This is a genomic window from Streptomyces sp. NBC_00385, from assembly GCF_035917155.1.
Lineage (GTDB): Bacteria > Actinomycetota > Actinomycetes > Streptomycetales > Streptomycetaceae > Streptomyces > Streptomyces poriferorum.
The window spans coordinates 2836313-2892743 of record NZ_CP107951.1 but is presented as its reverse complement, the minus strand read 5'-3'; the positions used below and the strand labels follow the sequence as shown (position 1 = coordinate 2892743).

The 56431-nt window shown below is 71.3% G+C and carries 51 protein-coding genes (2 of these 51 cut by a window edge); 27 read left to right on the top strand and 24 right to left on the bottom strand.

Annotated features, from left to right (window positions below):
- Positions 1-119, top strand: the end of a protein-coding gene (locus tag OG959_RS12515; protein ID WP_442805564.1) for a hypothetical protein. 211 nt of this gene lie to the left of the window's left edge; 119 of the gene's 330 nt are visible here — the last part of the coding sequence; its start codon lies beyond the left edge, outside the window; the stop codon is at positions 117-119.
- Positions 120-507: 388 nt separating this feature from the next.
- On the opposite strand, the gene OG959_RS12510 is transcribed toward OG959_RS12515, so the two are convergent.
- The 7 genes from OG959_RS12510 to OG959_RS12480 all read right to left on the bottom strand — a co-directional run bounded on the left by OG959_RS12510 (position 508) and on the right by OG959_RS12480 (position 6626).
- Positions 508-900: a DNA-binding protein gene (locus OG959_RS12510; protein WP_326658233.1), complete on the bottom strand. Its 393-nt coding sequence runs from the start codon at positions 898-900 to the stop codon at positions 508-510.
- Positions 900-1151 carry a hypothetical protein gene (locus OG959_RS12505; protein WP_056793853.1) on the bottom strand — a complete coding sequence of 84 codons (252 nt, stop codon included), beginning with the start codon at positions 1149-1151 and terminating at the stop codon, positions 900-902. The genes OG959_RS12510 and OG959_RS12505 overlap by 1 nt, the downstream gene beginning before the upstream one ends.
- 398 nt (positions 1152-1549) lie before the next feature.
- Complete coding sequence (locus tag OG959_RS12500; protein WP_326658232.1) at positions 1550-2182, bottom strand: DUF6000 family protein; 633 nt, start codon at positions 2180-2182, stop codon at positions 1550-1552.
- Positions 2183-2668: 486 nt separating this feature from the next.
- Positions 2669-3391: a methyltransferase gene (locus OG959_RS12495; protein WP_326658231.1), complete on the bottom strand. Its 723-nt coding sequence runs from the start codon at positions 3389-3391 to the stop codon at positions 2669-2671.
- Between the two features lie 112 nt (positions 3392-3503).
- The gene (rfbB, locus tag OG959_RS12490; protein WP_326658230.1) at positions 3504-4487 is read right to left on the bottom strand and encodes a dTDP-glucose 4,6-dehydratase; all 984 of its coding nucleotides are present in this window, start codon (positions 4485-4487) and stop codon (positions 3504-3506) included.
- Positions 4484-5551, bottom strand: a complete 1068-nt coding sequence (locus OG959_RS12485) for a glucose-1-phosphate thymidylyltransferase (protein ID WP_326658229.1) — start codon at positions 5549-5551, stop codon at positions 4484-4486. The genes rfbB and OG959_RS12485 overlap by 4 nt, the downstream gene beginning before the upstream one ends.
- A 160-nt stretch (positions 5552-5711) precedes the next feature.
- On the bottom strand, positions 5712-6626 hold the full coding sequence (locus tag OG959_RS12480; RefSeq protein WP_326658228.1) for an MBL fold metallo-hydrolase: 915 nt from the start codon (positions 6624-6626) through the stop codon (positions 5712-5714).
- A 267-nt stretch (positions 6627-6893) separates the two neighbouring features.
- On the opposite strand from OG959_RS12480, the gene OG959_RS12475 reads away from it, so the two are divergent.
- The 5 genes from OG959_RS12475 (at position 6894) to aroF (ending at position 12054) form a co-directional block, all read left to right on the top strand.
- The gene (locus tag OG959_RS12475; RefSeq protein WP_326658227.1) at positions 6894-7514 is read left to right on the top strand and encodes an antibiotic biosynthesis monooxygenase; all 621 of its coding nucleotides are present in this window, start codon (positions 6894-6896) and stop codon (positions 7512-7514) included.
- Positions 7511-8263 (top strand): SDR family NAD(P)-dependent oxidoreductase, encoded by a 753-nt coding sequence (locus OG959_RS12470; protein WP_326658226.1) that lies wholly within the window; start codon positions 7511-7513, stop codon positions 8261-8263. Before OG959_RS12475 ends, OG959_RS12470 begins: the two co-directional genes overlap by 4 nt.
- A gap of 131 nt (positions 8264-8394) precedes the next feature.
- A complete protein-coding gene (locus OG959_RS12465; RefSeq protein ID WP_326658225.1) occupies positions 8395-9648 on the top strand; it encodes an FAD-dependent monooxygenase in 1254 nt (417 codons plus the stop codon).
- 35 nt (positions 9649-9683) lie between these two features.
- Complete coding sequence (locus tag OG959_RS12460) at positions 9684-11024, top strand: salicylate synthase (RefSeq protein WP_326658223.1); 1341 nt, start codon at positions 9684-9686, stop codon at positions 11022-11024.
- 7 nt (positions 11025-11031) lie between these two features.
- Entirely contained in the window at positions 11032-12054 is a 1023-nt protein-coding gene (gene aroF, locus OG959_RS12455; RefSeq protein WP_326658222.1) for a 3-deoxy-7-phosphoheptulonate synthase, read from the top strand.
- Between the two features lie 110 nt (positions 12055-12164).
- On the opposite strand, the gene OG959_RS12450 is transcribed toward aroF, so the two are convergent.
- Positions 12165-12818 (bottom strand): TetR/AcrR family transcriptional regulator C-terminal domain-containing protein, encoded by a 654-nt coding sequence (locus OG959_RS12450; RefSeq protein ID WP_326658221.1) that lies wholly within the window; start codon positions 12816-12818, stop codon positions 12165-12167.
- 180 nt (positions 12819-12998) lie between these two features.
- On the opposite strand from OG959_RS12450, the gene OG959_RS12445 reads away from it, so the two are divergent.
- A complete protein-coding gene (locus tag OG959_RS12445; protein ID WP_326658220.1) occupies positions 12999-14006 on the top strand; it encodes a ketoacyl-ACP synthase III family protein in 1008 nt (335 codons plus the stop codon).
- 68 nt (positions 14007-14074) lie between these two features.
- On the opposite strand, the gene OG959_RS12440 is transcribed toward OG959_RS12445, so the two are convergent.
- Positions 14075-15751: an MDR family MFS transporter gene (locus OG959_RS12440; protein ID WP_326658219.1), complete on the bottom strand. Its 1677-nt coding sequence runs from the start codon at positions 15749-15751 to the stop codon at positions 14075-14077.
- Between the two features lie 216 nt (positions 15752-15967).
- Here OG959_RS12440 and OG959_RS12435 point away from each other — a divergent pair, with 216 nt between their 5' ends.
- The 7 genes from OG959_RS12435 to OG959_RS12405 all read left to right on the top strand — a co-directional run bounded on the left by OG959_RS12435 (position 15968) and on the right by OG959_RS12405 (position 24103).
- Entirely contained in the window at positions 15968-17626 is a 1659-nt protein-coding gene (locus OG959_RS12435) for a (2,3-dihydroxybenzoyl)adenylate synthase (RefSeq protein WP_326658218.1), read from the top strand.
- A complete protein-coding gene (locus tag OG959_RS12430; protein ID WP_326658217.1) occupies positions 17623-18618 on the top strand; it encodes an NAD-dependent epimerase/dehydratase family protein in 996 nt (331 codons plus the stop codon). The genes OG959_RS12435 and OG959_RS12430 overlap by 4 nt, the downstream gene beginning before the upstream one ends.
- Positions 18615-19931 carry a lipopolysaccharide biosynthesis protein RfbH gene (gene rfbH, locus OG959_RS12425; protein WP_326658216.1) on the top strand — a complete coding sequence of 439 codons (1317 nt, stop codon included), beginning with the start codon at positions 18615-18617 and terminating at the stop codon, positions 19929-19931. The genes OG959_RS12430 and rfbH overlap by 4 nt, the downstream gene beginning before the upstream one ends.
- Entirely contained in the window at positions 19928-20689 is a 762-nt protein-coding gene (locus OG959_RS12420) for an SDR family NAD(P)-dependent oxidoreductase (RefSeq protein ID WP_326658215.1), read from the top strand. The genes rfbH and OG959_RS12420 overlap by 4 nt, the downstream gene beginning before the upstream one ends.
- A 142-nt stretch (positions 20690-20831) precedes the next feature.
- The gene (locus tag OG959_RS12415) at positions 20832-22223 is read left to right on the top strand and encodes an NDP-hexose 2,3-dehydratase family protein (RefSeq protein WP_326658214.1); all 1392 of its coding nucleotides are present in this window, start codon (positions 20832-20834) and stop codon (positions 22221-22223) included.
- Positions 22216-23316 carry a Gfo/Idh/MocA family protein gene (locus OG959_RS12410; protein WP_326658212.1) on the top strand — a complete coding sequence of 367 codons (1101 nt, stop codon included), beginning with the start codon at positions 22216-22218 and terminating at the stop codon, positions 23314-23316. Before OG959_RS12415 ends, OG959_RS12410 begins: the two co-directional genes overlap by 8 nt.
- A gap of 1 nt (position 23317) precedes the next feature.
- Positions 23318-24103 carry an SDR family NAD(P)-dependent oxidoreductase gene (locus OG959_RS12405; protein ID WP_326658211.1) on the top strand — a complete coding sequence of 262 codons (786 nt, stop codon included), beginning with the start codon at positions 23318-23320 and terminating at the stop codon, positions 24101-24103.
- Between the two features lie 101 nt (positions 24104-24204).
- Here the strand turns inward: OG959_RS12405 and OG959_RS12400 are convergent, their stop codons facing one another.
- A complete protein-coding gene (locus tag OG959_RS12400) occupies positions 24205-25830 on the bottom strand; it encodes an FAD-dependent monooxygenase (RefSeq protein ID WP_326658210.1) in 1626 nt (541 codons plus the stop codon).
- A complete protein-coding gene (locus OG959_RS12395) occupies positions 25827-26822 on the bottom strand; it encodes an aromatase/cyclase (RefSeq protein ID WP_326658209.1) in 996 nt (331 codons plus the stop codon). Before OG959_RS12395 ends, OG959_RS12400 begins: the two co-directional genes overlap by 4 nt.
- 211 nt (positions 26823-27033) lie before the next feature.
- Here OG959_RS12395 and OG959_RS12390 point away from each other — a divergent pair, with 211 nt between their 5' ends.
- The 3 genes from OG959_RS12390 (at position 27034) to OG959_RS12380 (ending at position 30227) form a co-directional block, all read left to right on the top strand.
- Positions 27034-27483: a nuclear transport factor 2 family protein gene (locus tag OG959_RS12390; RefSeq protein ID WP_326658208.1), complete on the top strand. Its 450-nt coding sequence runs from the start codon at positions 27034-27036 to the stop codon at positions 27481-27483.
- Positions 27484-27503: 20 nt separating this feature from the next.
- Positions 27504-29129, top strand: a complete 1626-nt coding sequence (locus OG959_RS12385; protein WP_326658207.1) for a class I adenylate-forming enzyme family protein — start codon at positions 27504-27506, stop codon at positions 29127-29129.
- A gap of 102 nt (positions 29130-29231) precedes the next feature.
- Positions 29232-30227 carry an acyltransferase domain-containing protein gene (locus OG959_RS12380; RefSeq protein ID WP_326658206.1) on the top strand — a complete coding sequence of 332 codons (996 nt, stop codon included), beginning with the start codon at positions 29232-29234 and terminating at the stop codon, positions 30225-30227.
- Positions 30228-30309: 82 nt separating this feature from the next.
- Here the strand turns inward: OG959_RS12380 and asnB are convergent, their stop codons facing one another.
- The 5 genes from asnB to OG959_RS12355 all read right to left on the bottom strand — a co-directional run bounded on the left by asnB (position 30310) and on the right by OG959_RS12355 (position 37528).
- Positions 30310-32157, bottom strand: coding sequence for an asparagine synthase (glutamine-hydrolyzing) (gene asnB, locus OG959_RS12375; RefSeq protein ID WP_326658204.1), 1848 nt, complete (start codon positions 32155-32157; stop codon positions 30310-30312).
- 46 nt (positions 32158-32203) lie between these two features.
- A complete protein-coding gene (locus tag OG959_RS12370) occupies positions 32204-32461 on the bottom strand; it encodes an acyl carrier protein (RefSeq protein ID WP_326658203.1) in 258 nt (85 codons plus the stop codon).
- 95 nt (positions 32462-32556) lie between these two features.
- A complete protein-coding gene (locus OG959_RS12365) occupies positions 32557-33840 on the bottom strand; it encodes a ketosynthase chain-length factor (protein WP_326658202.1) in 1284 nt (427 codons plus the stop codon).
- Positions 33840-35120, bottom strand: coding sequence for a beta-ketoacyl-[acyl-carrier-protein] synthase family protein (locus tag OG959_RS12360; protein WP_326658201.1), 1281 nt, complete (start codon positions 35118-35120; stop codon positions 33840-33842). Before OG959_RS12360 ends, OG959_RS12365 begins: the two co-directional genes overlap by 1 nt.
- A gap of 179 nt (positions 35121-35299) precedes the next feature.
- Positions 35300-37528 carry an MMPL family transporter gene (locus OG959_RS12355; protein ID WP_326658200.1) on the bottom strand — a complete coding sequence of 743 codons (2229 nt, stop codon included), beginning with the start codon at positions 37526-37528 and terminating at the stop codon, positions 35300-35302.
- A gap of 251 nt (positions 37529-37779) precedes the next feature.
- Here OG959_RS12355 and OG959_RS12350 point away from each other — a divergent pair, with 251 nt between their 5' ends.
- Both OG959_RS12350 and OG959_RS12345 read left to right on the top strand, forming a co-directional pair.
- Entirely contained in the window at positions 37780-38511 is a 732-nt protein-coding gene (locus OG959_RS12350) for a response regulator transcription factor (RefSeq protein ID WP_326658199.1), read from the top strand.
- Positions 38508-40055, top strand: coding sequence for a sensor histidine kinase (locus OG959_RS12345; RefSeq protein WP_326658198.1), 1548 nt, complete (start codon positions 38508-38510; stop codon positions 40053-40055). The genes OG959_RS12350 and OG959_RS12345 overlap by 4 nt, the downstream gene beginning before the upstream one ends.
- A gap of 125 nt (positions 40056-40180) precedes the next feature.
- Here OG959_RS12345 and OG959_RS12340 read toward each other — a convergent pair whose 3' ends face one another.
- Positions 40181-40996, bottom strand: coding sequence for an AfsR/SARP family transcriptional regulator (locus OG959_RS12340; RefSeq protein WP_326658197.1), 816 nt, complete (start codon positions 40994-40996; stop codon positions 40181-40183).
- A gap of 432 nt (positions 40997-41428) precedes the next feature.
- Between OG959_RS12340 and OG959_RS12335 the strand changes: the two genes are divergently transcribed.
- The 5 genes from OG959_RS12335 to OG959_RS12315 all read left to right on the top strand — a co-directional run bounded on the left by OG959_RS12335 (position 41429) and on the right by OG959_RS12315 (position 48128).
- On the top strand, positions 41429-43027 hold the full coding sequence (locus tag OG959_RS12335) for an MDR family MFS transporter (protein WP_326658196.1): 1599 nt from the start codon (positions 41429-41431) through the stop codon (positions 43025-43027).
- 138 nt (positions 43028-43165) lie between these two features.
- The gene (locus OG959_RS12330) at positions 43166-44386 is read left to right on the top strand and encodes a nucleotide disphospho-sugar-binding domain-containing protein (RefSeq protein ID WP_326658194.1); all 1221 of its coding nucleotides are present in this window, start codon (positions 43166-43168) and stop codon (positions 44384-44386) included.
- Between the two features lie 59 nt (positions 44387-44445).
- Entirely contained in the window at positions 44446-45465 is a 1020-nt protein-coding gene (locus tag OG959_RS12325; RefSeq protein ID WP_326658193.1) for a ketoacyl-ACP synthase III family protein, read from the top strand.
- A gap of 7 nt (positions 45466-45472) precedes the next feature.
- Positions 45473-46984, top strand: coding sequence for an SDR family NAD(P)-dependent oxidoreductase (locus OG959_RS12320; protein ID WP_326658192.1), 1512 nt, complete (start codon positions 45473-45475; stop codon positions 46982-46984).
- 538 nt (positions 46985-47522) lie between these two features.
- Complete coding sequence (locus OG959_RS12315) at positions 47523-48128, top strand: response regulator transcription factor (RefSeq protein ID WP_326658191.1); 606 nt, start codon at positions 47523-47525, stop codon at positions 48126-48128.
- Between the two features lie 9 nt (positions 48129-48137).
- Here OG959_RS12315 and OG959_RS12310 read toward each other — a convergent pair whose 3' ends face one another.
- Together OG959_RS12310 and OG959_RS12305 are read right to left on the bottom strand one after the other, a co-directional pair.
- Positions 48138-48788 (bottom strand): sensor histidine kinase, encoded by a 651-nt coding sequence (locus tag OG959_RS12310; protein ID WP_326658190.1) that lies wholly within the window; start codon positions 48786-48788, stop codon positions 48138-48140.
- A gap of 492 nt (positions 48789-49280) precedes the next feature.
- On the bottom strand, positions 49281-50552 hold the full coding sequence (locus OG959_RS12305) for an MFS transporter (protein WP_326658189.1): 1272 nt from the start codon (positions 50550-50552) through the stop codon (positions 49281-49283).
- Positions 50553-50634: 82 nt separating this feature from the next.
- Between OG959_RS12305 and OG959_RS12300 the strand changes: the two genes are divergently transcribed.
- Positions 50635-51324 (top strand): 4'-phosphopantetheinyl transferase family protein, encoded by a 690-nt coding sequence (locus tag OG959_RS12300; protein ID WP_326658188.1) that lies wholly within the window; start codon positions 50635-50637, stop codon positions 51322-51324.
- Here the strand turns inward: OG959_RS12300 and OG959_RS12295 are convergent.
- The 3 genes from OG959_RS12295 to OG959_RS12285 form a co-directional block, all read right to left on the bottom strand.
- A complete protein-coding gene (locus OG959_RS12295) occupies positions 51314-52132 on the bottom strand; it encodes an SAM-dependent methyltransferase (RefSeq protein ID WP_326658187.1) in 819 nt (272 codons plus the stop codon). The two genes, OG959_RS12300 and OG959_RS12295, sit on opposite strands and share 11 nt — an antisense overlap.
- 83 nt (positions 52133-52215) lie before the next feature.
- Positions 52216-52467, bottom strand: a complete 252-nt coding sequence (locus OG959_RS12290) for a DUF397 domain-containing protein (RefSeq protein WP_148020507.1) — start codon at positions 52465-52467, stop codon at positions 52216-52218.
- Positions 52464-53330: a helix-turn-helix domain-containing protein gene (locus tag OG959_RS12285; protein ID WP_326658186.1), complete on the bottom strand. Its 867-nt coding sequence runs from the start codon at positions 53328-53330 to the stop codon at positions 52464-52466. Before OG959_RS12285 ends, OG959_RS12290 begins: the two co-directional genes overlap by 4 nt.
- A gap of 305 nt (positions 53331-53635) precedes the next feature.
- Here OG959_RS12285 and OG959_RS12280 point away from each other — a divergent pair, with 305 nt between their 5' ends.
- Positions 53636-54004 carry a hypothetical protein gene (locus OG959_RS12280; RefSeq protein WP_326658185.1) on the top strand — a complete coding sequence of 123 codons (369 nt, stop codon included), beginning with the start codon at positions 53636-53638 and terminating at the stop codon, positions 54002-54004.
- Between the two features lie 105 nt (positions 54005-54109).
- Here OG959_RS12280 and OG959_RS12275 read toward each other — a convergent pair whose 3' ends face one another.
- Complete coding sequence (locus tag OG959_RS12275) at positions 54110-54646, bottom strand: MarR family winged helix-turn-helix transcriptional regulator (protein ID WP_326658184.1); 537 nt, start codon at positions 54644-54646, stop codon at positions 54110-54112.
- Between the two features lie 40 nt (positions 54647-54686).
- Between OG959_RS12275 and OG959_RS12270 the strand changes: the two genes are divergently transcribed.
- Entirely contained in the window at positions 54687-55577 is an 891-nt protein-coding gene (locus tag OG959_RS12270; RefSeq protein WP_326658183.1) for a DMT family transporter, read from the top strand.
- Here OG959_RS12270 and OG959_RS12265 read toward each other — a convergent pair.
- On the bottom strand, positions 55564-56431 hold the final stretch of the coding sequence (locus OG959_RS12265) for a discoidin domain-containing protein (protein WP_326658182.1). It continues 1727 nt past the right edge of the window; only the last 868 of its 2595 coding nucleotides appear in the window; its start codon lies beyond the right edge, outside the window; its stop codon occupies positions 55564-55566. The genes OG959_RS12270 and OG959_RS12265 overlap by 14 nt on opposite strands.

Below are 56431 nucleotides of genomic sequence, written 5' to 3'. Positions count from 1 at the left end.
CCTTCGAACACCAGGCGGTGGCGCTGACCCATCGCATGGGGCAGGTGCGTTCGGTCCGGGCCCGCCATCCGCTCGTCCACCCATGGGTGGACGAGCGGATGGCGGGGACTGAAGAATAAGACCCGCCTGTTCGACGCGTACGCACGTCGCCGGGTCGATGCCCGACGCGGTCGGCGTTTCGGGCACGGCGATGCCCGCCAGATCGTCGAGGAGGAGCAGGCGCGGCTGGGAGTGGTCCGCAAGGAGTCCACAGGACACCCGTAAGCGACCGTCGGGAACCAACGCACCCCAACGGAGAAATACCTGGTCAGGGCGTTAAGGGCGCTTCCGTCGCAGGTCAGGATCGAGCCGCAGGCAATCCGCTTCAACGTCTGACGGGCAGTCAAGAAAAGTGCCCGGCCCACTTGTTGGTGGGTCGGGCGCAGGTGTACGTCCGCGTGCAGTCCTTGTGCCGCGGAGCGCTGAGGTGTGGGTGACGGGTCTGGTTGGTGTGATTGCGGTCGGCGTTCAGACTTTGACGACCTCTACGGCGGGGTCGCACAGGAGCGTCAGGTCCTCGGGGTCGGAGGTCAGGACGGTGACTGGCTGGGGTGCGGTGCGGGCGATGACGGCGAAGGCGGCGTCGATGGCGTACTTGTGGCCGTGGAGGCGGTGGCTGCGCAGGAGGGCTGCGGCCTGATCGGTGATCTCCTTGGTGACGTCGTGAACGTCGACGCGGGAGAGGACCCACTTGATCCGGGCGGGGTGAATGCGCTCGTAGTCGGCCTCGAGGGTGGTCATGGCGCTTGTGGCCACGCGGATGCCTTCCTCTGTCGCCGCTTGGATCAGGGCCATGACGGTGCGGTCCTTGCGGTAGAGCTTGGAGAGGCCTTCGCTGTCGAGCAGTAGGGTGCCGGGCATCAGGCCGCGGCCCCGCCGACCTGCCGGTGGTCATGGCGCAGCAGCGTGCGGGCGGCCTCGACCTCCTCGCGGGTGAGCTCGTCATTGTCGGTCGCGAAGTCGGCGACGATCTCCCGGAGCTTGTCCATGGCGACCCGTTGTTCGAGGGCTTCGGCGACGTAGGAGGAGAAACCGCCGGGCCCGACGTGGGCGCGTGCGGCTTCGGCGAGGTCCTCGGGCAGGCTAATCGAGTACTTCTTGCTACCGCTCATGGTGTCCATGCTACCGGTGGTCGTATTGGGTGTACATGGTCGTGGCCGCGCGGACTGTGCGGACGGGTTCCGTCCGGTCCGCAGAGAGTCCGCAGGACACCCGTAAGCGCCCGTCGCAGGCCAACGCGAGCCAACGGAGAAATGGCTGGTCAGGGGCCTGGATGGGGCTCCTTCGCAGGTCAGGATCAGACCGCAGACATTCCGCTTCAACGTGTAGCGGCTGACCGGTCGCCACAGCGGCGATCGTAAAACTTGCAGGTCAGAGAGGGCCCGACTCTTCGGAGTCGGGCCCTCTCTTCATGGCCCTGGCGGGATGGCGTGGGGTGGCTTGCTGTCCGGTGGCCGGACGTCGTAGTCCCGCCACCGGCACCCCCTGGCTTGCCGGTGCGCGGGACGTGCTACGGACGGGTCCAGCCGTTGGCGAAGTCGCACTGGCGGTCGGTCCAGCGGTGCTCTTCGGCGGGGATGGGCCAGGGGGAGCCATGGAGGTGCGCGAGGGCGTGGACCCACTGGTCCCAGAGGCCTTCGGGTTCCGTGAAGCGGTCGGCTTGGTGGGTGCCGAGACGGGCGTCGAGGCGGAGGAGGGCGCCGAGGGCTGCGGCCTGGTCGTAGTGGAGGTCGGTGCGGGGGAGGTAGTGGTCGAGGTAGCTGGTGAGGATCTCGGCGTCCGCGGGGGTGCCGAAGCGGGCCAGGGCGAAGCAGTAGGCGCCGCCGGAGTAGCAGACCTCGCTGGCCAGGAGCAGGTCGCCGATGCGTGCCCGGAACCGTTCGCGGCGGTCGACGCCGATCAACCAGGCGGCGGTGAGACGCGAGCGCCATTCGTACCCGAGGAGGGCTTTCAGGTCCTCGTCGGTGATCGCTGCCGCATCGGCGATCAGGTGCCGGGTAAAGCGTGTGGTGTGCCGCCACCGGGGGCCCAGGAACTGTCCGCTGTTCAGTACCAGGTAGCGCGGAAGACCCCCGTGCTTCCTCGTCACATAGCGCTTGACCACATGGCGATGGTCGGTCTCCTGGGGGCGGTGGAACGGCATCGGTCACCTCTCCGGGTGCAGGTCGGCACGGTCGGTCCAGGCGGGGGCGGCGAAGACGGTGTCGCCGACGGGGCTTTCGAGGTTTCCGGCAGGGAGCAGGTGCGGGCCTCTTCGAGCAGGTGCTCCCAGGGTGCGCTCCAGCCGAGTTCCGAGTCCAGGCCGGTGTCGGAGCCGCCGTACGCGCGACCGGCGCCCACCCGCCGGATCCGGGAGTAGAGGATCACCTGGGCGGGGTCGGCCGGCGTCCAGCGGATGCCGACGGACTCGGTCCGGTCCGGTGGGGTCGCCCGTTCCAGGCAGGAGGCCCGGTAGGTTTCTCCGCCACCGGACCCCCGGCCGGTCCGCCGGACACTCGTGATGCCCCCGACAAGCCGAAACGGCCCGCCAGTCGTACTGGCGAGCCGTCACGGATGATCCGGCCGGAGAGCGAATCCGCCGTTGCCGTCTGCGCGGCTCAGGCGGGTACGGGTGGCTGTGCCCGCGTGGCTATGCCAGGCGGAAGACGAAGAAGTTGACGTCCAGGCCCTCCACGACCCTGCTCTTCTGGGCCACCACTTCCTGCTGGAAGCCCTCGGTGTCGATGAGTTGCTGAAGGTAGGCCAGGTCCCCGGCGTTGCTGAAGAAGATGATCATGCGGCCGTCCTTCGCCAGGTACTGGCGCGCCTCACGGAAGAACCTGGTCAAGGCGCTGTAGTTGCCGTCCGATGTGGCGGCCTCAAGCATGTTGCGGGCGGGGAACCAGCGGAACGGCGGGTTGAAGATGATCAGGTCGAACACGCCGTCGACGGCGCTGAAGATGTCGCTTTCACGCACCTGGATGCGATCGGCGACGCCGTTCCGCGCGGCGTTGTCCTTCGTCGTCTCCATGGAGTCCGGGTTGATGTCGACGGCCAGGACGTCGGCTTCCTTGGTGGCGGCGATCACCGCGTTGATGCCGCAGCCGGTGCCCATGTCCAGTACCCGGTCCCCGCTCTTCGTCTCGGCCATCACCGCTTCGCCGAGCAACTGGGAGAGCGGGCCCACCCTTTTGACCTCGGGTGGTACCACGAACGTCAGCCCGAGTATCGAGGACGTCTCGGTCTCCTCGGCCTTCGTGGTGTTCACCATGGCTTCGTGGAACTGCCGGATACGTTCTGCGCGCTCCTCGGACATCAGCGGGCGGTAGGTGTCAACGCTTACGCCATTGGCGTCGTCGTGTGAGAGGCTCATGGCCATGAGTAAAACGTCCCGGCATTGAGGGAATCTGGAGCGCTGCTAGTACTCCAGCAGGGGTTCGCGACCCGGCAGTTCCGGGCCTGGTCGCGGGTGGCCGGCGGGGCCGTCAGGCGTCCGTTTCTTCCTTGTACCTGGCCGCTTTCCACCAGTCGGCGTTGTCGCGGTACCACGCCACCGTCTCGGCGATGCCGCGCGCGAAGGGGACCTGCGGCTCGTAGCCCAGCTCTTCGCGGATCTTCGTCTCGTTGACGGAGTAGCGCAGGTCGTGGCCCTTGCGGTCCGGCACCCGGCGTACGGCGGACCAGTCGGCTCCGCAGAGGTCGAGAAGGCATTCGGTCATGTGCCGATTGCTGAGTTCGTTGCCGCCGCCCACGTTGTAGATCTCACCCGCTCCCCCCTTGGTGAGGACCAGTTGGATGGCTCGGCAGTGGTCGTCGACGTGCAGCCACTCCCGCATCTGGTGGCCGTCCCCGTACAGCGGCAGTTCCCGCCCTTCCAGCAGATTCGTGACGAACAGCGGAATCAGCTTCTCGGGCAGTTGATAGGGGCCGTAGTTGTTGGAGCACCGCGTGACGGACAGGTCGAGTCCGTGGGTGCGCCAGTAGGTGCGCGCGACCAGGTCGGAACTCGCCTTGGACGCCGCGTAGGGGGAATTCGGCAGGAGGGGTTCGTTCTCCGTCCAGGATCCCTCGGCGATCGATCCGTACACCTCGTCGGTGGATACGTGGACGACGCGTTCGACCCCCGTGCGCAGGCAGGCCTCCAGAACGTTCTGGGTGCCCACGACATTGGTGCGGAAGAACTCGCCGGCGCTCTCCAGCGAGCGGTCCACGTGGGACTCGGCCGCGAAATGCACCACGGCGTCGTGACCGGGCAGCACGTCGAGGAGCAGTGGCAGGTCGCAGATGTCGCCCCGGACGAAATCGAGTCGGGGATCCCTTTCGGGCAGGCTCGACCGGTTCCCCGCGTACGTCAGTTTGTCGAGCACCGTGACCCGGGCGTTCTCGAAGCCGGGGTACCGGCCCGCGAGCATGGAGCGCACATAGTGCGACCCGATGAACCCGGCGGCTCCCGTGACCAGGATCCTCATGCCGCCACCTCCACGTGTGTGTGGTCGCCGACGACCAGGCGGTGGCCGCGGGGCTCGTCCTCGGCGACGCCGACCACCGCGCCCCGCCCGATCACCGAGCCGTACAGACCGCGCACGCCCGTCACGGTCGCCCCGTCCAGAGCGATGGAGCAGTCGAGGCGGGTGCCGGAGATCCGGCAGTTCCGTCCCACGGAGGTGTGGGCGCCGATGCTGCTGTCCTCGATGAGGCTCCCGGCACCGATGACGGCCGGGCCCTCGATGCGCGAACGGACGACGCGTGCTCCCGCCTCCAGGACGACGGCGCCGATGAGCCGGCTGGCGTCGTCGACGTGCCCGAGCACGGAGCGACGCAGGCCCTCCAGCAGCTCGCGGTTGCAGGCCAGTACGTCCTCCACTCGGCCGGTGTCCTTCCAGTAGCCGGTGTACTCGTGGGCCCGCACGTCCGATCCGCGCTCCACGAGCCACTGGATCGCATCGGTGATCTCCAGTTCGCCCCGCGCGCTCGGCGTGATGGCGGCGATCGCCTCGTGGATGGCCGGAGTGAAGAAGTACACCCCGATCAGGGCGAGGTCACTGCGTGGAGCGGCGGGCTTCTCGACGAGCCGGGTCACCCTCCCGCCCGCATCGATCTCGGCGACGCCGAAAGCGCTCGGGTCGGGGACCTTGTGAACGATCGTCTGCACGGCGGGGCGAGCGGTCAGGAACGCCTCCAGGGCCGCGGTGACGCCCTGCGGGAGCATGTTGTCGCCCAGGTACATCACGAAGTCGTCGTCGCCGAGGAAGTCCCCGGCCACGAGCACCGCGTGGGCCAGACCGAGGGGCGCGGTCTGGTGGAGGTAGGTGAGCCGCAGCCCGAAGCGGGAGCCGTCGCCCAGGGCGTCGGCGATCTCCGGGCCGTGATCCCCGACGACGACGCCGATGTCCACGACGCCGAGTGCTCGGATGTTGTCCAGTACGTGCTCCAGGACAGGACGGTTGGCAATGGGGATGAGTTGTTTCGGCATGGAGTAGCTGAACGGGCGCAAGCGTGTTCCCGTGCCACCCGCCAGGAGCAGAGCCTTCATGGAGTCCTCCTATCACCGTGCGGACGCGTCGCTTCAGGCGTCCGTGCTGGTCGTGGCTGCGACCGCACCAAGTGCCCCTCAGCATCCGGGCACCGGGTCGAGTCGTTCTGGAAGGGCGGTCGCAAGGGCCGGTCGGAACAGCCGGTCGCAGACGCGTCGTTCAGGCGTGACAGGCCGGCAGGCCGCCGTGGAACTCGAGCATCTGGGCGAATGCGGCCATCTCGTCGAGCGGTTCGCCCAGGGCACCGCCCCGGGCCTCCGCGAAGGCGCGCGCCAGGTTGGGCACGATCCGCTCGGAGTCCAGGAGGCCGGCCCACTCGCCGAGGCCGGTGGACCGGGCTGCTTCGAGCGGGCCGACGCCCTGCGAGAGGGCGTCCTCGGCGAGGCGCTGCACCCAGAGCAAGTAGCGGGCGCAGTCGTCCAGCACCTCGGGGCCGCACACGGGGCCGTGCCCCGGGACGACGGTCGCCGGTCCGAGCTCCTTGAGGCGGCGGATCGCCCGAAGGCTGCCCTCGACAGAACCCATCAGGCAGAACGGGGTCGCGCCGTTCATGACGATGTCCCCGCAGAACAGCACCTTCTGTTCCGGTAGCCACGCCACGATGTCGCCGGTGGTGTGGGCGGGACCGAGATGCGTCAGTTCGACGACGGTGTCACCGGTGTGCAGCTTCAGCCGGTCGCTGAAGGTGATCTGGGGGAGCGTCACCCTGACGTCGCCCCACTTCACATCGGGCCACAACCGCGTCAGGCCCAGATCGGCCCGGGCCATGTCGCGGCGGGCGTTCTCGTGCGAGACGAAGGTGGACTCCGGTGCGAACACGCAGTTGCCGAAGGTGTGGTCACCGTGCATGTGGGTGTTCACGACGGTCGCCCGCCGGGTCCCGGCGATCCGCTCGACCTCGGCGCGCAGCCGCTCGGACCGTTGCACGGTCGCCGCCGTGTCGACGACGACGGACCTCGTGCTGCCGCGTACGACACCGGAGTTGCTCACACACCAGCCGCCCTCGGGCTGGATGTACGCGAACACCCCGTCGGCGATCTCCTCGGTCCGTGCCTCGTCCACGCCGGATGTCATGTCAGGTTCCCTTCCGCCGGGCCGGTGCCCCGTCGCCGCAGGACGGTAGGGAGCGGACCTTGAGGACGGCTGGGGCGGGGCGGCGGGCAGGGCGCTCGACCTACCTTCTAGCCCGGGTCTAGCCGTCGGCCGGACGCTTCTGGGCACACCGCGCCGACGGGTGTCAGCCACCGCCGGGCGCATGACGCACAGGGAGCAGACATGTCGACTGCGCAGGGGACCGGACCCTCGCCCGCGGCGCGATCCCAGGGATTCGCGCCGGGCCTGATGGCCCTGAACACATTCACCCTGAAGAACACCGAGGAGGCCGACGTCTTCGAGCGGCGGTTCACGGAGCACGTGGTGTTCATGCGCGATCAGGAAGGCTTTGCCGCACACCAGATGACCCGCTCCGCCGAGCAGTCCGGTGTCTACGTCAACGCCGGCTGGTGGCGCTCTCCCGACGACTTCGGCAAGGTGGCCCGCTCGGCGGAGTTCCAGCAGCACGCGCAGTCCTTCCACCGCATCGTCGACGTGGACGTCCTGCCCGCGCGGGTGCTGGCGGCGGACGAGCCCGGCGCCGTGGTCGGCACGGACGCGGCGGAGTTCCCGCTGGTGACGGTCGCCCGGTTCACGGTGGCCGCTCCGCAGCAGAAGGTGGCGGAGGCGTACGCGGCACACCTGGCCGACGTCCCCGGGGGCGCCCTCGGCTGGTCCGTGCTGGGCGTGGCGCTGCCCGACCCCACGCAGTACGTGGTGGTCGCCCGCTGGGCCTCGGCCGAGGCCTGGGCGCAGGTGCGGCGGAGCGTGGCCTGGCAGGAGCTGACGGCGCACGCGGACGTGTCGTACGTGTCCGGTGCGTCGGCCGCCACCGGGCGCTCGGCGCTTGCCGCGGCCGAGTCCGCGTGACGGCGGAGCGGGGCGCCCGCACAGCCGTGGTGACGGGCGGCACGCGCGGTGTCGGCCTTGCCGTCGCCCGCAGACTGTGCGCGGACCATGACGAGGTGCTGCTGGTCTACGGGCACTCGGACGACGACGCCGAGCAGGCGGTGAAGGAGCTGGCCCAGCTGCCGGGTTCGGCGCACGCCGTTCGGGCCGATCTGACACAGGAGGGTGCTGTGCGGACCGTCCTGGACGAGGCGCGGGAGCGGTGGGGCGGTCTCGATCTGTTCGTGCACTGCGCCGCGGACTGGCACCCGGGGCCGGCCCTCGGCGCTCGCGCCGAAGGGGTCCGGGCCGATGTGGCCATGGCGGTCGAGCCGCTGCTGGCGGCGGCGCCCCTGCTGAAGGACCTGATGGCGGGGCGGCCCGGGCGGATCGTCGCGGTGTCCAGCACCGGTGCGCGGCGGGTGATCAACCACTACGTGGGCCTGGGCATCGCGAAGGCCGCGCTGGAGAGCCTGGTGCGCTACCTCGCCGTGGAGATGGCACCGCTCGGCATCGCGGTCAACGCGGTGTCGACGGCCAAGCTGGACAAGGGGCCGGACACGGCCGGTCCGCCCGAGGTCGCCGCCGCGCTGGCCCGGCGCACGCCCGCAGGGCGGCTCACCACCCCGCAGGACATCGCCGGTGTGGTGTCGCTGCTGTGCCACCCGGATGCCGGCTGGATCCACGGCCAGGTGATCACGGCCGACGGAGGCCTCTCGCTTCCGGCCTGACGGCACCGCTGTCGGACCGGACGGCGCGAGTGGCCGGTGGCCCTCCTCGCCGGCCACTCGCGGCTTCGCCCCACGGCAGGGCCGCGGTCGCCCTGCCTCTCCCGCAACGTCATCGACGCGAAAGGTCGCCCATGTCCGCCACGCCCGCCACGCCCGCCCCGTCCGATACGACGACCGACGTCTGTGTCGTCGGCGGGGGCCCTGCCGGGCTGGTGCTCGCGCTGCTGCTGCTGCGCTCCGGCGCCGCGGTCACGGTGCTGGAGAAGTCCGCCTCGTTCGACCGCGAGTACCGCGGCGAGATTCTGCAACCCGGCGCGATGGCGCTGCTGGACGCGCTGGGTGTGCTGGCCGAAGCCAGGGCGCGCGGCGGTCACGAGCACGACCGCTTCCAGCTCGTGGAGAAGGACCGTGTGCTGCTGGACGTCGACTACCGGATGCTGCCCAAGCCGTACGACCACCTGCTGAGCATTCCGCAACCGCATGTGCTCGACGCGGTGCGCGCGGGCTGCGAGAAGTACGACGGATTCCGTTACCTGAGCCCGGCCCGGGTGGTGGAGTTGCTGCGCGAGGACGGCACCGTGGTGGGGGCCCGCTACGACGGCTCGGGTGGGTCCGGCACGGTGCGCGCCCACTGCGTCGTGGGGGCCGACGGCCGGTACTCCAAGGTCCGGCGGCTCGCCGGCATCGACTTCGACCGCCGGGACGACTTCAGCCTCGACGTGCTGTGGTTCAAGGTGCCGGACGAGGGACGGCCGGGGCGCCGCGACGTCCGCGTCCACCGGGACGGCGGCAGTCCCGCGATGATCTACCACTCCTATCCGGACCGGATGCAGATCGGCTGGATGCTGCCCCACGGTGGCTACCGGCGCCTGGCCGCCGAGGGCGTCGAGGCGGTGAAGGCCCGGATCGCCGCCGCCCTGCCCCGGTACGCGGACCTCGTCGCGTCCGAGGTGCGGCGGGCGGCCGATCTGAGCCTGCTCGACGTCTTCTCCGGCCGGGCGGAGCGCTGGGCCGACGACGGCCTGCTCCTCATCGGGGACAGCGCGCACACCCACAGCCCGATCGGCGCCCAGGGCATCAACCTCGCCATCCAGGACGCGGTCGCGGCGCACCCCGTGCTGGTGGCGGCACTGCGCGGCGGCGACACCTCGGTGGCGGCCCTGTCGGCGTTCGAGCAGGGCCGCGCCCCGGACATCGAACGGGTGATGAAGCTTCAGGTCATGCAGAGCAGGGCGATGCTCTCGCAGGGCGCGGTGGCCACCCGCATCCGTCCTGCCGTCACCCGAGTCCTCAAGCACACCCCCGCCTACCGCAAGATCCTCGACCGGATCGCCTTCGGCAACCGCGGCATCCAGGTACGCGAGGACAGCCTCAAGGCCGGCTGAGCCCTTCCGGCACTCACTGACACAGGAGAACTCCGATGACAGAGCGTCAGAAGTACCATGAGCGGCTGCTGCCCCGGGTCGAGGATCCGCTCGCCGCGGTCACCCGTCTCGCCGCCGCCCACCCGGGCCAGGACTACGTCTGCTACGAGGGGCCCGCCGGCTGGTCCTTCGCGACCGGCATCGTGGCCGAGCTGCTGATGAGCCGCGACCGTACGCTGCTGCGCACCCCGCAGGGCGAGACGGCGCACGGCGCACTGCACCACCCGCTGCGCTCCGTGCCGCGGCTGCTCGACTCCCTCCCGATCACGGAGTGGCGCTGCTACGGATGGGTGGGCTACGACGTCGCCGTAGCCGAGGCCGGCCTCGGCGAACTCGTCACCGACGGTGAGCTGTTGCACCTGGTGGTGCCGGGCGTCGAGATCCGGCTGCACTCCTCCGGCACCCTGCTGCGCGCGCTCGATCCGAACGATCTGGACGCGATGGAGGAACTGCTCGTGTCCGCCGGCCCGGAGTCCGTGCACACCCCCGTGCCCGTCGCGCTCGACGGAGGTGCCGACGCCTACCGCGCGGCGGTCTCCCGCGCGGTCCAGGACATCAGGGGCGGCCGTCTGCAGAAGGTCGTACTGTCCCGGACCGTCGCGGTGGACACCCCCGTCGACCTGGCGGCCACCTATGCGACGGCGCGCCGCGCCAACACCCCCGCGCGTTCTTTCCTGTTCTCCCTGGGAGGTCTCGCGGCGACCGGCGTCAGCCCGGAGACGGTCGTGGTGGTCAGCGACGAGGGGGTCGTGACCACGCAGCCGCTGGCCGGGACCCGGGCCCGTACCGGCGACGGTGCGCGGGACGCCGAGCTGCGCACCGAACTGCTCGCTGACAGCAAGGAGATATTCGAGCACGCGATCTCCGTGAAGGTCGCCTACGACGAGTTGGTCGACCTGTGCGGCCCCCGGCCCGTCACGGTGTCGGAGTTCATGGTGGTGCGCGAGCGCGGCACCGTTCAGCACCTGGCGTCGGCCGTGCGCGGACAGCTGGGCGAAGAACAGGGTCCGTGGGACGCGTTCGCGGCACTGTTCCCCGCGGTGACCGCGTCCGGTGTCCCGAAGAAGGTGGCGTACGAGGTGATCAGCGAGCTGGAGACCGCGGAGCGGGGCCTCTACAGCGGCGCCGTGCTGGTCCATGACGCCGACGGCTCACTGGACGCGGCGCTGGTGCTGCGCACGGTGTTCCAGCGAGGTGGCCGGACCTGGCTGCGGGCAGGTGCGGGAGTCGTCGAACAGTCCAGCCCGGAGCGAGAGTTCACGGAGACCTGCGAGAAGCTGTCCAGCGTCGCCCGGTACCTCGTTCCCGCGGCGTCCGCGCGGCGCACGGAAGGATGACCGGCCGATGATCGTCGAGATGTCACAGACGGCCGACGCGGACGAGGCGCGGGCCCTGCAGGAGACGCTGGCCGCCCGCTTCGGGGCCGTGCACACCGTGTGGTCCGCCACGGGGCGACTGGTGGTGTGCCACTCCGCGGGGGACGACGCCGAACCCGGTGAGGTGGCGGGCCTGGCAGGGGTGCGCCGGGTCGTCACCTCCCCGGGGCCGTATCACCTGGCCGCCCGCGCGCTGCGGCCGGCCGGGTCCCGGGTGCGGGTACACGGGGTCGAGTTCGGCGGGCCCGGCTTCGTCGTGCTGGCCGGGCCGTGCGCGGTGGAGAGCACCGACCAGCTCGCCCGGTCGGCCGAGGCGGTGGCCGGTGCGGGTGCCGCGCTGCTGCGAGGAGGCGCGTACAAGCCCCGCACCTCCCCGTACGCCTTCCAGGGCCTCGGTGTCGAAGGGCTGCGGATGCTGGGACGGCAGCGCGCGGTGAGCGGGCTCGGCGTGGTCAGCGAGGCGACTCAGCCCGAGGAGGTGGCCAAGGTCGCCGAGCACGTGGACATGGTCCAGATCGGCACCCGCAACATGCAGAACTACGCGCTGCTCAAGGAGGCCGGGCGGTGTGGACGGCCGGTGTTGCTCAAGCGCGGGTTCGCGGCCACGGCCGAGGAGTGGCTGTGCGCGGCCGAGTACATCATGAGCGAGGGCAATCCGGACGTGGTGCTGTGCGAGCGGGGTATCCGCGGGTACGGACGCGAGACCCGGTTCACGCTGGACCTGGCGATCGTTCCGGTGGTCAAGCGGCTGAGCCATCTGCCGGTCGTCGTGGACCCGAGCCATGCGACCGGCGTGCCGGAGCTGGTCGTGCCGATGACGCTCGCGGCGGCGGCCGCCGGTGCGGACGGGGTCATCGTCGACGTCCACGCCGACCCCTCGGCGGCGCTGTGCGACGGTGGTCAGGCACTGCTGCCCGATGACTTCAAGGCCCTGATGGGCGACTTGGAGCGGGTGCTCGTCGCCTGCGGGCGCGAACTGGAGCGGCCCTAGCGGATGCACGGCTGCCTCGTCCCGGCGGCGCCGCAACAGGCGGCGCCTCCGGGACGCAGGCATGCCCGGATCTCCGGTGCCAGGATCTCTCGTGCCCCGGGCGGGAAGGGTCAGTCGGTCGCGGACTTCGCCTGGGCGGCCAGATACCGGTCGAGGCCGCCGACCAGCACCTCCAGGCCCGCGGCGAAGCTGAGGCCGCGGTCGTCCGGGGACCAGCCCTGGGCCCAGGCGGCCAGATGCGGGAAGAGCTTCTCGTCCAGCACGTCCAGCACGTCCAGCCCGCCGTCCGCCTCGTCGGGGGCGGAGTGGTCCGGCTCGCTCTGCTCCTGCAGGACGAACCCGGTGACATAGCTCAGAAGGGTGTCGCTGCCGTACGCGGTCGCGGCCACCGGCGCTCCGGTCAGGCGGAGCAGCCCCATCAGATGGTCGGCGATCCGCAGGCGGTTGGGGCCGAGGCCGCCCGCGCCGGCCAGCAGACGGGCGCTGTCGCGGTGGGCGACGAGGGTGTCGCGCAGCCGGTGCACGAGGGTGCGCACCCCGTCCTCCCAGCTTTCGCGCGGAGCGAGAGGCGGGGTCCCGACCTCTTCCAGGATCTTCTCGGTGAGCGAGTCGAGGAGGTCCTGTTTGCTGCTCACATGCCAGTACAGGGCGCCGGGCCGCACATTCAGCTCGGAGGCGAGCTTGCGGGTGGTGAGTGCGTCGAGTCCCGCGCCGTCCAGAATCCGCATGGCCGCGGTCACCACTTCGGAACGCTGCAGAGGCATGGGACCGCCGTTCGTCGACGTCAGGGGTTCACCGGTAGGGGCACAGGGCGTGCCTCGTCAAGAGCCATCTTAAGGAAGGCGGCGTCCCCCGCCTGCGGGGGTGGCTTGAGGAGCGCTCAAGCGGCCTCGTGAAGACTATGCGGCGAAAGCAACTCGATTCGCCGCATCTCGGGAGTAGCCGTGCAGATCGACGACATGTATCTGGGAGCGCTGGGCACCTGGCTCCCGCCGTCCGTGGAGCCGCCGGAAGGTTCCGCCTCCGACCCCGGCCTGCTGTCCGGCGCGCTGGTCGCCGGCGAGGACATCGCCCCGCCCCAGATGGCCGTGCGCGCCGTTGAGGAACTGCTCCGGCGCGGCGGCCTGGACGCGTCCGACATCGACATCCTGTTCCATGTGTCGGTCTTCCACCAAGGGCCGGACGGGTGGCTGCCCCAGTCGTACATCCAGCGCGAGACACTGGGTACGTCCATCCCCTCCGTCGGCATCCAGCAGGGCTGCAACGGCTTGTTCGCCGCGCTGGAACTGGCCGCGGGCTGGCTGCGGGCGGCCCCCGGCCGGGACACGGCGCTGCTGACGACCGCCGAGAACTTCGACTCGCCGCTCGTCGACCGGTGGAGCGCCCACCCCGGTTCCTGGCTCGGGGACTCCGCGTGTGCGCTGACGCTGACCACGCGGCACGGGTTCGCCCGGCTCCGCTCGCTGGACACGGTGACGGTGCCGGAGCTGGAGCAGCTGCACCGGGGCGAAGAGCCCCTGTTCCCGCCGGGTGCTCCGGCCGGCCGGCCGCTGGACTTCGGTACCCGGGCGGGACAGTTCCGCGCGCTGAACTCCGTACCCGACGCGCCCGTCCTGCTGAACAAGGCCCGTGACGGACTGCTGGCGCAGGTCCTTCAGGAGTCCGGTACCGACCTCGCGGACGTGGCCCGGGTGATCTCCCTCAACACCTCGCGCTCCCATGTGCAGCAGCGGATCATGGACCCGCTGGGTCTGCCGATGTCCCGCTCCGCCTGGGAGTTCGGCAGTTCCTTCGGCCACCTGGGCGCGGGCGATCAGTTCGTCACGCTGGAACGCATGGTGACGGGCGGCCGGGTCGCCCCCGGTGACCGGGTGCTGATGCTGGGGGTGGGGCCGGGCGTCTCGATCGGCGCGGCGGTGGTGGAGATCCTCGAGGTGCCGGACTGGAGCTGAGCACCGAGCACGGCATGCGGGGGCGGCAGCCCCGGGGTTCCCGGGGCTGCCGCCCCCGCATGCCGTCGTCATTCCCTGGCCGGTGCGCCATGGACGGCAGGGGCCGGCCGGTCGGCCTCGTCCTCCTCGGCGACCGCCTCGTACAGGGTCGGGTCGTCGAGCTCGCTGGCGATGGCCTCCAGGTCGTCGATCTCGCGCAGCTCCATCTCCTTGAGGAACCAGGACAGGACGAACGCGGCGAGCATGACGACCCCGGCGGAGACGAACACCACGTCCAGGGAGTCGACGAACATGCCCATGCCCGTGCTGCTCGCGGGCCCGGGAAGTCCGGGCAGGTCCTCGGGCTTGAGGCCGGGGGCGGACAGCCGGGCGTCGCCGCCGGCGGCACGCGCGTCGTTGAACTGGTTGGCGAGGATCGCCCCGAACACCGCGCCACCGAAGGACTGGCCCATCGTGCGGGAGAAGCCGGCGGTGGTCGTGGCCGAACCGAGGTCGGCCTCCGGCGAGGCGTTCTGCACGGCGAGGACCAGCACCTGCATCAGCAGGCCGAGGCCGAGGCCGAGCAGGAACAGGCCGGCGGAGAGCAGCCCGTACGAGCTGTCGGTGCTCAGCTGACCGAGCACGACCAGGCCGGTCGCCGCGCACAGCGTCCCGCAGACCGGGAAGACCTTGTAGCGGCCGTTTCGATTCGAGATGACGATGCCGGAACCGATCGAGGCGATCAGGATGCCCAGGATCATCGGCATCAGGCGCAGCCCTGTGGCCGTGGAGGAGTAACCACGGACCAGCTGGAGATAGAGGGCCGCGTAGGTGATCGCGCCCATCAGGGCGAAGCCGACCACGAACAGCATCGGGCTCGCCACCGCGACCGTGCGCTCGCGGAACACCCGCAGTGGCATGAGGGGTTCCCTGGCGCGCGACTCCCACCACACGAAGACGAGCAGCAGTACGAGGCCGCCGGCGCCGAGCGCGATGATCAGCGGGTCGGACCAGGCGTAGCGGTCGCCGCCCCAGTTGCAGGTCAGCAGGACCAGAGTGCTGCCCGCCATGATGAGGAGCGCGCCGGGGTAGTCGACGCGGTGGCTGCCGCGCCGCACCGGCTCCAGGTCGAGCAGGGAGATCACCATGGCGATGCCGACGATGCCGATCGGCAGGTTGATGTAGAAGATCCAGCGCCAGGACGTGTCGATGCCGAGGAAGCTGTGGTCGCCGGTGAGATACCCGCCGATGAGCGGACCGGTGACCGTGGCAAGGGCGATGATCAGGCCGGCCATTCCCTGGAACTTGGCGCGCTCGCGCGGCGGGACGGCCCGGGCGAGCAGGATCAGCGCGACGCTGTAGAGGCCGCCCGCCCCGATGCCCTGCACCACACGGAACGCGATGAGCTGGCCGATGGTCTGCGAAGCGCCGCACAGGGCCGAGGCGACCAGGAAGATCCCGGTCGCGACGACGAAGATCCTCTTCGCGCCGTAGAGGTCGGCGATCTTGCCGTACAGGGGCTGGGTGACCGACGACCCCAGCATGTACGTGGTGATCAGCCAGGGCATCAGCTGCACGCCGTTGTCCGGGTCGAGACCGGTCGCGATCGGATACGCGGCGACGGAGACGACCGTCTGGTCGAGGGCGCTGAGGAAGGCGGTCAGCAGGACGCCGACGAGCGACCAGACCACCTTCTTCGTCAGGGGCGGATGTTTCGTGCCGCCGGGCGCGCCCGCCGGTCGTGCGGTCGGGGAATCGGCGGACATCGCACTGCCTCCAGGCGTTGGGAGAGCGTGAACACAACAAATTGAACGGTGACCAATTGGTCGCTGTTCAATTTAGTGGTGCCATCCCTGCGGGCGCAAGCAGAACGGCCCGCTCCGGCGCCCGGCTCAAGGCCCGCTCGACCCCCCGCCTAGGCCTGTGCCGCACCGTCGGAGGCGTCCGCAGGGTCGACGAGACATCCCGTACGAGGGGGACAGATGGTGCTCACCGCGTGGCCGGCCGAGTCGGTCGCGATGTACCGCCGTGAAGGGCTGTGGCAGGGCACTCCGCTGGGGCGACTGCCGTGGCTGCTCGCCGCGCGCGAGCAGGGGGCCTCCCACACCGTGCTCACCGACGAGGAGGGCGCCATCGGCGCCGCCGAGCTGGCCCGCCGCTGCGACGCCCTCGCCGACGGATTTGCCGCGCACGGGCTGCGGCCCGGAGACAACGTCCTCGTTCAACTGCCCAACTTCCGGGACCTGTTCCTCACCCTGTTCGCCTGCGCCCGGCTCGGGGTGCGTCCCGTGCTGCTGCTGCCCGCACACCGCGAGCACGAGGTGGCCGAACTCGCCGACCTCGCGCGCGCGGCGGCGATCATCGTGCCGGGACGCTGGCGCGGCCACGATCACGAGGCCATGGCGCACACCGTCGCCGCCGGCCGGCCCGCGCTGCGCCGGGTCTTCGTGGCCGGGGAACCCCGGCGCACCGGCAGCGTGCCGTTGCGCCCGCTCACCGAGCCCGGCGCCGATCCGGACGCGCTGCGCGGCCGCCTCGACGCGGCCGCGCCGGACCCCGGGGACATCGCGCTGTTCCTGCTCTCCGGCGGGACGACCGGCACGCCGAAACTGATCCCCCGCACCCACGACGACTACCTCTACAACGCGCGGCGCAGCGCCGAGATCTGCGGATTCGGTGAGGACACCGTCTATCTGTGCGTGCTGCCCGCGAGCCACAACTTCCCGCTCGCCTGCCCGGGCGTCCTCGGGGCGCTGATCGCGGGCGGCAGGGCGGTGCTGACCGCGTCGCCCGAACCGAAGAACGCGTTCGCCCGGATCCGCGACGAGGGCGTCACCGTGACCGCGGTGGTCCCCGCGGTGGCGCAGCGCTGGATGACGTCGGTGGGCACAGGGGAATCGGACGTCCGCGACCTCGCCGGACTCGAACTGATCCAGGTGGGCGGCGCGCCGCTCGCCCCCAGTCTCGCCCGGCGGATCGCCCCCGTGCTCGGCTGCCGCCTTCAGCAGGTGTTCGGGATGGCCGAGGGCCTCCTGTGCTACACCCGCCAGGACGATCCGGAGGAACTGGTCACCGGTTCGCAGGGGCGCCCGCTCAGCGACCGGGACGAACTCCTCGTCGTGGACGGCGAGGGCCGTCCCGTGGCGCCGGGATCCTCCGGTGAGCTGTGGACCCGCGGCCCCTACACGATCCGCGGCTACTACCGCGCGCCCGAGCACAACGCGCGCGCCTTCGCACCCGACGGCTGGTATCGCACGGGTGATGTCGTCACCGTGCTGCCCTCCGGCCATGTCGTCGTCGAGGGGCGCGTCAAGGACCTCATCAACCGGGGCGGCGAGAAGATCTCCGCCAAGGAGGTCGAGGACCTGCTCTACGGGCTGCCGCAGGTGCAGCAGGTCGCGGCCGTCGGCGCGTCCGACGACGAGCTCGGCGAGCGCGTCGCCGTGTGCGTGGTCCTCCATCCCGGCACCACGCTGGGGCTGGTGGCGATCCGTGAGTTCTTCAACGCCCGGGGCGTCGCCCGGTACAAGATCCCCGAGAGGCTGGAGCTCTTCACCGCGCTGCCCCTGACCGCGGTCGGCAAGCCGGACAAGAAGGCGCTGGCGGCCGAGCTGGCGGCCCGTACGGCGGAACCGCGGTGACCGGAGCCGACCGCAGGCCCGCGCACCTCCCCGATGCCGGACGGCCCCCCGATGCCGACGGCCTGCGCGGCTCACGCGTGGTGGTGTTCGGCGGAGGCGGCTTTCTCGGGGGGCACGTCCGCACCGCGTTCGCCGAGGCCGGCGCACGGGTCACGGCGGCGGGCCGGACCGAGGGCGGACCTGACCGCCTCGGTCCGTTCCTGCACGCGGTCGCGCCCGCTGTCGTGGTCAACGCGGCCGGTGCGGTCTGGGGCGCCGACGCGCGGCAGATGCGCGAGAGCAATGCCGGCTTCCCGGGCCGGCTCGTCGCCGCCCTGGCCGCACTCCACCACCCCGTACGGCTCGTCCACCTCGGTTCGGTGCATGAGTACGGCCCCGTGCCGAACGGCCTGGCACTGGCCGAGGACCTGCGGCCCGCACCGCGAGGACCGTACGGCGAGACGAAGCTGATCGGCTCCGAGGCGGTGCTGCGCGCAGCGCGGAGCGGCGCGGTCGACGGCGTGGTGCTGCGGATCAGCAATGTGTCGGGTCCCGGCTCGCCGCCGCAGAGCCTGCTCGGCACCATCGCCGCCCGCCTTGCGCAGGCGGGCCGGGCCGGGCAGGAACCGGTGACCCTGCGCCTCGCGCCGCTCGAAACCCATCGTGACTTCGTCGACGCACGCGATGTCGCCGCAGCCGTGGTCGCGGCGGCCTGGCGCGGCGGCCTCGGCGGAGAGGTCCTCAACATCGGTCGCGGCGAGGCGGTCTGTGTGCGGGAGCTGGTCGCCCGGCTGATCGAGCTGAGCGGCCCGCGCACCCACGCGGTCGAGCTCGTCGACGACACGGAAGGACGGGCGAACGGCGCCGGGCGCGGCCGCGCCGCCTGGCAGCAGGTCGACATCACACGCGCCGGACGGCTCCTCGCGTGGCATCCCCGCATCCCGCTGGACCGCTCGTTGAGCGACCTGCTCGCCCACCACGACTCACGAGGAACGACAAGGAGCATGGCATGAGCAACGGCGAGGCCGAACACAAGGCGTTGGTCCTCGACCACGTCCGCAAGTACCACCAGGAGCGGGCCACGGACGCCGAGTTCGTACCGGGGGTGACCGAGATCTGGCCCTCCGGGGCGGTCCTCGGCGAGGAGGACCGCGTCGCCCTGGTGGAAGCCGCCCTGGAGATGCGGATCGCCGCCGGCCGCAGCTCGCGGCAGTTCGAGTCCGCGTTCGCGCGGCGGATGAAGCGGCGCAAGGCGCATCTGACGAACTCCGGTTCCTCCGCGAACCTGCTCGCGATGGCCGCGCTCACCTCACCCTCCCTGGAGGACCGTGCGCTGCGGCCGGGCGACGAGGTGATCACCGTCGCGGCCGGCTTCCCCACGACCGTCAACCCGATCCTCCAGAACGGCCTGGTCCCGGTCTTCGTCGACATCGACCTCGCCACGTACAACACGACCGCGGACCGGGTCGCCGCGGCCATCGGCCCCCGTACCAGGGCGATCTTCCTCGCGCATGCCCTGGGCAACCCCTTCCCGGCCGCCGAGATCGCCCAACTGGCGGACGAGAACGACCTGTTCCTCATCGAGGACAACTGCGACGCCGTCGGCTCCACCTACGGAGGCCGCCTCACCGGCACCTTCGGCGATCTCACCACCGTCAGCTTCTACCCCGCCCACCACCTCACCATGGGCGAGGGCGGCTGCGTGCTCACCTCGAATCTGGCACTCGCCCGCGTCGTCGAGTCGCTGCGCGACTGGGGGCGTGACTGCTGGTGCGAGCCCGGCGAGAACAACAAGTGCCTGAAGCGGTTCGACTACCGCATGGGGTCGCTGCCGGAGGGCTATGACCACAAGTACATCTTCTCCCACGTGGGCTACAACCTGAAGGCGACCGACCTCCAGGCCGCCCTCGGCCTGACCCAGCTCGCCAGGCTCGACGCCTTCGTCGAGGCCCGGAAGCGGAACTGGCGCCATCTGCGGGACGCGCTGGACGGGGTACCGCACCTGATCCTGCCCCGGGCGACCCCGGGCAGCGACCCGAGCTGGTTCGGATTCATCATCACCGTGGATCCGGACGCGCCCTTCGGCCGACGCGAACTCGTCGCCTTCCTGGAAGCCCGCCGGATCGGGACCCGGCTGCTGTTCGCGGGGAACCTGACCCGGCACCCCGCCTACGACGGCCGGCCGCACCGGATCTCGGGGGACCTGCGCAACAGCGACATCGTCACCGAGCAGTCCTTCTGGGTGGGTGTCTACCCGGGGCTCACCGAGGAGATGCTCGACTACGTGGCCGCGTCGGTACGGGAGTTCGTGGAGGCACGGCCATGAATCTCGGTCTTGACGGGCGCACCGCCCTGGTCACCGGCGCGACCGGCGGCATCGGCCGGGCCATCGCCCACACCCTCGCGGCCGAGGGTGCCCGCGTCGCGGTCGCCTACCGGACGGACGCGGAGGCCGCCGAGAAACTGGCGGCCGAACTGGGCGCGGCCGAAGGCCGGTCCTTCGCGGTGCCCTACGCACTGGACGATCCGCAGTCTCCCGCGCGGGCGGTCGCCGCGGTCGAGAGCCGCTGGGGCGCCCTGGACATCCTGGTCGCGAACGCCTTCCGATGGGGGGTGCGGCGGGCGCCCGGCACCCGGTTCGAGGACGTGCCGGAGAGCGAGTGGCTGCCGGTCGTCGAGGACAACCTCGCGCCCGTGATCCGCACGGTGCAGCACGCCGTCACCGGGATGCGCGCCCGCGGCTGGGGCCGGATCGTCCTGATCTCCTCGCACAACGCGCTCCGCGGCCACCGCGGCACGGAGTTCTACTGCGCCACCAAGGCCGGCCTGCACGGTCTGGCCCGCAGCCTCATGTGGGACCTGGGCCGTGATGGTGTCCTCGTCAACGTCGTCGCCCCAGGGCTGACCCTGACGGAACGCGTCGTCGCCGGACTGCCCCCCGCCCTGCTGGAACAGGAGACCGGTGTCACCCCGACGGGCCGGCTCAGCAGCCCCGAGGACATCGCGCGCACGGTCGTCTTCCTGTGCTCGGCCGCCAACGGCAACACCACCGGAGAGGCCGTCACCGTGGCCGGCGGGCATTGACCCGCGGCAGGCCCGGGCCCCACCCCCATCCCAAGGCTTGTCCCCAGACTGGAGGAGTCGTGCGCGTCCTGTTCACCACCTGGACCGAACCGTCCCGCTTCCATCTCCCGGCGCCGCCGGCCCCCGAGGGGAGGGCGCGCTCATGAGCCGCACCGCCCTGGCACCCCGCGCGGATACGGGGGCCGCCGCCCGGATCGCCCGGTCGTTCGCCGCGGCCGAGGGGGCCTGGACACGCACCGAGGACGTCGTCGGCTGGCTGCGCCGGCGGGCGGCGGCCCACCGGTTCCGCACCCGCCGGATACCGTTCGACGAACTGGACGGCTGGTCGTTCGCGTCGGACACCGGCAACCTGGTGCACCGCAGCGGCCGGTTCTTCACCGTCGAGGGACTGCGGGTGACCTCGTCCGACGGTCCGTACCGAACCTGGCACCAGCCCACGATCGTCCAGCCCGAGATCGGCGTACTCGGCATCCTCGTCAAGGAGTTCGACGGGGTACTGCACTGCCTGCTGCAGGCGAAGATGGAGCCGGGCAACCCCCGTCTGCTCCAGCTCTCGCCCACGGTGCAGGCCACGCGCAGCAACTACACCGGTGCGCACGGCGGGGCCACGGTCAAGTACGTGGAGCACTTCCAGCGGCCGCGCAGCGGCCGGGTCCTCGCCGACGTGCTGCAGTCCGAGCACGGCTCCTGGTTCTACCGCAAGAGCAACCGCAACATGATCGTCGAGACCCGGGACGAGATCCCTCTCGACGAGGACTTCTGCTGGCTGACGTTCGGCCAGATCGCGCGACTGCTGCACCGGGACAACACCGTCAACATGGACACCAGAACCGTCCTGGCGTGTGCCCCGCTGGGACGCCGGGGCGGCTCCCGCCCGCTCCACTCCGACCTGGAGGTGCTGTCCTGGTTCACCGAGGAGCGGGCCCGGCACGAGGTGCGCACCGAGCGGGTCCCGCTGGCGGGGCTGCCCGGATGGCAGCGGGGCCGGTACGCCGTCGAGGAGACGCGGGGCCGCTACTTCCGCATGGTGGCGCTGGCCGTGGAGGCGGGCAACCGTGAGGTGACCGGCTGGACACAGCCCTTGTTCGAGCCGCGCGGGCTGGGTGTGACGGCCTTCCTGCTGCGCCGGTTCCAGGGTTCGCTCCATGTGCTGGTACGGGCGCGGGTGGAGGGCGGATTCCTCGACACGGTCGAGCTCGGGCCCACCGTGCAGTGCACTCCCGGCAACCACAGGGACACCCCGGAGGGGGAGCGCGTCCCGTTCCTCGACGCCGTGCTGTCGGCCGCCCCCTCCCGCGTACGGTACGAGGCGGTGCACTCGGAGGAGGGCGGACGGTTCCTCAACGCGGTCAGCCGTCACCTCCTGGTGGAGGCGGCGGAGCACGACGTCCCCGACGAGGCCCCGCCGGGCTTCGCCTGGGTGACACCCGGCCAGCTCACGTCACTGCTCCGGCACGGCCACTACGTCAATGTGCAGGCCCGCACCCTGATCGCGTGCCTCGACGCGGCAGGCATCGCGGACAGCCGTGGCTGAGCGCCGCCCACTGCGCATCGGGGTCCTCGGCACGGCGGAGATCGCACGGCGGCGGCTGCTGCCCGCGTTCGAGGCCTGTCCGGACACCCGGGTCACCGCAGTCGCGAGCCGGACGGCCGGCCGGGCCGCCGAGGTCACCGACCGCTTCGGAGGCTGCCCGGTTCGGGGATACGCCGCCCTCCTCGAACGGGACGACATCGACGCGGTCTACCTGCCGCTGCCCGCGGCCCTGCACGCGGAATGGACCGAGCGCGCACTGAGGTCGGGCAGGCACGTGCTCGCCGAGAAGCCGCTGACCACGGACCCCGTCCGTACCCGGGAGCTGCTCGCGCTCGCCGCGGACCGTGGCCTGGTGCTGATGGAGAACGTGATGTTCGTCCACCATCCGCAGCACGCCTGGATACGAGGCCTGGCGGACGCCGGGGCGATCGGTGAACTCCGCTCGTTCCACGCGGTGTTCACCGTACCCGCGCGGCGGCCCGGCGACATCAGGCTCAGTCCCGAGCTCGGCGGCGGGGCGCTCCTGGACACCGGGGTGTATCCCGTGCGCGCGGCTCTGGAACTGCTGGGCACGGACCTGGACGTCGTCGGCGCCGCCGCCTCCCGCACGCAGGGCGCCCTGGTCGACACCGGGGGAGCGGCACTGCTGCGGACGCCCGCCGGTGTCCTCGCGCAGGTCTCCTACGGCATCGACGACGCCTACCGCTCGGTGTACGAACTGGCCGGTTCCACCGGGGTGATCCGGCTGGAGCACGCCTTCACACCGCCCGGGGACCACCGGCCGGCGGTGACCCTGCGCGCCGCCGACGGACGCACCGAGCGGCACACGCTCGACGCGCACGATCAGGTGCTGGGGACCGTGGCACGGTTCGCCGCGGCCGTGCGCGCGGGGCGTGCCCCGCATGCCGCTGTCTGCCTGCGCCAGGCCGAGCTGCTGCATGCCATCGCCGTGTCGGCCGCCGGTTCCATGGCCCCGGGCGTCCCTCGACAGTCCTTCGAGACCTCTTCGAGTCCGCGCTGCGACGGTGACGCACACGACGAAACAGTCCGGGCCGCCGCGCAGGCGGTCCGCCACGAGCCAAGAGGTGTCTGACATGAGCGAATCGACCGGCCGCACCGTTCTCGTCACGGGAGGCACCAGCGGCATCGGACTGGCCGTCGCGCAGCGCCTGGGCGCCGCGGGACACCGGGTGTTCCTCTGCGCCCGCGACAAGGAACAGGTCGACGCGACCGTGCAGCGCCTGCGCGCCACCGGCGTGACGGCGGACGGCGCGGTCGCCGACGTGCGTTCGTCCTCCGGCGTCGACGCGCTGGTACGGTCCGCGGTGGCGGCCTTCGGCACCGTCGAGGTCGTCGTCAACAACGCGGGCCGCAGCGGCGGTGGCGTCACCGCGCAGATCACGGACGAGCTGTGGGACGACGTCATCGAGACCAACCTCAACAGCGTGTTCCGGGTGACCAGGAGCGTGCTCACCACCGGCGGGATGCTGGAGGGCGGCTGGGGCCGGGTCATCAACATCGCCTCCACGGGCGGCAAGCAGGGCGTCGTCTTCGGCGCGCCGTACTCGGCGTCCAAGCACGGCGTCGTGGGGCTCACCAAGGCGCTCGGCCTGGAACTCGCCAAGACCGGTGTGACCGTGAACGCGGTGTGCCCCGGATATGTGGAGACGCCCATGGCCGGCCGCGTGCGCGAGGGCTACGCGGAGACCTGGAGCATCACCACGGACGAGGTCCTGGAGCGCTTCAACGCGAAGATCCCGCTCGGCCGCTACACCCAGCCGGACGAGGTCGCGGGGCTGGTCGAGTACCTGACCACGGACGCGGCGGCCCCGATCACCGCCCAGGCCATGAACGTGTGCGGAGGCCTGGGCAACTACTGATCCTGGACCACGATCCCGGCATGACGAAGCGGCACCACCGGTCCGACCGGTGGTGCCGCTTCGTCATGCCTCCTGGGCCGGCGCCCGCCGCTTCCGCGGGATCAGGTCAGCCCACAGGCCCGAAGCGCCGCGGTCGCCTGGGAGACCCCCTGGAGCGGGCCGCCGCCCGCGAGGTAGCCGTCGGGCCGGATGAGCGCGAAGTCCCCCGGCTGCGCGGCGAGATCGCGTCGCAGTACCCCGCCCGGGTCGGCGAGCGGCAGCATGGCGTGCGGGAGCCCGTCGCCGGCGGGCCCCTCGACGACCGTACGCACGGAGACGGCCTCCCCGTAGCGCCGGTCGATGTGCTTGAGCGTCAGCACCAGGTCCTCGGCGTCGTCCGCGGCGGCCGCGAAGGCCAGCAAGTGCCAGCGTGAGTCGACGAGTTCGCCGCGCAGCGCTGCCCAGCCCGGGCTCTCCCGCGCCACCCGCTGAGAGGTCTCGACCCGGTGTCCCGGTATGATCCCGCGCTGCCGCTGTCCCGATCCGCTCGTCATGGTCAGCGGTCCGTCCTCGTAGTGCAGCGCCAGGCCGCAGAACCCCCCGACGATCTTGTGCTCGATCTTCCGCTTGAGCGGCTTCACGGCGTTGAGGAGACCGAGGCCGACCGGCAGCGCCAACGGCGCCGCCAGATTGCGCAGGGTCACCAGGGCGGCGGCCTTGCGTGTCGAGCCGAGCAGCACCTTGCCGATGGGCACGCGCTCGGCGCCGTAGCTGTCCAGCAGCGCCTCGTCCGCGTGGCCGCGTACGACGTCCGCGAGTTTCCAGGACAGGTTGTACGCGTCCTGGATCCCCGTGTTCATGCCCTGGCCGGAGGCCGGGCTGTGTACGTGCGCCGCGTCACCGGCGACGAAGCAGCGCCCCACCCGCATCTTCTGGATCATGCGCTGCTGCACGGTGAACGCGGACACCCATGTCGGCGCGGCCACCCGGGCCGGTTTGCGCAGGGCCTTGCCCAGCTTGTGTTCGAGCCGGGCCCGTACGGCCTCGGTGTCATCGGGGTCGGAGGCGTCCTCGGTATCGACGACACGCCACTTGTCCCGGTCCGGGAAGGGGACGAGGAGCAGGGCGCCGGCGCCGCTGCGCACGAGGTGGTTGCTGTCGCGGGCCAGGCCGGCGCCCTCGATGACGACGTCCGCGTTGAGCCAGACCTCGGTCGTGTCGCCGAGCAGCGTCAGACCGAGTTGCCTGCGCACCGTGCTGCGGCCGCCGTCGCAGCCCACCAGCCAGGGAACGGTGAGGTGTTCGACCCTGCCCCCGTCGTGCCGGAGCCGGACCTCGACGTGGTCGGACCCGCCCGTGACCGTCTCCAGGGCGACGCCCCATTCGATCCGTCCGCCGTGCGCCACGACCCGCTCACGCAGCACTTCCTCGGTGACGACCTGGTCGACCATCACCGAGTACGGGTAGTGCGTGGGCAGCGCGTCGTAGTTCGTGTCGAAGCGGATCAGACGGCGGCCGTTCTGATGGATGCTGAAGTGCTCGACGCGCTGTCCGCGCGGCAGCAGGTGCTCGGCCACCCCCATCTGCCGGAAGATCTCCCAGGTTCGGGCGTGCGTTGCCAGGGCGCGGCTGGTGACGGCGGGGGCGGCCGCCCGGTCCACGATGCGCACCGCGCCCCCCCGCCGCAGCAGCTCGTGCGCGACGGTCAGACCGACCGGCCCTGCGCCGGCGACGAGGACCTCGGTCACCGCTTGTCCCGCCCCTCGGCGAACTCCTTGGCGAGGCCGAGAGTGGCCCGGCTGTTGCCGCCGGCACCGTTGCGGACCGCCTGCTTGGCGTCGTCGGCCCCGGCCTGCGGGCCGAGGACCCGGGCGATCGTCGCCTCGTTGATCGTGACCGTGTGCGCGGAGGTGGCGCGGACGCCCCCGGGGACCGGCTCGAACCGCCACGTCCCCAGATGGGCGGTCATCAACGACGGCGGGACGAGCTGCTTGTAGACGATGCGGGCCGGTACGTCCCCGGGCGCACCGTCGGGCGTCGCGGGAAAGCAGACGCGGACCGACTCGGTGGTGTGCGAGGAGCCGTCAGCGGTGACCGTCAGCATGGACATCTGCTGGACGTTCTCGACGTCCTCGCGCAGGTCGATGCTGCCGACGTGCGGAAGCCGCTCGCTCCACCGCTTGGCGTCGTACAGGAAGTCGTACACCTCTTCCGGCGAGCCGTGGACGACGACCGAGTCCTCGAAGGAGAACACCAGCTCCTGACGGCGCTCCCACTCCTCGGCGAGCGCCTTGATGTTGGCCAGCTCGGTCCTGCTGTTGCGGTCCGTGGCCCGCTCCACCCACGCGACGTTCTCGGCGGTGTCGCCGACGGCGTCGAAGTCGTGCAGCAGCACGAGCCGGCAGCTCTCCTCGGCGAGAGGCTCGACGATCCACTCGCCGCCCATCGACGCCACGGGTGGCGAGGAGACTTCCTGGCGAAAGGTCACCCGGTATTTCGCCGCGTCGAGTTCGCGGTGCGATGTCCAGTGCTTGACCTCGCCGTTCGCGTTCGCCCAGATCTCCAGGCGCTCGTCGGCCGGGCCCAGCGCGGTGCGCTCGACATGGATCGTCGGGGTGAAGTGCAGAGGCCACGCGGCAGCGTCGGCGATGATGTCGTACACCCGCTGTGCCGACGCTGCGATCTCGGTCTCGTGCCTGGTCAGGTGCTTACCGGTGCGGGGCGTTCCGGTCGATGCCATGGTCGGCCGTCCTCTCTGGGCGGGCGGGAACACGGGAACAGGGAAAATCCGTCCGGTCACTGTGCCGAGTCCCGCTCGATCCTCGATCGCGGTCACCTGGAGCGGTCCGCCCCCGGCGCCCGGTCGGCGCTCAAGAGCGCTTCGAGTACCCGCTGCCAGCCTTTCCGTCATCACCGCGCCGCCACGGCCCCGTACGACGGGAGATACACGCATGTCAGCACCAGCGAAACCTGCCGAGAGCACCGGAAGCGCGCTCTACCTGGAGGTCCAGCACTTCTACGGACGCCAGATGCACCTGCTCGACGAGAACGACGCCGCGGGCTGGTCCGCCACCTTCACCGAGGACGGCGTCTTCGCGGCCAACGCACACCCCGAACCGCAGATCGGCCGGGCGGTCATCGAGGCCGGCGCCCGCAAGGCCGGCCAGGCCCTGGCCGACCAGAAGGTCCAGCGCCGGCACTGGCTGGGCATGCTGGAGGTGTCCGAACAGGAGGACGGCACGATCCTCGCACGCAGCTACGCCCTGGTGATCAACACGCCCCGGGGCGGCCGGTCCGCAGTGCATCTGAGCACCAGCTGCGACGACATCCTCGTCCGCGAACAGGGCCGTCTCCTGGTCAGGCACCGCCAGGTGCTCCGCGACGACTTGTCCCGTCCGTGAGGCCGGCGCAGGAGCAGGCGGTGCGCACCGACGGGAACGGCATCACCGCCGGGGCCCCCCTGGACGCGCTCGCCGGCCTGCCGGCGGGCCCCCGTGTGGACGATGTCCTCGCGCAGTCGGCCCGGCGGGCACCCGGGCGCACCGCACTGTGCGCGACCGGCCCCGACGCGCGGTCGGCGCACCGGGAGTGGACGTACGCGGAACTGGACGCCGAGGCCGACCGCTGCGCGGCCGCGATCCGCGCGGCGGCCGGCGGAACAGGCGTCACCGTGGCGGTCGCCTCCGCCCTCGACCCGGCCTACCCGGTGGCCTTCTACGGCATCGCCCGCTCCGGCAACACGAGCGCGCTGATCAGCCCGCTGCTGCGGGAGGACGGCCTGGTGCACGTGCTGCGCACCAGCGGAGCCCGTATCGCCGTGCTGACACCGCAGGCGTACCGCAACCTGGAGCCGGTCCGCGGCCGGCTGCCCGAACTGCGGCAGATCGTCCTGACGCACCGCGACGACGACCTCGGTCCGGTGGCGGAGAAGCTGCCCACGCTGTGGGAGCTGATGGCACAGGCGCCCGCCTTCGAGGCCCCGGCAGCCGGCACGGACACCGCCGAGACCGTCGCCTGCCTCCAGTTCACCAACGGAACGACCGGTGCGCCCAAGGCAGTCCGGCTCACCCACCGGAACCTGACGGTGAACGCCGCGCAGATCGTGCACGCGCACGCACTGGACGAGACCTCGGTCCTCCTCGACCAGCTGCCGACCTTCCACCTCATGCACCTGACGGCGGCGGTGTCCGCGGGCGCGAAGCTCGTGCTCTGTCCCGAAGGGGATCCGGTGGCGGCCATGCGCATCGCGGCCCTGCACCGCACCACGCACTTCTACAGCCTCCCCGTCCGACTCATCGGCCTGGCCGGGGATCCCGGACTGGGGGACCTGGAGGCGCCGACCCTGCGGGCCGTGCTCTCGGGAGGCTCGACCATGCCCCCACAGGCCACCACCGCCCTCACCCAGCACTTCGGGGTCCCGGTGATCCAGGGCTACGGGCTCGCGGAGACCTCGCCGCTCGTCACCTGCGATCTGCCGGACCGGCCCAAGCTGCGCTCCAGCGGGCCGCCCGTGGCCGGGACCGAGATCAGGATCGTCGACGTGGAGTCGCGCGGTCCGCGGCCGGCCGGGGAGATCGGCGAGATCGAGGTGCGCGGCCCGCAGCTGATGCTCGGCTACCTGGGCCGGGACCGTGGCCAGGACCTCGACGCCGAGGGCTGGCTCGCCACCGGCGACATCGGCCGGGTCGACGAGGACGGCTACCTCTTCGTCGTCGACCGGATCAAGGACGTCTTCAAGCGGGACAACTGGCTGGTGTCCCCCACGGAGATCGAACGGGTGCTGCTGCGCCACCCCGGCGTGGCCGACTGCGCGGTCGTCGACGCGCCCCACCCGCTGAGCGGGGCCGTCGCCCACGGCGTGATCGTGCGCCGCGACGCGACGGTGACGGCCGCGGAGGTGACCGCCTTCGTCGCCGACCGGCTGCCCTACTACGAGCATCTGGACGACGTCGAGTTCGTCGAGGCGATCCCCCGCACGGCGAACGGCGGCAAGATCCAGCGGGCCGAACTGCGCAAGCGGCTGCGGGAGCGGGCGGACGCCGCCTGACCGACGCCCGCCCCATCCATCCAGCCCCGCATTCCCGGGCCCTGCCGCGTCTCCCCGTCGCGGCAGGGCCCGACCGCTGCCCCGGACGACAAGGAGTTCACCGTGACCGCCCCCATAGCCCTGCTGCTCCCGGGCCAGGGCGCCCAGCACCCCGGCATGGCCCGCGAACTGTACGGCAGAGAACCGGAGTTCACCGCGACCCTGGACGGCTTCTTCGACCTCATGGGTGCGCCGGGCCGGGCGCTGCGCGACGACTGGCTCACCGACACGCCCGCCGTCCCGCTGGACGACGCCTCGCGCTCCCAGCCGCTTCTGTTCGCCCTCGGTTACGCGATCGGCCGTGCGTTGCGGAGCCGGGGCGTGCACCCGAGGGCCGTGCTCGGCCACAGCGTCGGCGAACTCGCGGGGGCCGCCCTGGCCGGCGTCTTCGACCTGCCGTCGGCGGCACGCATCATGCTCGCGCGGACGGAGGCGATGGCGAAGGTCCCGGCCGGCGGCATGCTGGCCGTCGCGGCGCCCCCGCAGACACTGGCGCCCTGGACCGAGGACATCGACCCGTGTGACCCGGGCCGGATCGCGCTCGCGGCCGTCAACGCCCCCGCCCAGACCGTCCTCGCCGGTCCCGAGGAGGCCCTGTCGCACGCCTCCCGCTCGCTGCGCAGGGCGGGCCTCGCCGCTCGACGCGTACCGGCCCTGCAGCCCTTCCACTGTCCCGCCACGGAAGGGGCGGCCGCCGAGTTCATCGAGGCGTTCGCCCGTGAGCCGCTCCACGCCCCTGCCCTGCGCGTCCAGTCGACCCGTACCGCGCGCCCCGTCGAGGCCGCCGAGGCCGTGGACCCGCGCTTCTGGGCGGGGCAGCTCAGCCGCCCGGTGTTCTTCTGGCCGGCCCTGGACGCGCTGCTGCGGGAGGGGCCCTGGACCCTGGTGGAGACGGGACCGGGCCGCGGCCTGTCCCTGTTCGCCCGCCGCCACCCCGAGGTACGCGCGGGCCGCAGCGAGGTGGTCGCGCTGCTGCCCTCCCACGCGCCGGGGACGTACGAGGCGTGGCTCGCCGCCGTGGAGCGGCTGGCCGGGGCGGCGGCGCCGGCCGGTACATGAGACAAGGCCGTGGACCCTCGTGCGAGGGTCCACGGCCTCGGGGACGGGGTCCGGCCGGAGCGGAACGGCCGGACCCGTGGCCTTACAGGTCGAGCGTCACGTTCTGCTCGCCCAGCCACCGGTTCAGCCAGAGCGCCATCTCCAGACCGCCCCGGTCGTACGAGCGGCTGACGTCCGTGGCCTGCCGGGCGAGGGCCCGTCGGGCGCGGTCCTTGTCGAGCAGCGGCAGGACGGGCGCGTTGGCGTCGGCGAGGACACGCGCGAGCTCGACGCGGAGCGCGGCCTCGTACCCCGGGTCCTGTGTCGCGGGGTAGGGGGTCTTCACCCGCTCCACGATGGACCGTGGCAGCAGGTCCGACGCCGCGGAGCGCAGCAGGCTCTTCTCGCGGCCGTCGTGCTTCTTCATCGCCCAGGGCGTGTTGAAGACGTACTCGACCAGCTTGTGGTCGCAGAACGGCACCCGGACCTCCAGGCCCACGGCCATGCTCATCCGGTCCTTGCGGTCCAGCAGGGTCTGCACGAAGCGGGTGAGGTTGAGGTAGGTGATCTCGCGCATCCGGCGCTCGACCGGGTCCTCGCCGGGCAGGACCGGCACCTCGGCCAGGGCCTCGCGGTAGCGGCCCCTGCGGTACTCCGGGATGTCGAGCTTGTCGAGCAGGCCGCGGTCGAGCAGCCCGAGCCCGCCGAAGTAGCGTGACGATCCGGACGTCAGCCAGGGGAACGTGTCGGCCCCGATGGCGGCGGGGTTGTGGAACCACCGGTAGCCGCCGAAGAGTTCGTCCGCCGACTCGCCCGAGAGCGCCACCGTCGAGTGGCGGCGGATCTCCCGGAAGAGCAGATACAGCGACGGCCACATGTCGCCCCAGAACGCCGGCGGCAGATCGGTGGCGCGCAGCACCGCGGCCCGCACCTCCGGGTCGCTCAACTCCTGGCTGTCCAGCAGGACTTCCGCGTGATCGGCTCCCACGTGCGCAGCCAGTTCCCGGGCGAAGGGCGCGTCGGCCGAACCACGCACGGCGTCCGGCTGGAAGCGGTCCGGGTCGCCCGCGAAGTCCACCGAGAAGGAGCGCACGGGTCCGTCCCCGCCCCCGGCCCGAGCGGCCAGCGCCGTCACGACCGAGGAGTCGAGGCCACCGGAGAGCAGCGAGCACAGCGGAACGTCGGCGACCATCTGCTGGTCGACGATCTCCTCCAGGAGCCCACGGACCGTGGAGACCGTCGTCGCCAGACCGTCCGTGTGCTCGCGCGCCTCCAACTGCCAGTACCGCGTGTGGTGCGCACCCGACGCGGTGATCCGCACGAGCCGTCCGGGCCCCACCTCCCGCAGCCCCGTGTATACGGCGTGCTCCGGGGTCTTGACCATGTCGAGCGCCTCGCAGAGCCCTTCGGCGCCCACACGCCGTACGGCCAGCGGGTTGGCGAAGACCGCCTTGGGCTCGGAGCCGAACAGGACACCGTCCGCGGTGGGGTAGTAGTAGAGCGGCTTCACTCCCATCCGGTCACGGATGAGGATCAGCTCCTCGCTGCGCGCATCCCACACCCCCAGGGCGAACATGCCGCGCAGCCGTTCGGCGACCGACGCGCCCCACTCCAGGTACCCGCGCAGTACCACCTCCGTGTCGCTGCGGGTACGGAAGCGGTGTCCGCGGGAGGTCAGTTCCGTGCGCAGCTCCCGGAAGTTGTAGACCTCGCCGCAGAAGGTCAGCACGGCGAGCGTCTCGCCGCTGTCGGAGAGGGCGGCCATCGGCTGTCTGCCGCCCTCCAGGTCGATGATCGACAGCCGGCGGTGCCCGAGGGCCACATGGCGGTCGAGCCACAGGCCCTCTGCGTCCGGGCCGCGGCAGGCCATGGTGTCGGTCATCGCCTGGGCGGTCGTACGTTCCTGTGTGAGATCACGCTGGAATGCCACCCAGCCGGCGATGCCGCACATATCCCAACACCCTTCGTCGGTCTTCAGCGGTTAGGGGACGAGTCGGTCACACCTGGTGGGACAGCAACGTGTCCACGCGGGCGAGAAGGTCACGCGGGGACTTGGCCTCGACGACCACCTCGTCACCCAGCTCGACCCCGTAGTCCCGCTCGATCCGGCTCACCGTGTTGAACAGGGCCAGCGAGTCGTATCCCAGGTCCTCGAAGGTGAGATCGAGGATGTCGCCGTCGAGATCCACGTCCTCGTCCTCGCCCGCGCACTCGCGCAGCAGCCGGGTGAGGTCGGTCAAGGTGAAATGGGCCATGACGTAGTTCCTTTCGGAGTTCGGTGTGTGGTGTGCGGTGTGCTGATCGGTCGTGGTGATGGGACGTGATCCCGATCGCGATGCCGGGACAGCCCCTAGGGCACTCTGCGGACGACGAGCGCCGAGTTGAATCCGCCGTGCCCGCGCGCCAGGACCAGCGCCGTGTCGATCCGCATCTGCCGCGGGGTCTCCCGCACCAGGTCGATCGCCTCGCGGTGGGCCTCGTGGTCGACGTGGACCGTCGGCGGGATCACGGAGTCCCGCATCGCCAGGACCGCTGTCGCGACGTCGAGCGGGCCGCCGCCGGCGAGCAGCCGGCCGGTCATGGTCTTCGGGGCGGTCACCGGCACCGCGCGGGCACCGAACAACCGGGCCAGCGTGTCGGCCTCCGCCCGGTCGAGGTCGGAGCTGCCCGCCGCGTCCGCGAAGACCACGTCGACGTCGGACGGGTCGACGCGGGCGTCGGCGAGGGCGATGCGGGCGGCCCGCAGCAGCCCGGTGCCCCCGCCCGGCTCCGTGGTTCCCGGGCGGGCGTCGAAGGTGGACGCGTGCCCGGCGATGGCCGCGTACGGGCGGTCGACGCCGCGGGCGCGGGCCGCCTCCGCGTCCTCCAGGACCAGGTGGGCCCCGCCCTCGCCGGGGGCGTGGCCGCCGGCGTCACGGTCGAAGGGCAGATAGGCCCGGCGCGGGTCCTCGGCCGTGGTGAGGCGCCCCGAGCTCATCATGCAGATCCACGCCCAGGGGCACAGCGAGCCGTCGACGGCGCCGGTGAGCATGAGCGGGGTGCCCTGCCGTACGTGGCGTCGTGCCTTGGCGATCGCGTCGAGTCCGCCTGCCTGGTCGGCGACGAGTGCGCTGCCGGGGCCGCGCATCCCGTGCCGGATGGAGATCTGACCGGTGTTGACGGGATAGAACCAGGCGAACGACTGGTACGCGCTGACGTACTGGCCGCCCTTGCTCCACAGCGCCTCGAGCTCCTTCTGCCCGAACTCGAAGCCGCCCGCCGAGCCCGCCGTCACCACCCCCGCGGCGAAGTCGGGCATCTGCCGCGGGTCGGCGCCCGCGTCGGCGAGGGCCTCCTCCGCGGCGATCAGGGCGAGCCGGGTCATCCGGTCGGTCTGCGGCAGCAGCCGCCCGGGCACCCGCCCCGTCACGTCGAGGTTCACCTCGCCCGCGAGCCGGGACGGGTACTGCGCGGGGTCGAACCGGGTGACGCGGTCGATGCCGCTGGTCCCGCGCAAGGTGGCGTCCCAGTAGGCCTCGGTCCCGATGCCGTTGGGGGCGATGACGCCGATGCCCGTGACGACCGCCCGCAGGGGGTGCGCCGCGGCCCGGGGCGCGGTGGCCCGTTCGCCGAGGAGGCCGGGGTCCGTACTCATCAGGCGGCCCTTTCGTCCGGACGGGTGAGGACCATGGCGCTCTGGAAGCCGCCGAAGCCGCTTGCCACGCTGAGCACCGTGTCGACCCGCTGCTCACGCGCCACCAGGGGTACGTAGTCGAGATCGCAGGCCGGGTCGGGCGTGTGCAGGTTCGCGGTCGGCGGGATCACCGAGTGCTCGATGGTCAGCACGGAAGCGGCCACTTCGAGGGCGCAGATCGCGCCGAGGGAGTGCCCGATCATCGACTTGATGGAGCTGACCGGGGTGTCGTAGGCGTGCCGGCCGAGGCTGGTCTTGAACGCCTGCGTCTCGTGCCGGTCGTTCTGCTTGGTCGACGATCCGTGGGCGTTGACGTAGCCGACGTCCGAGGGGTTCAGCCGGGCCTGGTCGAGCGCCGCGTCGATCGCGTTCGCCAGCTCCAGCCCGTCCTCGCGCAGCCCGGTCATGCTGTACGCGTTGCACCGGGTGCCGTGCCCGGCGACCTCCGCGTAGATCCGGGCCCCGCGACGGCGGGCGTGCCCCAGCTCCTCCAGGGTGAGGACGGCGGCGCCCTCACCGAGCACGAAGCCGTCACGGGTGCGGTCGAAGGGCCGGGAGGCGGTCTCCGGGTCGTCGTTGCGCGGTGAGGTCGCCTTGATGGCGTCGAAGCAGGCCACCGTGATGGGCGATATCGCCGCGTCGGAGGCCCCGGCCACCATCACGTCGGCGGAGCCCTCGCGGATCAGGTCCGCGGCGTGTGCGATCACGTCGATGCCGGACGTGCAGCCGCTGGAGAGGATGCTCACCGGGCCCTGGGCGCCGGTCAGCCAGGCGACCTCGGACGCCATGGAGGACGGCACGAAGTAGTCGTACAGGTGCGGGGAGCCGAGCTCCTGGTCGACCAGCCAGGTGGAGCCCCGGCGGCTGGTGACCGAGTACCAGTGGTCGAGGCTCATCGTCATCCCGCAGGCGCTGCCGAGCATCACACCGGTACGCAGCGGATCGGACTCACCCGCGAGGCCGCTGTCCTCCAGCGCCTCGCGGGCGGCGACATAGCCGAACTGGGTCGTACGGTCCCAGGTGCCGATCTGCTCGGCGGTCAGCCCCGCGGCCCCCGGGTCGAAGTCGCACTCCGCGGCGATGCGCGACCGGAACGGACCGGCGTCGAACGTCGAGATCGTGCGCGTGGCGGTGCGCCCTGCCGTCAACAGCTCCCAGAAGGCCTTGGTGCCGATGCCACCCGGGGCCACCACTCCTATTCCCGTCACCACCACTCGCCGTGCGTCTGGATCTGCTGGCACTGCAGCCCCCTCCGAGATCGATCACTGCCTGGGAGGTCCCGTCCTGTGCCGGGTTCCTGAGGCGAGTCTGTGCAGACGCTCTTGAGCTGGCCTCGAACCCGCCTCGGACCGCCCGGCCGCACCGCGGGCGGGCCCGAGGACCGAAGGTCTGCCCGGGCCCGTCCGCCGGGGACCGCGGGTCAGCGAGGAGCGGCCTTCGCGGTCGCCGCGGCGGGCGGCCCGGCCCCGTCCCCGGCCGGCGCCACCGAAGGCGCGGCGGCGGTCTCGCTGGGTTCGATGGCGAAGGGCGGCAGGAACCGGTCGACGGAGGCCGGCAGCCACCAGTTCGCCTTCCCGAAGACGAACATCAGAGCCGGGACGAGGATCAGGCGCAACAGGAACGCGTCGAGGGCGACGGCGGCGGCGAGGCCGAGGCCGAACATCGCCGTGACCCGCTCACCGCTGAGCATGAAGGCGCTGAAGACGCACATCATGATGACGGCGGCCGCGGAGATGACCCGGCTGATGGAAGCGAGCCCGACCCGCACCGCGTGGGCGCTGTCACCGGTGTTCACCCACTCCTCGCGCATCCGGCTGACGAGGAAGACCTGGTAGTCCATGGACAGGCCGAACAACAGCGAGATCATGATGACCGGCAGGAAGGCGTCGATGGGTCCGGCACGGCCTGCGCTCAGCACCTCACCGCCCCAGCCCCACTGGAACAGGGCCACCAGCACACCGAACGAGGCCGCGGCGGCGACCAGGTTCATCACCGCCGCGGTGAGCGGCACCACGATGCTGCGGAACGCGAGCAGGAGCAGCGCGCACCCGAGCGCGACGACGACACCGATGAACAGCGGCAGCTTGCTCTGCAAGGTGGAGGAGAAGTCCTTGTAGACGGCGGTGATCCCGCCGACGTACGCGTGCATCCCGCTGCCCTGCCGCGCTCGCGGGATGATGTCGGCCCGCACCCGGTCGATCAGCTCGTCGGTCTCCTCGGACTGCGGAGAGGTGGTCGGGAAGACCTGCATGATGCCGGTCCGCGTCCCGGGCCGCAGCGGCATCGCCTGCACCTGTGCGACACCCGGGTCGGCCTCGAGGCCCGACACCAGGTTCTTGTACGCCTGCTGGTCGGGTGCGGAGCCCGAGACCTCGGTGACGATCGCGAACGGCCCGTTGAAGCCGGGACCGAAGCCCTCGGCGAGCAGGTCGTAGGCCTGCCGTGTGGTGGTCCCGGCGGGGTCGTTGCCCTGGTCGGAGCTGCCGAGGCGGAGCGAGAGAGCGGGCACGGCGAGGGCCACCGTCACGGCGAGGACGACGACGGCGAGGATCCGCGGGCGCCGCTCGACGAGGGCGGCCCAGCGCGCGGAGGGTCCGCCGGGCTCCCCGGGCGCGCCGTCGCCCGCGGCGAGACGGCGGCGTTCGCGGCGGCTGAGCACCCGCCGGCCGAGGACTCCGAGCAGCGCGGGCAGCAGCGAGACGGCGGCGGCCACGGTGACCACGACCGTCAGGGCGCAGGCGACGGCCAGTCCGTTGAGGAAGGTGATCCCGAGGACGATCATGCCGAGCAGAGCGATGCACACCGTGCCGCCGGCGAAGAGTACGGCCCGGCCGGAGGAGTCCACGGCCTCGGCTGCGGCGTCCTCGGGACTCCTGCCCCGGATGACGGCCCTGCGGTGCCGGGTGACGATGAACAGGGCGTAGTCGATACCGACGCCGAGGCCGACCAGGACCGCGAAGACGGGCGACAGCTCACCGATCTGCACCGCATGGCTGAGCAGGCTGACCAGGAACGAGCCGATGCCGACCGCGAACACGGCGGTGACGATCGGCAGCAGGGTGCCGAACAGCGAGCCGAAGGCGAGGAAGAGGACCACCGCGGCGGCCACGATCCCGACGAGCTCGCTCAGGTGCGGAGTGCCGTCCTCGGCCAGCTGAACCGCGCCTCCGCCCAGTTCGACCTGCAGCCCGGGTCCGGCCGGGGCCCGCGCGGTGTCGACGACGTCCTTCATCTGCGCGGCGGTCAGCTTCTCACCGGGCTTCCCGAAGGTGACCGTCGCATAGGCGATCCGGCCGTCCTCGCTGATCCGGCTCGCGTTCTCCGCGCTGTAGGGGCTCTCCACGCCCACCACGTCCGCGAGCCCTTCGACCCGGGCGAGCGCCGCGGTCATCGCGTGCCGGACCGCGCCGTCGCGCACCGATCCGTCCGTGGTCCGCCACACCACGGTGTCGGCCTCACCGGACTGGTCGGGAAACTCCCTTTCCAGCAGCTTCATCGCCCGCGAGGAGTCGGTGCCCGGCAGGTCGAAGACGTTCTCGTAGGAGCTGCCGAGCGAGGTGCCCGCGGCTCCCAGTCCGACCAGGGCCACCACCCAGGTCAGCACCACCAGCCATTTGTGCCGGTAGCACCAGCGTGCCCATGTACCCACCGTCGACCACTCCGCTCTTCATCAGGGGGAGAACTGATAGGAAGGAAGCGCCGTCAGAAGGTGAAGAGATGCGGGGGCGCCGGAAGGCGTACGACCGTCCCGCATCTGTTTCCGGCAACACCGGCGCAGGCCAACAGAGTTCGGGGCCCGAGGAATCACCGGCAAGGGGGATCGGGCGCTCTCAGGGAACTCCAAGCTTTCTGTGTGTGATCTCCCAGGTATCCACGAGGTGGGGCGGAAATACTGGGGGCATGGACGCGGAGAAGCGGGGCCACGGGGCAGGGACCGTGCTCGTCGTCGAGGACGAGCCGGGCATCGCTGACATTCTCGGGATCACGCTGCGGTTCCACGGCTTCGAGGTGCTCACGGCGGCCACGGGGCAGGAGGCCATCGACCTCGGCCGTGCCCGACGGCCGGATCTGGTGCTCCTCGATGTGATGCTGCCCGACATGAGTGGCTGGCAGGTGTGCCGGGCGCTGCGTCCCGACGAGGGAAACGAGGGGCTGGACGACACCGCGGTGATCTTCCTGACCGCCCGGGACGCTCCCCAGGACATCGTCGGAGGTCTCGCGCTCGGCGGCGACGACTATGTCACCAAGCCGTTCAACGTCGACGAACTGCTGGCCCGCGTACGCTCCGTGCTGCGCCGCTCGCGCCGCAGGGAGGTCCTGCGCCCGCGCGTGCTGACCCATGCCGACGTCGAGATGGACGAGGCGACGTACACCGTGACGCGGGCCGGGCACCCGGTGCAGCTGACCCCCACCGAGTACAACCTGCTGCACTACCTTCTGGTCAACGCGGGCCGGATCATCCCCAAGGAGCAGATCCTCCGGCACGTGTGGAGCTGGGACAGCACGGTCGAGTCCAGCGTGGTGGAGACGTATGTCAGCTACCTCCGGCGCAAGCTCGACCGGCACGGAGCGCCTCTGATCGTCACGCGCCGCGGTGTGGGTTACGGGCTGCGGTCGGCGGCCGGCCGGTGAGCGCACCCCGGGACGGGGGGAGCGGGGCCGGAGGCGACAGGCCCGCGGCATGGCACCCGCGGGCCCCGCAGTCGCTGCGCGGCCGGCTCACCCTGGCCAACATCGTCCTCTTCAGCGTCGGCCTGCTGCTCGCCGTCGTGGCGAGCCTGGTCAGCATGTACGCGGTGCTCGTCGGGGACATCGACGACACGCTTGCGCATCAACGGGCTTTGGTTCAGAGGTCCTTGACGACCGACGCGGCCGCGATCCAGGCCTGCGCCGACACCGCTGCCGACGGCCGCGCGGGCGGCTCGCCGCTGCTGGCGCTCACCCAGCACCGGCTCGTCGTGCTCTCACCCTCCGGTACGCCGGTGGCGCGCTGCGCGCACGCCGCGGGGCGGCCCGCCGAGGAGCGGCGCGAGATCGCTGCCGCGACCCACGACCCGGCGTCCCTGGCGGCATCCGGCGACGGCAGGACCGTCGATGTGGGTGCGGACGGGGCCGCGTACCGGATCGGTGTCATCCAGCTGTCCGACGGGGGGCTGCTGGTGAGCGCGATCCCGCTGGACGGGGTGCGGCACGCCGTGTTCCGTTTCATCGGTTTCGAGGCGTTGTCCGCCGCCGTCCTGCTGACCCTGCTGACCGCGGGCTCCCTGTTCTCGGCCCGGCGCCAACTGCGGCCGCTGCAGGACATGGTGCAGACCGCGTCCGCCATCGCCGAGGGTGATCTGACACGACGGGTGAGCCGGGCGGGCAGTAGCAGCGAGGTCGTCGAACTGCGCAACGCGCTCAACGCGATGCTGCATCAGGTCGAGTCCGCCTTCGTCCTGCGGGAGCAGGGGACCGAGCAGCTGCAGCAGTTCGTCGCGGACGCCTCGCACGAGCTGCGGACTCCGATCGCCACGATCCGTGGGTACGCGCAGCTGTTCGCGCGGGGCATGCTGAGCGAGGAGGAGCAGGAGCGGGCCCGGGACCGGATCGCCGCCGAAGCGGACCGGATGGCGCACCTCGTCGAGGAGCTGATGACGCTGGCGCGGTTCGACCACGCGCCCCGCACGGACATGGAGCCGGTCGACCTGACACAGCTGGTCCGTGACGGCGCCGCGGACCTGCGTGCGCAGGAGCCGGACCGCCCGGTGACCGTGCAGTCCGAGGGACACGTCCATGTCCTGGGCGACCAGACCCAGTTGCGCAAGGTGATAGGCAACCTGCTGAGCAATGTCCGTACCTACACACCGGCCCGGTCCCCGGTCGCTCTGTGGACGTCGGAGCAAGGGACGCACGCGGTACTGCGGATCGCCGACTCGGGTCCCGGGATGCGGCAGGAGGACGCGAACCGCGTCTTCGACCGGTTCTTCCGTGCGGACCCCGGGCGGGCCCGGGTCTCCGGTGGCAGCGGTCTCGGCATGTCGATCGTGCGCGCGGTGGTCGAGGCCCATGCCGGCTCGGTGCGCCTGGTCACCGCCCCGGGCGAGGGCCTGACCGTGGAGGTGCGGCTTCCCTTGCGCGCGGTGCCCCGCGGCCCGGTCACGGGCGAGGACGGCGGGCTGCCGGACAGCCCTTAGGGCCTCTCGTCCGGATCGTCCGGGCTCGCGGGTTCCGGCCCGATCCGAACGAGAGGCCCTGGGGCGCGCCGCACAGGTTAAAGATCAAGCTAAGGGCTGTCCCGCCAGGAATTGCGGGACAGCCCTTAGGCGGCGAACAGGTTCAGGACCGGTCGCTGCGACGACTCGGCGTCCAGGGCCGGGTCGGATCCGAGCACCGCCTGGTGCAGCCTCTGCAGCCGGGACGAGGGTTCGATGCCGAGCTCCTCGATGAGGCCTTCGCGCAGTTCCTGGAAGACCTGCAGCGCCTGCCAGGAACGCCCGGACCGGTACAGGGCCGCCATGCGCTGGGCGTGCAGACCCTCGTGGAGCGGGTGCCGGGCCGTGAGTTCGGTCAGTTCGGCGAGCAGTGCCGTGTGCTGCCCCATGCGCAGGTCCGTCTCGATGCGCAGCTCCAGCGCACTCAGCCGGCTCTCCTCCAGCCGCGCCAGCTCGATGCCGAGGACGGGCCCGGTCCTGACGTCGACGAGGGCCTGGCCGTGCCAGACGGACAGGGCCTCGCGCAGCGTGCGTCCGGCGAGCGCGTTGTCGCCGGTGTCGAAGGCGGCCCGGCCCTCGGCGGCCAGCCGGTCGTAACGGTGCTGGTCGACGGCCCCTGGCTCGACGACCAGGCGGTATCCGCCGTGCTGGGTGACGAGCAGCCGCTTGGCGGCGGCCTGTCCCTCACCGCCGCCCGCAGCGGTGAGCATGCGGCGCAGCAGAAGGATGTACGTCTGCAGCGTGGTGGTGGAGCTGCGAGGCAGCCGGGTGCCCCAGATCTCCTCCATCAGCGTCGACGCGGGAACCACGTGGTTCGCGTTGACGGCGAGGAGGGCCAGGATCTGCCGGGGCTTGGCCGCGCTCGGGACGATCGACTGCCCGGACATTTCGGCGGTCAGTGGTCCCAGTACTTTGATCTTCACTTTGTGTCCCCCATGGATGTGAGATCTGCCCACCTCGACGCGGCGCCGCGCATCGAGGAGGAATCGAACATTGCCCGAATGGGAACTTCCCGAGCCAGTGCGCAGGGCCCGGTTCTGCGTATGTGTTCGCCCTGGCCCGAGTCGTGAAGTTCTCATGATTCACCTGTGCGGAGTTCACGCCCGGGGCGCCGCCGCCGGCGGGGGCGACCTCGTGCGGGCACCTGCTTCACGTGGGCGGAGCCCGCATCGGGTGCTCCGCGGCAGAGGCCGCAGGGGGCGCCCGGAGGGCCCTTCCCGCACCGGCACATCCCTTCCGGAAGACCCGGGAACCGTTTGCGGAGCCAAGACCCGACCGCTAAATTGGTCACTGTTCAAGTTGGTCAGTGACCAATACCTTTGGAGGGGTTTGTCGTGAAAGCAGGGAGTGCTCCCGTGGAAGCCCGGGGCGAGCGCGCGGCCATGAGCGGTGGCGGCGTCGTCGTGGTCTTCGTCGGTGTGCTGCTGACGATGCTCATGTCAGCCCTCGACCAGACCGTGGTCACGACCGCCGCCTGGCCGATCGTGCGGGACCTCGACCCGGCCGGCGGCCTCGACGGCATGTCCTGGGTCGTCGTCGCCTACATGCTGGCGTCGACGGCCACCCAGCCCATCTACGGCAAGCTCGCCGATCTGCTGGGCGCCAAGAACGTGTACGTCTCCGCGGTCGTCCTCTTCCTCGTCGGCTCCGCGCTCTGCGGCGTGGCGCAGAACATGGGAGAGCTCATCGCCTTCCGCGCCCTCCAGGGCGTCGGCGCCGGTGGTCTCTACAGCGTTTCCCTCGTCGTCATCGGCATGATGACGACCCCGCAGCAGCGGGCGAAGTTCCAGGGCGTCGGCGGCGCGGTGATCGGACTGTCCACCGTCCTCGGTCCGCTGATCGGCGGGTACTTCACCGAGAGCCACGACATCCTCGGCATGACCACCAACTGGCGCTGGCTGTTCTACGTCAACCTGCCGATCGGTGCCGTCGCCCTCGGCGTCGTCATCCTCATGCTGCGTATCCCGGCGCGCCGCACCAGTCAGCAGATCGACTTCGTCGGCGCCGCCCTGATCGTCGCCGCCGCCTGCTCCGTCCTGCTGGTCACCGAATGGGGCGGCGACACCTACGCCTGGTCCTCGCCGACGATCATCGGGATGTCCGTCGGGGCCGTGCTCCTCGTGGCGGCCTTCGTATGGCGGCAGACCAGGGCGGCCGACCCGGTGATCCCGCTGCGCCTGTTCAAGGACCGCACGGTCTCCCTGTCCATCCCGATCCTCTTCCTGGTCGGGTTCGCACTCATCGGCTCCATCGTCTACGTCTCGATGTACCTCCAGGTCGTCTACGGATACACCCCGACCCAGGCGGGTACCCGGATGCTGCCGATGACCGTCGGCTTCATGATCTCGGCGATCGGCTCCGGGATCATCGTGTCCAAGTTCGGCCGCTACAAGGTCTTCCCGATCCTCGGCAGCATCTTCTCGGCAGGCGGACTGGCACTGCTCGGCACCATGGAGCCGGACACCTCCGTGAGCCTGCTGTGCGCCTACATCTTCCTGATCGGCCTGGGCGTGGGCCTGCTGATGCAACTCATGGTCCTCGTCGTGCAGAACACGGTCCCCCGCGACGACCTGGGCGTGGCCACCACGACCTCGACCTTCTTCCGCACCCTTGGCCAGTCCTTCGGAGCGGCCCTGTTCGGAGCGATCCTCTCGGCCCGGCTGAACTCGACGGCCGGGGGAACGAACGTCGGCAACCTGGACGACCTCTCGGATGCCGCCCGCCACACCTATCTCGTCCAGTACACCGACGCGGCGACGGACGTCTTCCTCATCGCGGGGGTCATCATGCTGGCCGCCGCCGTACTCGGCCTGTTCCTGCGGGAGATGAACCTGGAGGAGCTGGATGAGGACGCGGTCGTGGCGGACCCCGGCGAGGACGCTCCGGCCGGGGAAGCCGCCGCCACTGCCCAACTGCCCGGACAGGAGGGCCGTTCGGCCGTGGGGAGCAGCTGAGCCCCGGTTTTCCCCCTGCCGCAAGGGCCCGTACCGCCGGCCGCCCCAAGTCGCCTCAAGCGCGACTCCAGGGCGGCCGGACCCGTTTCCGCGAGCATCGGCGGCAACTTGACCGTTGTGGAATGGACGGAGCTTCGCGTGCGTGTGCTTTTCACCACCTGGTCGGCGCCTTCGCATCTGTACCCGCTGATACCGATGGCGTGGGCCTGCCGCGCCGCAGGCCACGAGGTGCGGTTCGCCGGGATGCCGTCGGCCGTTCCCGGCATGCTCCAGGCCGGGCTCACCGCCACGGCCGTCGGCTCCGACGCCGAACTGACCGGAATGTCATCCAGCGGGAAACTCGCGGCCTGGCACAAGCAGGAGCCGTGGCCGGACGACTGGCCCGAGCGTCCGGACAAGCTGGTGCCGGAGCAGGTCGAACTGCTGGCCGCGCTCGGTCGCAAGCAGTGCGTCATCGCCGAGCGCATGGTCGACGACCTGGTCGCCGTCGTGGAGCGGTGGCGGCCCGACCTGATCGTGTCGGACGTGTCGACCTTTGCCGGCCCCGTGGCCGGAGCCGTGGCCGGCATCCCCGTCGTCGGACAGCTGTGGGGCAGCCCCGGCGTCCTGCGCTACGAGAACCGGGCGCTCGGCGAGGAACCGCTGCCCGAGTACGCCGCGCTGTTCGCGCGCTTCGGCCTCGATGCCCCCGTCGCCCCCGCGGCCCTGCTCGACCCGTGCCCGCCGAGCATGAACCTCGGCTCCGTCCTGCCCCGGCTGCCGATGCGTTTCGTCCCGTACAACAGCCCCGGAGAGGCGCCCGCCTGGGCCGACGAGCCGGCCGGCCGGCCCCGGGTCTGCGTCACCTGGGGCGTCACCGCGGCCAAGGTGCTCGGCGCCGCGGTGCTGGAGCCGCTGCACCACATCGTGTCCGCCGTGGCCGGCCTCGGCGCCGAACCGGTGGTCGCGGTGGCCGCGGCGCAGCGCGCACTGCTGCCCGCACTGCCGGAGGGCACCCGCATCGTCGAGTCCATGCCGTTGCACCTGCTGATGCCGCACTGCGACGCGATCGTCCACCAGGGCGGAGCCGGCACGGCGCTGACCGCGGCCGCGCACGGGGTGCCGCAGCTCGTGGTCCCGCAGCGGCCGGCCCCCATGCTGATCGGCGACCGGCTGGCCGCCGTGGGAGCGGGCCGCACGCTGCCCCACCAGGTGGTGGCCGGGGACGAGCACGCCGGGAAGCTGGTGGCCGCCGAACTGGACGCGCTGCTCACGGATCCCGCCCACCGGGAGGCCGCCGTACGTCTCGCCGGGGAGAACGCCGCACAGCCGGCCCCGGCCGAACTGGTTGCGGCGCTGGCCGAGTTGGTCGCCCGCTGAGCTCCGCGCGGTGACCCGCGTACTCATGACCCGTAGAACATCACGAGAGGTGTGACGGTATGTCAGCTCAACATCGCGTTCACGTGGCCGGGACAGGGGTGTTCCTCCCCGACCGCGTCATGACCGCCGAGGAGGCCGTCGGGCTCGGCCGCTACACGGAGGAGCAGCGCGCCGAGCACGAGCAGATCTCCGTGCGGGTCGCCGACGGAATGTCCGCGCCGGACATGGCGGTGGAGGCCGGCCGCCGCGCCCTCGCGCACTCGGGGTTCGAAGCCGCCGACATCGGCCTGGTCATCCACGTCAACGTGTTCCACCAGGGCCCCGACGGCTGGTCGCCGCCGTTCTACATCCAGCGCCAGGTCCTCGGTACGGACGTGCCCGCGCTGGAGATCCGGCAGGGGTGCAACGGCATGCTGACCGCCGTCGACATGGCCTCGGCCTACCTCCGGGCCAACGACCTCTGCAAGGCCGTGCTCATCACCTCGGCGGACAACTTCTCCGGACCGCTCGTCGACCGCTGGCAGGCCCACCCCGGCTGTGTGCTCGGCGACGGAGCCGCGGCCGTCGTCCTGTCCGGGCGCCCCGGCGTCGCCGAGGTGCTGGCGCTGGGCCAGACCGCGCTGCCCGACCTGGAGGAGATGCGGCGCAGCGGAATTCCGCTGTTCCCGCCGCCGGCCACCGTGGGCACGGTCATGGACTTCAAGGCACCGGCCGGCCACTACCGTGCGTCCGGGCACAGCCTCATGGAGGTCGGCACCCGCATCAACGACGCCCTGCGCGGCGTACTCAAGCAGACGCTGGCCGATGCGGGGCTGGCCCTGGCGGACATCACCGCCGTCACCCACATGAACATGGCACCCCGGCGCATCGACGAGCGGATGCTCGCACCGCTCGGTCTCGACGGGGCGAAGTCCACCACCGGCTTCGGCCGCACGGTCGGCCACCTCGGCGCGAGCGACCAGTTCCTCGGCCTGGACCACCTGATGTCGGTGGGCCGCCTGGCGGCGGGCGACCATGTGCTGATGGTCGGTGTCGGACCCGGCGTGGACCTGTCCTGCCTCATCCTGCGGATGCGGTGACGGCACCATGGACAGGAACCCTTCCGTCCGTTCCAGTACGACACTGGAGGCGCCCTTCCTGGTGCCGGTCTGGCGCGAACACTCGGGCGCCGAGCCGCCGGCGACCGCGCCCGACGGGGAGCGCTGGCTGTTGCTGCTGCCCGAGGGGGACCTCGGGCAGGCCGTCGTGGACCGGTGCGCGCAGACGGGTGCGCGGCTCTCGATTGCGGTGGCCGGCCGCCGGTTCCACCCCGACGATCCCGCGTCGGTGGCCCGGCTGATCGAGGAGGAGTTCGCCTCCGGAGCCCCGGACGCGGTGTTGTGCGCCTGGGCCCTGGGCGAGGAGCCGGGGGAGCGGGGCGAGGGGGCCGCCGCGCAGCGGGTCTTCGCCCGGCTGCACGCGTTGGGCGTGGCGCTCGCCGGGCCGGGCGGGGAGGGCCCGGCCGGCCCGGTCCGCCTGGTCGTCGCCACGGACCGGGCGCACAGGGCCGTACCCGGAGACACCGCGCGGCCCTTCCAGGCGGTCGCGGACGGCCCGGCCCTGGTGTTCGGCCTCGAAGCGGACCGGCTGACCGTGCGCAGAGCCGACATCGACACCACGGAGCGCGACGAGGCGACGGCCGCCGCACTGGCCGCCGAGATGACGACCGTGGGCGAAGGGGCGGTGGCATGGCGTTCCGGACGCCGACTGGCCCTGGAATACCTGCCGTTCACGCACTCGGAGCCGGCCGGGTCGCCGTTCGCCCGCGGCGGCACGTATGTGATCACCGGCGGCTTCGGGGCGATCGGGCTCGCTCTCGCCCGGCACATCGACGAGGTGCCGGACACGACGACCGTCCTGATCGGCCGGAACCTTCCGCGGGCGTGTGCGGGGGACGACGGGGTTGCAGGAGAATTGGCGCGGCTGCGCGCCGCCGGGGCCAGGGTCCTGGAATTCGCCTGCGACGTCGCCGACCGCGACGGTCTGGCGGAGGTCATCGGCAAGGTGCGCACGGAGACGGGCCGGATCGACGGAGTCCTGCACCTGGCCGGCGTGGTGGACGACATGAGGCTGCGGTCGCTCAGCCCCGAACTGGCCGCACGGGTGCTGGCCCCCAAGACCGCGGGTACCTCGGCGCTGGTCGAACTCTGCCCCGACGCCGCGTTCCTGGCGCTCTTCTCCTCGGTCCAGAACCTCAGCGGCGCCTATGGTCACAGCGCGTACATCGCTGCGAACCGCTTTCTGGACTCCTGCGCTGCCGCGGCCGACACGGACACCCGCCAGGTCGTCGCGATCAACTGGACCCTGTGGGGCGAGGTGTTCGGCATGGCCGCCCCGCCCGCCGGGACCGGGGGTGCCCCGGACGCCGTACGCGGCTGGCTGGCGACGGCCGAGGGCATCGCCGCCCTGGAGCGCATCCTGGTCCACCGCCCCGGACCTCAGGTGGCCGTCTGCCCCGACGGGTACGGGGCGCAGCTGAGCCGGGCCAGGAGCCGGGCGGCCGCAGCGCGCGAACGAGAGGCCGGCAGCGGCAGTCCACGGGTGGTGGCGCAGAACTGAGCTCCGTCGAGGCTTCGTTGACGCCGCCCGGCGGTGCGGCGAGGTCTCCGGACGGGTGGTCCGCCCTGGCGCCGGCGGTGCGTCCCGCACCGCCGGCGCCGGCCGAGCCGGATGCGCCGGGGATCCGGTCGTCGCCGTGAGCCGCACCGACAAGGCGCCGCGGGGGCCGCCGCACCGGATGAGGACGCACTTTGCGGTCGGCCCGCACCGTCCTCGTCGTCTCTTTCGTGGGCGTCTTCTCCCGATGCCTCGACTCCATGGCGGGACACGGGCCATTCCGCCCTCGAATACGAGGTCCGCCTCTACTCGCCGTCGCGGATACCCGGGTCGCCGCCATCGAACTGCATTCCGTTGACCTCGGTGCGCTTCGATTCCATGCTACTGATCGTTATTGGTGGACAGGTGGCCTGATTTGTTCGATCATTTGAGGCTCGTGATGCGAGGGGCGGGGGGCCGTGTTCGTTCTCGGCGCCGTGGGTGTGGGTGGCTCGGGCGCTGAGCAGCAGACGGTAGGCCTGCGAGTGCGAACGGGGATATCGTGATCAAGGTCCTGATCGTCGAAGACATGCGCATGCTCAGAGCGGCTCTGGTGACATTACTGAGGCAAGAACCGGACATCGAGGTCATTTCCGAGGTTGCTTCAGGCAAGGAAGCCATCACTCAGGCGCGTCGGCAAACGCCCGATGTCGCCATCGTGGACATCAACCTGCCGGACATTGACGGGTTCGCCGTCAGCGAGGCCCTGCTCACGGTCGCGCCGAATTGCCACACGCTCATGCTGACGAGCATCGGCCGCCCCGGAGACGTACAACGAACACTGGACGCGGGAGCATTCGGGCTGCTGGAGAAGGATGCCGATCCGACACGGCTCGCCGAGGCGATCCGCAAGGTGGACTCCGGCCAGCAGGTCATCGACGTCCAGCTCGCCCTGAGTGCGCTGAAGACACCGCATCCACCGCTGAGTCCCCGTGAACTAGAGGCGCTCCGGCTGGCGTCGGAGGGCGAGGGGCCGGCCCAGATAGCGGCGCGGCTCTTTCTTTCGACGGGGACGGTGCGCAACTACCTGGCGAACGCGGTCACGAAGCTGGGCGCTCGCAACAGGCTGGACGCCATCCGGATCGCGCGCAGCTCCGGGTGGCTGTGACGGCACGGCTCACGCCGTGCTGAGCTGCGCCCACTCGGACTCCGCCGAGTCTGTGCGGTTCCGGCGTGCACGCAGCGGCAGCTCGACCACCAGGCGGAACCTGCTGTGGGGCAGCGCACCCGAGCTGAACCGGCCGCCGAGGCCGCCGACCCGGGCGGCGAGGCTGTTGAGCCCGAGGCCCGCGGCGGTGTGCGTGGGCGGGGTGGCGGGCGCGCCGTCGTTGGTGACGGCCAGACGTACGCGGCCGGGGCGGAAGGAGACCTCGATGCGGCACCGGCCGGCCTTGCTGTGCTTGAGGAGGTTGGTGACGCCCTCGCGCACCACGGCCGCAAGTACCGCTTCGGCATCCTGGGGCAGGCGCCCGCAGCCGATCCGGACGGTGAGCTCGATCCCGAGCGAGTCCAGCGTGGGCCTGATGGAGTCGACGGTGCCGGTGAGCGAGGGCCGGTGCATGTCGTGGGCCATGACGCGTACGTCGTGAAGCGCCTGCCGGGACGTTGCGATGATCTCCGTGAGTTCCTGCCGGGCCCTTCCGTCCTGCTGGGGGACGCGGCGCAGGACGACCTCCGACTTGAGTGTGATCATGGAGAGGCTGTGCCCGAGCAGATCGTGCAGATCGCGGGCCATGCGCTCGCGGTCCGCCTCGATGGCCCGGTGCACGTCCTGGCCGCGTGCCGCGGGGGTGTCACACCTGGTGAACTCCGCGACCAGCAGCGGTATATATCCTGCGAGGAATCCCGGAATGGCCAGCCAGGCCCGCCCGAAAATCCATGGAAGGAGTGTCAGGACGCCACCACTTCCGGTGAGCCACAGGAAGTGCAGTCGCGGGGGAATGCGGAACCTCGATGTACCGGTGAGTAAACAAAAGGCCGCCAGGGTCACTATGGTGAAACCGGCGGCGATTTCGTGTCGAGCGAGATGAGTGGTCAGAAGGAAATCGGCACTCAGTCCGCCCTCCAGAAGTAACAGACCCGCACAAACCATCCGAATCAGCATCACTATGCGCACTCGGAAATCGTTCGACCCCCGCACCCGAAGTCACCCCCAGTGAGACCCTGGCCGCGCTAACTGAACAGTGGCCAATCGTAGAGCATGTGTTGTTGCCGCAGATCAAGAAAGTCAAAAATCTCTGGTGGGCTTGAGCTGCGCTCTTCATGTTGAATTTTCTACTGACTCTTTGGCGGTCGCTTTACCCGGAGTGGTGCCTTTCTTCGCTTCCGCCGCCCGGCCGCCGAGGGCGACCGCGACGCAGCCCGCCGCGCACGACACCAGGCCACCGACCCACAGTCCTGTTCGGGCACCCCAGCATCCGGCCAGCCACCCCGTCAGCAACGAGCCCAGTGGGGTCGCCCCCTGGAGGACCAGCGTGTAGAGGGCGAGCACCCTGCCGCGGTAGCGCGGATCGCTGCCGAGCTGGATGCGATGGTTCGCGGCCTGGGCGAAGCAGAGCTGCGCGAAGCCGGTGAGGAACACCAGCACCACCGCCGACGCATAGGTCGGCGCCCGGCCGGCAGCCGTCTCGAGCGCTCCGAAGAGCACGGCCGAGCCGGTCACCAGGCGGCTGCTCGGCCGCCCCCGGCGCAGGGTCGTCGCGAAGGCGCCCAGAAGCGCGCCGGCCGCGAGGGCGGTGGTGAGCAGGCCGAAGGAGAGGGCGTTCGCGCCGAACACGGTCCTGGCCAGAAGAGGCAGTGTGAGCTGGAAGTTGAGACCGAACAGCGCGATGACGGCGACCAGCACCAGAGGACCTGTCAGGTCCGCACGGGACCGGATGTACCGCAGCCCGTCGCCGACCCGGATCCGGTCGTGTGCGCCGGCGGCACGGCTGAGCTCGGCGGGACGGATCATCCGCAGCCCCGCGACCGTGAACAGATAGCTCGCGGCATTGAGCAGCATCACCCAGCCCACGCCGAGAACGGTGATGAGCACCCCGGCGACCGCGGGTCCGATCACCCGGGCCGCATTGAAGTAGGCCGCGCTGAGCGCCGACGCGTTCGGCAGGAGACCGGGGCCGACGAGGTCACCGACGAACGACATCCGGGTCGGCACCTCGACGGCGTTGACGACGCCGAGGACCAGCGCCGCCGCGTACAGCTGCCACAGCCGGACCTGGCCGGTGCACACCGCCGACGTCAGCAGCAGCGCCGGAGCGGCGGAGCACAGGTTCGCGACGGTCAGGAGCATGCGCTTGTCGTAGCGGTCCGCCAGGCGGCCGCCGTAGAGCGTGAGCAACAGCATCGGGGTGAACTGGAGGGCGGTGACCAGGCCCAGCTCCGAAGCGGAGCTCCCCGTGAGATCGAGGACGAGCCAGTCCTGGGCGACGACCATCATCCAGGTGCCCGTCACGGACATGACCTGACCGGCAGCGAACAGCCGGAAGTTGCGCACGGACAGCGAGCGGAACGCTCGCGCGAGGACCTTGGCCATGCCGCAGTGTGCTCAGGCCCGACCGGAGCGATCCTTGAGCGCGGACAGGGCGACGGCGAGGCTGCTGCCGTAGGGTGCTCGGATGATCGATCGGATCCTGCCTGCCACGGTGCGCTGGTCCCACTCCCGCACGGACCGGGATGACATCGAACTGTTCCCGCAGGAGCGCCAGGTCGTCGCCCGCTCGTACGCCAGGCGCAGAGCCGAGTTCACCGCCGTCCGGGCGTGCGCACGCGATGCGCTGGCCGCGCTCGGTGAGCCGGCCGCCCCCCTGCTGCCCGGCGCGGGCGGAGCACCCCGGTGGCCGCTCGGTGTGGTCGGCAGCATGACGCACTGCGTGGGGTATCGCGCCGCCGCTGTGGCGAGCAGTGCTGACGTGGCGACGCTCGGAATCGATGCCGAACCACAACGCCCGCTACCCGAAGGGGTGTTGGAGCGTATCGCGGGCCCCGAGGAACTTCGCGCGATGGCGGCTCTGCCCACGACGGACGGACTGGCCTGGGACCGCGTCCTGTTCAGCGCCAAGGAGTCCGTGTACAAAGCGTGGTTTCCGGTCGCCCGTACCTGGCTGGGCTTCCGGGACGTGACGGCGATCCTCGCCCCCGACGGGACCTTCGCCGTTCGCCTCCACGTGCGGGGACCCGAACTGTCCGGCCGCCCCCTGACGTCGTTCGAGGGATCCTGGGCCGCGGGTGACGGTCTCGTCGTGACGGCTGTCGTGGTCGGGCGACGGGACCCGGCGCCGCCTCCCCGGGCTCCGGCTAGCGTTTGATGCCCACACCTGCCAGCAGGCTGATCTGGGCGTCCTCGATCTCCGGCTCGCCCGAGGCGGGGGCGGCGGACCGCCAGCGGTGGCAGCAGCAGATGCCCGGTTCGACCAGGTCGAGGCCGTCGAAGAAGCGGCGGACGTCGCTGTGCGAACGGAACTGCACCGGCGACCCGGACTTCGTGTAGACCTCCGCGACCTTGTTCCAGGTGACCGGGTCGAAGTCGGGCGTGCAGTGGTTCATGGCGAGGGCGCTGCCCGCCGGGAGCGGGTCGAGGAGCCGTCGGACGATGGCGTACGGGTCGTGCGGGTCGGTGATGAAGTGCATGAGGGCGTTGAGGGAGAGGGCGATGGGCTGCTCGAAGTCCAGGACCCCCGAGTCCTCCACGGCGCTCATCAGTGCGTCGGGGTCCGTGACGTCGGCCTGGACGTAGGCCGTACGGCCCTGAGTCGTGCTGCGCATGAGGCGTTCGGCGTACTTGAGGACGAGCGGGTCGTTGTCCGCGTACACGACGTGGGCGTCGCGTGCGACGGACTGGGCGACCTGGTGCAGGTTGGGCTCGGTCGGGATGCCCGTACCGATGTCGAGCCACTGGCGGATCCCGTGCTCCTGCGCCAGGACACGGGTGGCCCGGTGCATGAACGCGCGGTTCTCGCGAGCGGTCACGTAGATGCCGGGGTGGGCCCGGGCGGCGACCAGGGCCGCCTCCTTGTCGATCTCGAAGTGGTCCTTGCCGCCGAGGAAGTAGTCGTACATCCGGGCCGAGTGCGCCTTGCTCGTGTCGAGGTCCTGGCCGGCCTGCCTGGTGCTCATGTTCTCCCCTTCGTACGTTTGTCTGTCGGCCCGCGGGCCGGGGACGGGATCCGGTGCCGCCGTCCCTCACGCCCGCTGCCGGTTCACCCGGCGGCCAGGTGGTCCGCCAGGCCCTCCTTGACCCCGCGGACGAACGCGGCGATCTCCTCCGGTGTGTAGATCAGCGCCGGCCCGGCCGGGTCGGTGGACTGGCGTACGGCCACGCGGCCGTCGGCGAGTTGCTTCGTCTCGACGCACTGGCCCCCGTTCGGCCCGCTCCAGGGCCGCTCCCAGCCCTGTTCCCCGAGATTGCGGGCCGGCATGCCGTTGTAGACGCCCTCGTCGGTGATCGTCATGAGTACTCCTTGCGCATGCGGTTCAAGAGCGCCCTGCTGTCCTCGGACGACGTCATCAGCGCCATACGGGAATGCGCTTCGAGATGGGAGACGACGTCCGCCCGCTGGTCCAGATAGACGGCGGCGGACAGGAGTTCGCTGTAGACGACGTCGGGCAGTTCGGGTTCCTCGAACCGGAAATAGGTGAACGGCGCGCATGCTCCGAGATGCGCGCCCGCGGTGAAGGGCACGATGTCGATGCTCACGTGTGCGAGCTCGGAGACGTCCAGGAGCCGTTCCAACTGCTCCCGCATCACGTGCGCGCCTCCCACCACCCGGTGCAGGACGGCTTCCTCCATGACCACCCACAACGTGGGCGCGTCCTCCCCCTCCAGCAGCTTCTGGCGGTGCAGCCGCAGCTCCACACGGCGTGCGAGCTCCTCCTCGCTGCCGTTCGGCAGGCCGCCGCGCAGCACGGCGTGTGCGTAGGCGGGGGTCTGCAGAAGGCCGGTGACGTACTGGGGTTCGTACGTACGGAGGGTCTTGGCGCCGGACTCCAGGCTGACGTAGGCGGTGAACCAGCTGGGGACGGCGTCGCGATAGGAGTGCCACCAGCCGGGCTTGTTGGCCTGTTCGGCCAGGTCGACGAACTCGTCGATCTCCTGACGGTCCGCGCCGAAGGTCTCCAGGAGCTTCTCCGCGTAGAGCGGCTTCAGCGCGACCTCGGCCTTCTCCAGCCGGCGGATCGTCAGGGTCGTCACACGCAGTGCCTTGGCCGCGTCCTCCAGCGAGGCACCGGCGCCGAGCCGCATCTCCTGCAGCCGACGGCCGAGGATCATGCGCAGGACTGTCGGCGCACTGGTGCCGGAACGGGCATCACTCACGCCCAACCTCCTGAGAAACCGTCAACAAGCCCATTCTTACAGCCATTTGATGTTGACGCCAGGCTGATACCCGTGCTGCTGAAATTATCAGGGAGTCGGTTGCAGCGTGACCGTTGTCACGCGCATAGTGGATGGGTGAGCGGTCAAGTCACAGCAATGACGCAGGATCCGGCCCGGAGCGGGCGGCAGTCGCTCCACCCGCCCGGTACGAGCCGAACGCACGTCCGTCCGGGCTGAGTCGAGCCCCTCCGCGTCCCCTCACGCGGCGGAACCCCTCTTCTTCGATCCACCTACGGAAGGCGCCCATGACCCCCCACGAGGAAACCGTCTCTCCCGTCGTGCTGTACGTGTGCGCCGACCGCGCCCGGGGCGTGCCCGGTGAAGCGACGCGGCGCGCCCAGAAGGAAGGCCGCGCGTTCGCCCGGGAACGCGGACTGACGATCGCCGAGGTCGTCACCGATACGTACGGTGAGCCCGATCCGGCCCGGCGCAGAGGGTGGCGGCGGGTGAGACAGCTGGCACAGACGGGCGACGTCACCGCGGTACTCGTCCGCTGGCCCAGCGCCATCGCCCCGGAGTCCGCCAGTGAGCTCCGGCACCGCGAGGCCGCCTGGCTGCACGACCAGGGCGTCCGCGTCCGCTACACCTGGGCGCCCCTGTCGTCACGGGGCTGATTCCCCCGGTTCCCGCCCGGGCGCCGCGGATCGGTGAGGAGTCCGTCGAGCGCGGTGGCGGAAGGCCGGCAGGCGGCCCGCCCGGCCTGAGCGGGAGCGGAACCCTCAGCCGCTCCGCGGTGGCTCCGCCCGCCCCAGCCAGGCGGTGAGCAGTGACTCCAGTGCCGCCGCTTCGTCCTCGCTCAGGGTGTCCAGGAGGCGGCGCTCGTTGCGCATGTGCTCGGTGAAGGCCCGGTCGATCAGATCGCGGCCGGCCGGGGTGAGGGCGACCACGCGGGCGCGGCCGTCGACGGCCGCCCGGCGGCGGGTGACCAGGCCCGCGCGTTCCAGGCGGTCGATGCGCTTCGTCATCGCGCCGGTGGTGACCATGGTGTGCGTCGCCAGTTCGCCGGGCGCCCGCTCGAACGGATCCCCGGCCCTGCGCAACGCGGCCAGCACGTCGAACTCACCCTCGCTCAGGCCGAACCGGCGGTAGACCACGCACAGTTCCTCCGTGAGCAGCCCGGCCAGCCGGTGCAGGCGGCCGATCACACCCTGGGCCCGCACGTCGAGGTCGGGGCGCTCGCGCGCCCATTCGGCCTGGATGCGGGCCACGTGGTCCAGGGGCTGAGAAGCGGCGGTGGAGTCAGCGGAATCCGGCATGGCCTCGATTGTAGCTTCCCGGGAAGGTATATTAGCTTCCATGGAAGCTACCTTGCGGTGGGTGCTCATCACGGCGATCGCCCCGGTGGCCTGGGGTACGAACTACTACGTCACCCACGCCTATCTGCCCGCCGGGACCCCGTTGTACGGCGCCGCCGTCCGGGCCCTGCCCGCCGGGCTGCTGCTCCTGGCCGTCCGGCGGCAACGGCCCCGCGGCTCCTGGTGGTGGAAGGCGGCCGTCCTCGGCGTTCTGAACATGGGCGGGTTCTTCGCGCTCGTGTACGTCGCCGCGCAACTGCTCCCGACCAGCACCGCTTCGACGATCATGGCGGCCTCACCGGTGGCCATGATGCTGATCGCCTGGGCGCTCGTCGCCGAGCGGCCGGGGCCGCTGCCCCTGCTGGGCGCCGCCGCCGGCATCGGCGGAGTGTGTCTCATGCTGCTGACCGGAACCGCCTCCGCCGACATCCGCGGGATGCTGGCCTCGGTCGCCGCCCTGCTGATGTCGTCCCTCGGCTACATCCTCACCAAGCGCTGGGGCGCCGGAACCGACGTCCTCGCCTCGACCTCCTGGCAGCTGATCGCCGGCGGCCTCCTGCTGCTGCCCCTCGCCGCAGCCGTGGAAGGCGCCCCGCCCGCGCTCGACGGGCCGGCCCTCCTCGGATTCGGTTACGTCACCGTGGTGGCGACCGCGCTCGCCTTCGCCGCCTGGTTCGCGGGCCTGCGCCATCTGCCCGCCGCGACCGTCGGCCTGGTCGGGCTGCTCAACCCGGTGACCGGAGTGCTGCTCGGCACCGTGATCGCCGGTGAGCCGCTCACCCTCCGGCAGATCGGCGGACTCGTTCTCGTACTGGCCGGGATCCTGCTCGGCCGGCCGGCCGCGCGCCGTCGCCCGGCCGGGGTCCGCCGCACGCGCGCTAAGACTGCGTGACCCTCAGTTCCCGTACGCCCGAAGGCTCGGCCGCGTCCGTCGAACGGACCGTCACCCGCACCTCGCGGGCCACCGCCCCCGCCCGGTACGGCTGCCAGTTCCGGCCGTCGGCCGAGGTCTCCAGGCGGTGCGACGCGGGGGACACGTCCGTCCACTCGGGCGCGATGCCCGTCACCGGGGCCGTCCGCCCGAGGTCGACCGTCAGCGTGCCCGTCCGCCCGTCGGGGGACCAGGCCGTCGCCGCACTGCCGTCGACCGCCGCGGCCGCGTACAGACCGGGCGTCTCGGACGTCGCCGTCGCCGGACGGCAACGGGCCGCGTCGGTGGTCGGGGTCAGGTCCGGTCGGCGCGTGGGGAGCGTGAGGGAGCCCGACAGGGTGCGGGCGCCGGACGGGGTGTGGACCGTGAACGGAGCGCCCGAGGTGAGCCGGACCTCGGTCGTCCGGGGGCCGACCGCGATGTCGTACGTACGACCCCGGTAGCGCAGGCCCGTCAGCTTCACGCCGTCGCTCAGCTGCGGCGGCAGCATCGGGTCCAGGCGCACCCCGTCCTCCCGCAGGCGAAGACCCGTCAGCCCGTGTGTGAACACCTGGAGGAAGCCGCCCTTACCGGTGAGGAAGTCCTCGGCGGGGAAGCCGGACAGCGGGTCCTGCGCACCCGCCTTCTCACCCCGCGCCTCACTGAAGAGCGCGTACGGGCCGCGCATGAACGGCCGCACCGCACGCTGGAGATACGTGTACGTGGCGCAGCCCGGCTCCCCGATGGCCGCCGCGTCGACCGCGTGGACCGAGTCCGTCATCGCCGGGCCGTCCGGATCGGTGTGCGCCGCGTAGTAGTCGAGCGTCGAGGCCGCC

Excerpts from the sequence above, each read along its gene's own strand:
- OG959_RS12505 (WP_056793853.1), bottom strand. The coding sequence starts at position 1,151 with ATGAGCGGTAGCAAGAAGTACTCGATTAGCCTGCCCGAGGACCTCGCC.
- OG959_RS12435 (WP_326658218.1), top strand. The coding sequence starts at position 15,968 with ATGGTGCTCACCGCGTGGCCGGCCGAGTCGGTCGCGATGTACCGCCGT.
- OG959_RS12420 (WP_326658215.1), top strand. The coding sequence starts at position 19,928 with ATGAATCTCGGTCTTGACGGGCGCACCGCCCTGGTCACCGGCGCGACC.
- OG959_RS12450 (WP_326658221.1), bottom strand. The coding sequence starts at position 12,818 with ATGCCTCTGCAGCGTTCCGAAGTGGTGACCGCGGCCATGCGGATTCTG.
- OG959_RS12370 (WP_326658203.1), bottom strand. The coding sequence starts at position 32,461 with ATGGCCCATTTCACCTTGACCGACCTCACCCGGCTGCTGCGCGAGTGC.
- OG959_RS12475 (WP_326658227.1), top strand. The coding sequence starts at position 6,894 with ATGGCCCTGAACACATTCACCCTGAAGAACACCGAGGAGGCCGACGTC.
- rfbH (WP_326658216.1), top strand. The coding sequence starts at position 18,615 with ATGAGCAACGGCGAGGCCGAACACAAGGCGTTGGTCCTCGACCACGTC.
- OG959_RS12465 (WP_326658225.1), top strand. The coding sequence starts at position 8,395 with ATGTCCGCCACGCCCGCCACGCCCGCCCCGTCCGATACGACGACCGAC.
- OG959_RS12495 (WP_326658231.1), bottom strand. The coding sequence starts at position 3,391 with ATGAGCCTCTCACACGACGACGCCAATGGCGTAAGCGTTGACACCTAC.
- OG959_RS12395 (WP_326658209.1), bottom strand. The coding sequence starts at position 26,822 with ATGGCATCGACCGGAACGCCCCGCACCGGTAAGCACCTGACCAGGCAC.
- OG959_RS12440 (WP_326658219.1), bottom strand. The coding sequence starts at position 15,751 with ATGTCCGCCGATTCCCCGACCGCACGACCGGCGGGCGCGCCCGGCGGC.
- OG959_RS12270 (WP_326658183.1), top strand. The coding sequence starts at position 54,687 with ATGGAAGCTACCTTGCGGTGGGTGCTCATCACGGCGATCGCCCCGGTG.
- OG959_RS12485 (WP_326658229.1), bottom strand. The coding sequence starts at position 5,551 with ATGAAGGCTCTGCTCCTGGCGGGTGGCACGGGAACACGCTTGCGCCCG.
- OG959_RS12480 (WP_326658228.1), bottom strand. The coding sequence starts at position 6,626 with ATGACATCCGGCGTGGACGAGGCACGGACCGAGGAGATCGCCGACGGG.
- OG959_RS12500 (WP_326658232.1), bottom strand. The coding sequence starts at position 2,182 with ATGCCGTTCCACCGCCCCCAGGAGACCGACCATCGCCATGTGGTCAAG.
- OG959_RS12305 (WP_326658189.1), bottom strand. The coding sequence starts at position 50,552 with ATGGCCAAGGTCCTCGCGCGAGCGTTCCGCTCGCTGTCCGTGCGCAAC.
- OG959_RS12275 (WP_326658184.1), bottom strand. The coding sequence starts at position 54,646 with ATGCCGGATTCCGCTGACTCCACCGCCGCTTCTCAGCCCCTGGACCAC.
- OG959_RS12280 (WP_326658185.1), top strand. The coding sequence starts at position 53,636 with ATGACCCCCCACGAGGAAACCGTCTCTCCCGTCGTGCTGTACGTGTGC.
- OG959_RS12460 (WP_326658223.1), top strand. The coding sequence starts at position 9,684 with ATGACAGAGCGTCAGAAGTACCATGAGCGGCTGCTGCCCCGGGTCGAG.
- asnB (WP_326658204.1), bottom strand. The coding sequence starts at position 32,157 with ATGTGCGGCATCGCCGGCTGGGTGGCATTCCAGCGTGATCTCACACAG.
- OG959_RS12325 (WP_326658193.1), top strand. The coding sequence starts at position 44,446 with ATGTCAGCTCAACATCGCGTTCACGTGGCCGGGACAGGGGTGTTCCTC.
- OG959_RS12405 (WP_326658211.1), top strand. The coding sequence starts at position 23,318 with ATGAGCGAATCGACCGGCCGCACCGTTCTCGTCACGGGAGGCACCAGC.
- OG959_RS12510 (WP_326658233.1), bottom strand. The coding sequence starts at position 900 with ATGCCCGGCACCCTACTGCTCGACAGCGAAGGCCTCTCCAAGCTCTAC.
- aroF (WP_326658222.1), top strand. The coding sequence starts at position 11,032 with ATGATCGTCGAGATGTCACAGACGGCCGACGCGGACGAGGCGCGGGCC.
- OG959_RS12415 (WP_326658214.1), top strand. The coding sequence starts at position 20,832 with ATGAGCCGCACCGCCCTGGCACCCCGCGCGGATACGGGGGCCGCCGCC.
- OG959_RS12290 (WP_148020507.1), bottom strand. The coding sequence starts at position 52,467 with ATGACGATCACCGACGAGGGCGTCTACAACGGCATGCCGGCCCGCAAT.
- OG959_RS12300 (WP_326658188.1), top strand. The coding sequence starts at position 50,635 with ATGATCGATCGGATCCTGCCTGCCACGGTGCGCTGGTCCCACTCCCGC.
- rfbB (WP_326658230.1), bottom strand. The coding sequence starts at position 4,487 with ATGAGGATCCTGGTCACGGGAGCCGCCGGGTTCATCGGGTCGCACTAT.
- OG959_RS12365 (WP_326658202.1), bottom strand. The coding sequence starts at position 33,840 with ATGAGTACGGACCCCGGCCTCCTCGGCGAACGGGCCACCGCGCCCCGG.
- OG959_RS12390 (WP_326658208.1), top strand. The coding sequence starts at position 27,034 with ATGTCAGCACCAGCGAAACCTGCCGAGAGCACCGGAAGCGCGCTCTAC.
- OG959_RS12320 (WP_326658192.1), top strand. The coding sequence starts at position 45,473 with ATGGACAGGAACCCTTCCGTCCGTTCCAGTACGACACTGGAGGCGCCC.
- OG959_RS12295 (WP_326658187.1), bottom strand. The coding sequence starts at position 52,132 with ATGAGCACCAGGCAGGCCGGCCAGGACCTCGACACGAGCAAGGCGCAC.
- OG959_RS12350 (WP_326658199.1), top strand. The coding sequence starts at position 37,780 with ATGGACGCGGAGAAGCGGGGCCACGGGGCAGGGACCGTGCTCGTCGTC.